The sequence below is a fragment of the Nocardioides sp. IC4_145 genome, assembly GCF_011250565.1.
Classification (GTDB): Bacteria; Actinomycetota; Actinomycetes; order Propionibacteriales; family Nocardioidaceae; genus Nocardioides.
Window position 1 is genome coordinate 1 of record NZ_JAANMS010000027.1, and the last position, 55,171, is coordinate 55,171.

The window sequence follows — 55,171 nt, forward strand, 5'->3', positions numbered from 1 at the left end:
CCCCCGCGCCCACCGGTCCGCCGCGCCAGCCCTCCGGTCCCACCTCCGGCCTGCTCGACCCCGTGGTCGACGAGGTGGTCGAGGTCCTCGACAGCGCCACCGGCAACGCCGCCGCCCCCGTCACCGGCGCCGTCCGCGACGTCCTCGACCTCACCACCGACGTCCTCGACGACGACGTCGGCCTCCTCGTCCCACCCCGCCCCTGACCCCACACTGGCTGGTCGAGCAGCGAGCCCTGGCGTCGTCCGGCTGACCGGGGAGCGCGCGCTGGCGCGCCGCTAAAACCCGCCGACGACGGTGGATCAACCCTTCCCAGCGCCACTACGACAAGGTACAATCGAATGCATGTTCGATGTGATCCAGGAGCCTGTCACGGGAGTCCTCCATGCCTCGGACATCACTGCCTACCGCGAGCAGCTCACCGCCGCCCTCGAGACCGCGTCCGGCCTGGACGACGTCGAACTGATCGATGCGATCACCGCGCTCGAGGACCTGGTCCGTGTCGCGACCGCAGCCCAGGCCGCAGCCGGTGTGCCGGCGGAGGTCCGCGGCCGCGGGGTCGCCGCGCAGGTCGGGCTCGCCCGCAAGGAGTCCCACCACCGAGGCCAGCGCCACCTCGCCCTGGCGAAGGTCGTGCCGGACGAGATGCCCCACCTGTGGGCCGCCTGGCGACAGGGCAAGGTCACCGAGCACGGCGCCACCCACGCCGCCCGGGAGACCGCCTGCCTGGAGGTCGAGGACCGCCTCGAGGTCGACCGCCTCCTCGCCGCCGACCCCGAGACCCTCGACGCGATGAGCGTGCGGGACATCGCGTCGTTCTGCCGCAACCACGCCGCCCGCCTCGACCCCGCCGCGGTCGTGAAGCGGCGCCGCAAGGCCGAGGAGGAACGCTGCGTGACGATCCGGCCCGCGCCGGACACGATGGTCCACCTCACCGCCCTGCTCCCGGTGAAGGACGGCGTCGCCTGCTACGCAGCCCTGACCAAGACCGCCGGCACCGCCCGCGCCGAGGGCGACGCTCGCACCAAGGGGCAGGTCATGGCGGACACCCTCGTCGACCACGTCCTCGCCGGCCACCACGCCACCACCGGGAACAAGATCGAACTGGGGCTCGTGATGACCGACCGGTCCGTGCTCGGTGACGCCGACGACACCGCCCACATCGACGGGTACGGCCCGATCCCCGCCGAGCTCGGCCGCGAGATCCTCACCGACACCCTTGCCGCCGGCGAGCAGCTGTGGCTGCGTCGGCTCTACACCAGCCCCACCACCGGCGAGCTCGTCGCCATGGACTCCCGAGCCCGCACCTACCCCGCCGGGCTGGCCAAGCTGATCCGGCTCCGCGACCAGGTCTGCCGCACCCCCTGGTGCGACGCACCCATCCGCCACACCGACCACGCCGACGCCGTGGCCGACGGCGGGGAGACGAGCGCCGAGAACGGACAAGGACTCTGCGAGGCCTGCAACCTCGCCAAGGAAGCACCCGGCTGGCACGCCCGACCATCACCAGACGGATCGATCGAGACCACCACCCCCACCGGCCACCGACACCGCACCCGACCACCCGCCCTCGCCACCATCCACGAGGTCGACGCCCCACCCCTCCACCTCGACTACTACGTCCTCGCCACCTGAGCGGCAGCACGACGAACGACCCGGAGCGCGCCTGGGTGCACGCGTGGTGACCGCGAGCATCGACCAGCGGGTAACCGCCGGTCCGGTCGTCCGTTGAGCCGGTGACCGTCGTCACCGACACCCGAGGACCTCCACGTGAGCCACCCGGCCCTCCGCCGCACCCTCCTGGCCGCCGGCCTCCTGGCGACGACCGCCCTCGTCGCCCCGGCCGGCCCCGCGACCGCCACCGACGCGACCGCCACCACCGGCTCGACCATCACGACCAGCGAGCCCGCGACGGCTCGTGCGGTGCCCGTGCCGGACGGCTGGCGGGCGCGCCCGGCGACGCACTCCGGCACGGTGAAGCAGGCCGACCTCGCGATCCCGATGTCCGACGGCACGGTGCTCCGCGGCGACCTCGAGCTGCCGGCCCGCAAGGACGGGACGGCGGCGCGCGGCCGGTTCCCGGTGGTCGTGACGATCACCGCCTACAACAAGAGCGTCATGGGCTCTTCGCTCGGCGAGGACGAGCCGGGCTACCTCGTGCGGCGCGGCTACGCATCGCTGACCGTCGACGCGCGCGGGACGGGCAGCTCGGAGGGCACCTGGGACGCGTTCGGGAAGCGCGAGCAGCTCGACGGCAAGGAGGTCGTCGAGTGGGCGGCGTCGCGGGCGCGGCCCTGGAGCAACGGCAAGGTCGGCATGCGCGGCCCGTCGTACATGGGCATCAACCAGCTCTTCACCGCAGCGCTGAGGCCGAAGGGCCTGAAGGCGATCTTCCCGCAGGTTCCCGCCGGTGACGTCTACCGCGACGTCGTCGCGTCGGGCGGCCAGGTCGACGTCGGCTTCATCCCGCTGTGGATGGGGCTCGTGACCACCACCGGCGTCATCCCGCCCGCGGTCACCGCCACCGACCCGGCGTCCGGCGTGAGGGCGCTGCTCTCCCACGTCTTCGGCGCCGCGACCTTCACCGCGCCGCTGCTGCTCGACGCCGTCCTCGGCGGCGACGCCGCGCACGACGGACCGTTCTACCGGACCCGCTCGCCGCTGGAGGTCGTCGACGACGTCGACGTGCCGACGTTCCTCGTCGGCGGCCAGCAGGACCTCTTCCAGCGCGGCACCCCGCTGTTGTTCGAGGCGCTGCAGGAGCGCGGCGTCCCGACGAAGCTGGTCGTCGGCCCGTGGAACCACCTCGAGGGCTCGATGGGCACCGACATCGACCAGGTCGGCCACGGGACGCTCTCGCAGCTCCAGCTGCGCTGGTTCGACCGCTGGCTCGAGGGCGCACGCACGAGCCGGCTCGGGGCGATCGCCCCGGTCAACGTCTACGAGAACGGCTCGGGCACGTGGCGCACCCAGCGCGAGTGGATCGACCGGGACGCCACCGCCCGCAGCTACCGGCTCTCCGGTGGCGCCACGACCGCGGTGCGCCCGGGCGTGCTGACCACGGGTCCGGCGAGGCCGGGCACCGCCGTCGTCCCGCCGGTGCCGGTCTCCGGTCTCTGCACCCGCTCGGCCAGCCAGTGGACCGCCGGCATCCCCGCCGTGCTCGCCGCCGACCTGCCGTGCTTCCAGGACAACGCGCTCAACGACCGCACCGGCATCGTCTACGAGACCGCGCCGATGACGAAGCCGGTCCGCTTCGCCGGACCGGTCAACGCGCGGCTCTTCGCCTCCACCCCGACCGGCGGCGGGATGCTGTCGGTCTCGATCTCCGACGTCGCCCCGTCCGGCAGGGTCACCCGGCTCAGCGGCGGCTGGCAGCTCATCGCCCAGCGCGCCCTGGACAAGAGGCGCACGCGCTACCTCGACGGTGAGGTCCTGCAGCCCTACCACCCGTTCACGCGCGCGTCCCGCTCCCCGGCGCCCGGCAGGGTCGTGCCGGTGGACGTCGAGGTCTTCCCGACCGCCGCGAAGATCCGCAAGGGCCACCGGCTCCGCATCGCCGTCCAGGCCTTCGACGTCCCGCACCTGCTGCCGGCACTGCCCGACCTGCCCGGCAGCCTCACCCCGATCACGCTGCACACCTCGGCGGAGCACCCCTCCCGCCTGACCATCCCCTTCCTCAGCCGCGGGCGGCGGTGAGCGCGGCTACCGGTCGACCACCTCCAGCAGGCCGAACGGCACGGTCAGCACCCGGTCGCGCACCCGGACGTGGAACCGGGTCCGCCCGCGCTTGAGCACGGTCCCGACCACGCCGTCGTAGCGACCGCCCGCCACGATCCGCGCCCGCTGACCCACCCGCGGCGCCGGCCCGGCCGACCCGGCGCCGGCCGCCGCCGGCTCAGCGCCGGCGAGGATGCGGCGCAGCGCGGCGTCGTACGCCTCGCCCATGGGCACGACGGCGCCCCGGTGCGTCCACGAGATCAGGTGCTCGCGGCTGAACGTCCGCGAGCAGCGGGTGCACGAGCCCGGACGCGCAGGCCGCCGGTGCCGGGTGACGCGGTGGCCGGCCGAGCAGGTGCCGACCCAGTCGCCCTCGATGCTCGGCGCGTCGGGGTCGGAGCAGCGCCGCCCCGAGCAGCCGATGCGAAGAGCGGTGGCCCGCCACACCGCGTCGTGCCCGTGCCGGGGACCGACGAGCGCGTGCGCGACCTCGTGGAGCACCGTGTCGCACACCTCGGCCTCGTCGTGCAGGACGGTCAGCGGCGCGCTGAGCCCGATCTGGCGCTGGTGCGGCCGGCAGATCCCGGCGCGCCGCTTCGCCCGGTCGAACACCACCGTCCAGTCGCCCAGGCCGTGCTCGTCCAGCAGCCTCCGCGCCATCCGCCCCGCCTCGTCCAGGTCCACGGCCGGAACCTTAAGCCGGTCCGCCGACGGTCCGGGCACGCCGCTCCACAGCGCCGCGGACTACGCTCCGCCCGTGCCGATCACTCCCCCGGACCCCGCCCTCGAGACCGCCGCCCGCGAGCGGCTCGCCGGCCTCGCGACCCCCGCCGGCGCGCTGGGGAGGCTCGGCGACCTCGGCGTGCGGCTGAGCGCGATGCTCGGCTCCGTGCCGCCGCCGGCGCTGACCGACGTGCGCCTCGTCGTGCTGGCCGGCGACCACGGTGTCGCTGCCCACGGCGTATCGGCCTACCCGGCCGCGGTGACCCCGGCGATGGTCCGCTCGCTCCTCGCGGGCAGCGCCGGCGTCTCCGCGCTGGCCCGCGCCCACGACGTGCACGTGCGCGTGCTCGACATCGGGGTCGACGACGACCTCGGCGGCGTCCCGGCCGAGGTGGGCGCCCACAAGGTCCGCCGCGGCAGCGGCGCGATCCACCTCGAGGACGCCCTCACCGCCGAGGAGGTACGCCGTGCGCTCGAGGTCGGCCGCACGGTCGCGGCCGAGGAGGTCGCCGCGGGCGCCCAGGTGCTCATCAGCGGCGACCTCGGCATCGGCAACACCACCCCGGCCGCCGCGCTCGTCGCCGCTGCGCTCGGCCTGCCCGCGGAGGAGGTCGTGGGCCGCGGCACCGGTGTCGACGACGCCGGCCTGGCCCGCAAGACCGAGGTGGTGGCCCAGGCGCTGCGCCGCGCCGGCGACCGCGCCGCCGACCCCCTCGAGGCGCTGGCGGCGCTCGCCAGTGCCGACCTCGCCGCGACCACCGGCTTCGTGCTGGCCGCCGCGGAGGCCGGCGTGCCGGTCGTCCTCGACGGGTTGATGTCGGTCGCCTGCGCGCTGACCGCGGTCCGGATCGACCCGGGCGTGGCCGACTGGCTCGTCGCCGGCCACCGCTCGACCGAGCCGGCGCAGTCCCTCGCCCTGGAGAAGCTCGGTCTCGAGCCGCTGCTCGACCTCGACCTGCGCCTCGGCGAGGGCAGCGGCGCCGTGGCCGCCGTCCCGCTGCTCCGCAGCGCGGTGGGCCTGCTGCGCGACGTAGCGCTGCTGAGCGACCTGCTGCCCGGCTGAGGTGGGCCCGCTCCTCGACGCCTGGCGGCTCGCGGTCGGCACGCTGACCGCGGTCCCCGTCGCCCCACCGCGCACGGTCGACGGCCGCACCGCCGGCCGCGCCATGCTGCTCGCCCCGCTGGCCGCCGTGCCGCTCGGCGCGCTCGTCGCGGCCATCGGCCTGCTCGGCCGCGAGCTCGGCCTGACCGGGCTGCTGACCGCGGTCCTGGCGGTCGCGGCGCTCGTCGCCGGCAGCCGCGCCCTCCACCTCGACGGCCTGTCCGACACCGCCGACGGCCTGACCTCCTCCTACGACCGCACCCGGTCGCTCGAGGTCATGCGGTCCGGCACCTCCGGGCCGGCCGGGGTCGCCGCGGTCGTCCTCGTGCTCGGCACCCAGGTCGCCGCGCTGGCCGCCGTGCTCCGCACCGACCGCGGCTGGCTGGTCGCCGGCGTGCTGGTCTGCCTGTCCCGCTGTGCCCTCGCCCTCGGCTGCACCCGCGGTGTCCCGGGCGCCCGCGCCGACGGGCTCGGATCGACCTACGTCGGCTCGGTCCGCCCGCTCGCCACGCTCGCGCTCCAGCTCGCCACCACAGCCGTGGCGTACGTCGTCGCCGGCCCGGCCGGGGTCATCGCGGTCCTCGCCGCCACCGCGGTCGTCGTGCTGCTCCTCCGCAGGGCGGTCACGCGGCTCGGCGGCGTCACCGGCGACATCCTCGGCGCGTCCGTCGAGCTCGCCCTCGCCACCCTGCTCGTCGTCGCCTCCGCGTGAGGGACGCAGCCGGTCTCACAGCGGGTCGGGCAGCACCAGCACCCGCCCGGCCACGACCAGGTGCACCTCGTCGCACGCCGCGCCGAGTCGCTGGTTGACCGTCCCGAGCAGGTCGCGGAAGAGCCGCCCCGACCGGTGGGCCGGCACGACGCCGAGCCCCACCTCGTTGGTCACCAGCACCACCGGCCCTCGAGCGACACCCAGCGCGGCCACCACCGGCTCGACCGCACCGAGCACCACACCGTGCACCTCGTCGGCCGGCGCCTCCCAGAGCCCGGCCTCGTCGACCAGCGCGGTCAGCCAGGTGCCGACGCAGTCCACGAGGACGGCCCCGGCAGCACCCGCGAGGGCCGCCGCCAGGTCGGCGGTCTCGACGGTCGTCCACGACGCCGGCCGGCGCGCCCGGTGCGCGGCGACGCGGGCGGCCCAGTCGGCGTCGTCGGCCGACGGCGACGGCCCGGGCGCGACGTACGCGACGGCCGGCCGGTCGGCCAGCAGCCGCTCGGCGTGCGTCGACTTTCCCGACCGCACGCCACCGGTCACCAACACCCTCGACGCCTCCACGTGACAAGCCTAGCCAGCCGATGATCGGGCGCCCGACCTCTTGCTAGGACGTCCAACCAAATGGCAGAGTGCCGTTCATGAGCACCTCGCCGAGCACACCAGGCCTGGACGCGGAGGAGCGTCGCGCGATCGTCGAGGCGGTCCGCGACTTCACCGAGGCCCGGATCGCCCCGAAGGCCGTGGAGTGGGATCAGGCGCACCACTTCCCCGTCGACGTGCTGGCCGAGGCCGGCGGGCTCGGCCTCGGCGCGATCTACGCGAAGGAGGACGTCGGCGGCTCCGGCCTCGGCCGCAGCGAGGCCGTGCTCATCTTCGAGCAGCTCTCCCGCGGCGACGTCGCGGTGGCGGCGTACATCTCCATCCACAACATGGCCGTCTGGATGATCGACACGTTCGGCACCGACGAGCAGCGCTCCCGCTGGGTGCCGCACCTGGCCGGCATGGAGAACCTCGCGAGCTACTGCCTGACCGAGCCCGACGCCGGCTCGGACGCCGGCAACCTGCGCACCACCGCGCGCCGCGAAGGCGACGAGTGGGTGCTGTCCGGCACCAAGCAGTTCATCTCCGGCGCGGGCGCCTCGAGCGTGTACGTCGTCATGGCCCGCACCGGCGGCGCCGGCCCCAAGGGCATCAGCGCGTTCATCGTCCCGGCGGAGTCCGAGGGCCTCTCCTTCGGCGCTGTGGAGCAGAAGATGGGCTGGCACGCCCAGCCCACCCGCCAGGTCGTCATGGACGGCGTCCGGGTCCCCGCCGAGAACCTCCTCGGCGAGGAGGGCCAGGGCTTCTCCATCGCGATGCGCGGCCTCAACGGCGGCCGGCTCAACATCGCCGCGTGCTCGCTCGGCGGCGCCCAGTGGGCCGTCGACCGCGCGGCCGAGCACCTCCGGACCCGGCAGGCCTTCGGCGGCCCGCTGACCGACCAGCAGGGCCTGGTGTTCGCGCTCGCCGACGCCCACATCGAGCTCCAGGCCGCGCGCACGATGCTGCACGACGCCGCGGCCCGCCTCGACGCCGGCGACCCGGACGCCGCGGTCGTCGTGGCCGGCGCCAAGCGCTTCGTCACCGACGCCGGCTGGAAGGCCGCCAACACCGCCCTGCAGCTGCACGGCGGCTACGGCTACCTTGCCGAGTACGGCATCGAGAAGGTCGTCCGCGACCTCCGTGTCCACCAGATCCTCGAAGGGACCAACGAGATCATGCGAGTCATCGTGGGCCGCGCGCTCACCCAGGGAGCGGCATGACCGACCAGCAGGTGGGCGCGCAGGAGCCCGAGGTCGTCGTCTCCACCGCCGGGCACCTCGGCCGGCTCGAGCTCAACCGGCCGCGCGCGATCAACGCGCTCAACCACACCATGGTCGGGCTGCTCCAGGACGCGCTCGCCGCCTGGCGCGACGACGACGCCGTCCGCACCGTGCTCCTCACCGGGCGCGGCGAGCGCGGCCTGTGCGCCGGTGGCGACATCGTGTCGATCTGGAAGGACGCGAAGGCCGGCACCCACGAGTCCGCGCGCTTCTGGTCCGACGAGTACGTCCTGAACCACGCGATCAAGACCTACCCCAAGCCGTACGTCGCCGTGATGGACGGCATCGTGCTCGGCGGCGGCATCGGGGTCTCGGCGCACGCGAGCCACCGCGTCGTCACCGAGCGCTCCTCCCTCGGCATGCCCGAGACCGGCATCGGCTTCGTGCCCGACGTCGGCGGCACCTGGCTGCTCTCCCACGCCCCCGGCGAGCTCGGCACCCACCTCGGCCTGACCGCCGGCTCGGTCGGTCCCGGTGACGCGATCGCGCTCGGCCTGGCCGACCACTACGTCCCGTCCGACCGCCTCGACGAGCTGGCCCGCCGGCTCGCCGACGAGGACCCGGACGCCGTGCTGGCCGACCTCGCCGAGGCCGCCCCCGAGGCACCGCTGCTCGCCCAGCGCGACTGGATCGACGAGTGCTACGCCGGCGACGACGCGGCCGCGGTCCTGGCGCGGCTGCGCGAGCACCGCTCCCCCGAGGCCCAGCAGGCCGCGGAGACGCTCGCCAGGCGCTCGCCGTTCGCCGTCACCACCACCCTCCGCGCCCTGCGCGAGGCGGCCGGCCTGGCCGACCTCGGCGAGGCGCTCGCGATGGAGCTGCGGCTGACGGTGCGCTTCCTCGACGTGCCCGACTTCGTCGAGGGCGTCCGCGCCCAGGTCATCGACAAGGACCGCAACCCGCAGTGGCAGCCGGCCTCGCTCGACGAGGTCGACCCCGCCGCCGTCGCCGCCCTCTTCGAGCCGCTGCCCACCGGCGAGCTCGAGCTCCCCACCACCTCCGGAGGACCCGCATGAGCACCACCTCGGACCAGGTCGCCTTCATCGGCCTGGGCAACATGGGCGGCCCGATGGCCGCCAACCTCGTGAAGGCCGGTCGCACCGTCACCGGCTTCGACGTGGGCCAGGAGGCCTGCGACAAGGCCCGCGAGGCCGGCATCGACGTCAAGGGCTCGGCCGCCGAGGCGGTCCAGGGCGCCGGCGCCGTCATCACCATGCTCCCCAACGGCGCCCTCCTGCTGTCGGTGTACGACGAGGTCCTGGCCGCCGCCGCGCCCGGCACGCTCTTCGTCGACTGCTCGACCGTCGCCGTCTCCGACGCCCGCCAGGCCGCCGACCTCGCCGTCGCCGCGGGCCACCGCGCCGCGGACGCCCCGGTCTCCGGCGGCGTCGGTGGCGCGGAGGCCGGCACGCTCACGTTCATGCTCGGCTGCGACGACGCGCTCGTCGAGCAGGCCACCGCGCTGCTCGACCCGATGGCCGGCCGCGTCGTCCACTGCGGCGCCTCGGGCGCCGGCCAGGCCGCGAAGATCTGCAACAACATGGTGCTCGGCGCCTCGATGATCGCGATCTCCGAGGCGTTCGTGCTCGGCGAGAAGCTCGGCCTGACGCACCAGGCGTTCTTCGACGTCGCCTCCACCGCCTCGGGGCAGTGCTGGGCGCTGACCACCAACTGCCCGGTCCCCGGCCCGGTGCCGACCAGCCCGGCCAACCGCGACTGGAAGCCCGGCTTCGCCGGCGCGCTCATGGCCAAGGACCTCGGCCTGGCCCGCCGCGCGGTCGAGGAGTCCGGCACCGACGCCGCCGTCGGCACCCTCGCCGAGGAGCTCTACCGTCGGTTCGCGGACGAGGGCGGCGCCGGCCTCGACTTCTCCGCCATCGTCAACACCATCCGGGAGCGCTCGGCCGCCACGGCCGAGTGACCCGACCAGACCCGCAGCCGAACCCGAGGAGCCCCATGTCGTCGTACGAGACCATCCAGGTGACCCGCGAGGGCCGCGTCGGGACGATCACCCTCGACCGTCCCAAGGCGCTCAACGCGCTCAACGCGCAGCTGATGACCGAGGTCGTCGCGGCCGCCGAGGAGCTCGACGCCGACCGTGGCATCGGCGCGATCGTCGTCACCGGCTCCGAGCGGGCCTTCGCCGCCGGGGCGGACATCAAGGAGATGGCCGAGCAGTCGTACGCCGACATGGCGCTCGGCGACTGGTTCGCCGCGTGGGACCGCTTCGCGACGCTCCGCACGCCGGTCATCGCGGGCGTCTCCGGCCACGCGCTGGGCGGCGGCTGCGAGCTGGCGATGATGTGCGACATCATCATCGCCGCCGAGTCGGCCCGCTTCGGCCAGCCGGAGATCAACCTCGGCGTCTTCCCGGGCATCGGCGGCACCCAGCGGCTGACCCGCGCGGTCGGCAAGGCCGTCGCGATGGACCTCATCCTCACCGGGCGCACGATGACCGCCCAGGAGGCGCTCGCCGTCGGCCTGGTCTCGCGCGTCGTGCCGACCGAGGAGCTGCTCACGCAGGTCGCCGAGGTCGCGGCAACCATCGCCGAGAAGTCGCTGCCGGTCCTCTACGCCACCAAGGAGGCCGTCAACCGCGCCTTCGAGACCACGCTCGCCGAGGGCGTGAAGTTCGAGCGTCGCACCTTCCACGCGGCGTTCGCGCTCGAGGACCGCACCGAGGGCATGGGCGCGTTCGTGGAGAAGCGGAAGGCCGAGTTCAAGCACCGCTGACGTCGGCGCGCAGGTACGCCGCCACCGCGGCGGCGACCTGCGGTCCGTGCGTCAGCGGCACCATGTGGGCGCCGACCGGCAGCGTCTCCACCCGGGACCCTGCCGGCCCGGCCGCCGCGACCCGCTCCGCCCAGTCGAGCGGGCAGATCCGGTCGTGCCGCCCGCGCAGGACGAGCACCGGGCAGCGCACCGCCGCGAGCGTCTCGTGCACGTCGTCGTGCCGCGCGGCCTCCATCGTGCGTACGCCGTGGAGCGGGCCGGTCCGCGCGTAGCTCCACGCCAGCACCGGCAGCTGCCCGGGCCGCTCGTGCGCCGCGGTGCGCAGCCACCGCCCGACGAGCGCGGGCCACGAGCGGGCCCGCGGGTCGGTGCTCGGCCCGACCAGGACGAGCCCGACGACCCGGTCCGCGGCGGCGGCCGCGGCATGGGCCACGACCTGGGCGCCGGCGGAGTGCCCGAGCAGCACGACCGGCCGGTCGTCCGGCGACAACCGCTCGACGAGCCGGCGGCCGAGCGCTGCGGGGTCGAGCCGGTCGGCACGGGTCGGCCGTTCGCCGAAGCCGGGCAGCAGGACGGTGCGCGACCGCCGTCCCGGCAGCGCGGCGTACGTGGTGTCCCAGGCGGTCGGGCGCAGGCCGAGACCCGGCACGGCGACCAGCGTCGGACCCGCCTCAGGGAGCGAAGTCACCGCGCCCCGCGCGGAACCGTCCCAGGACGTCCACCAGCACGGCCACGTCGTCGGACGACAGCCCGATCGCCTCGAACACCTCGGCGTTGAGCACCGCCGTCGCCTCCTCGACCAGCCGCGAGCCGGACGCGGTCAGCACCAGCACCGCGGACCGGCCGTCGTCGGGGTTGGCCACCCGCTCGACGTGCCCGTCCTCCGCGAGCCGGGCCGCCAGGCTGGTCAGCGACGTCGGGTGCACCTGGAGGCGCTGCCCGGCGCGGCGCATCGTCATCCGCTGCTCGGAGGCGAACGACAGCAGCCGCAGCAGCTCGAACCGCGCGAACGTCAGCCCGAACGGCCGCAGCAGCGCGTCGATCTGGGTCAGCAGCAGCTGCTGCGCCCGCATGACGGAGGTGACCGCGGCCATCCCCGGCGCGGCGTCCGCCCACCCGTGCGCCACCCACTGGCGGCGGGCCTCGGCGATCGGGTCGCGGCCGGGCGTGGGTGGGCTGCTCATCGCCCCGGAGCCTAGAACAGGTCGGCGGCCCGCGTGGTCACCTCGGCGCCGCCGTCGACGTAGAGCACCTGCCCCGTGACGTGGGTGTTGTCCGCCGACACCAGGAACGCCAGCACCTTCGCCACCGCCTCGGGCGGCGCGTAGCCGTTCAGCGGCATCGGCACCGCGGCGTCCATCAGCTCGCGCATCACGGGGTCCTCGAAGAGGCCGGTGGTCATCCGGGTCAGCACCACGCCCGGCGCGACGACGTTCAGCGCGATGCCGGCGTCCGCCCACCCGGGCGCGACCGACGTGCGCCGCGCCCACTCCGCGAGCGCCGCCTTGGTCGCGGGGTAGATGGAGTGCGGGCGGCCGCCCTCGGTCAGCTCGCTCGCGCGGGCGACGCCCGTCGCCTCGTCACCGTCGAGGCAGGCGCGCCGGACCTGGTCGTCGTTGCCCATCGTCCCCGAGATCGACCCGATCACCGCGACCCGGGGGGCGTCGGAGGCGGCGAGCGGCGGCTGCAGCGCCTCGGCCACCTCGACGGTCCCGAAGTAGTTGATGCGCACCATCAGGGGGCTCGGCTCGGCCACCCCGGCGCACGTGACCAGCGCGTCGACGCGGTCACCCGCCAGCTCGCGCACCCCGACGACGGCGGCCGCACGCCCCTCCGGCGTCGAGAGGTCGGCGACGACCTCGGCGTCGCGCAGGTCGACGCCGATGACCTCCTCGCCGCGGGCCCGGAGCTGCTCGGCCAGCGCGTGGCCGATGCCTGCGGCGCTGCCGGTGATGACGGTACGACGGGGCACGGCGCCTCCTGGTCTCGTGGGACGCGGCGGACGCTAGCAGCGCGGCGACGCGGGCGTGCCCGCTCCGCCGACCCACCGGGACCTGTGTCCTCCCAGTGGTTGAGCCCACCCCTTCGGGTCTATTGGCGAGTCGGTGGTTTCGCCCCGGCGGACCCGGGTAGGGAGGGGTCATGACGACGAGTGCTGTGCCCCTAGGACGCCGACCGAAGGACCTCCGTCGCAAGGCCGAGACCGCCCGTCTGTTCGCGGAGGCGGCCGCCACCGACAACGAGATCGAGCGCGAGCGCCTCCACGAGGAGATCGTCCTCCTCAACATCGAGGTCGCCCGCACCCTCGCGTCCCGGTTCCGCAACCGCGGTGTCCCGCTCGAGGACCTCGAGCAGGTCGCCCTCCTCACCCTCGTGCGCATCGTCCCGAAGTTCGACGCCAGCAAGGACCGCGACTTCCTCGCGTACGCCGTGCCGTCGATCCGCGGTGACCTGAAGCGCTACTTCCGCGACTTCGGCTGGATGGTCCGTCCGCCGCGCCGGGTCCAGGAGATCCAGTCGGAGGTCGTCGCCGCGCACCAGCGCGCCCGCGAGTCCGGCGAGCCGGCCTCGGCGGAGAAGATCGCCGAGCAGCTCGACCTGAAGCCCTCCGAGGTGCGGGCCGCACTCATGGCCGACGGCTGCTTCCAGCCGCTCTCCCTCGACGTGCCGGTCTCCCCCGACCACGGCCGTGGCTCGCTGGGCGACACCCTCAGCGACGACGACCCGAGCGGTGAGCGCGCGGCCGAGGCGCGGGCGATGCTGACCCCGCTCATGCGCGAGCTCAGCGAGCGCGACCGCCGCATCCTCCACCTGCGCTTCGCCGAGGACTGCACCCAGCAGGAGATCGCCGACCAGCTCGGCGTCACCCAGATGCAGGTCTCGCGCCTGCTCAGCCGGATCCTCGGCACGCTGCGCGAGGGCATCGGCGAGCTGGAGCCCACCGGCGTCTGACCCCGGCCCACCCACGCACGACGGCCCGTCACTCCTCCGGGAGTGACGGGCCGTGCTGCGTGGGGACGGGTTCGACCGGCTAGGCCGAGAGCGTCATGGTGTCGAAGCGCCCGGCGGTGCCGGTCAGCTCCACCACCCGGGCGACCGCCGCACTGAGGGCCGCCACGCCGAAGGTCCCGCCGGAGGCGGCCACCTCCTGCTGGCAGGCAAGGAGTGCGGAGAGTCCCGTGCAGTCGATGAAGGTCACTCCCTCGAGGTCGATCACGACGGAGCTGCAGCCGTCCGCGGAGTGGCGCGCGACAGCACCTCGGAGGCCGGACGCCGAGAGGACGTCCAGCTCGCCGGTGACGACGACGCGCAGCTGAGGCGGATCAGCCACGGTGTTCAGTGAGAAGTGCAAGAGACCGACAATCCGGGCCGAGAGGTCCTGGTGGATGGCACCGGAAGCTCCGGGCACGTCATCGACGCTACGCCGCATCGGTGTCCACGTCACCATCTCGAGGCGAACAATCGGCGCGCCACCCCACGGGGTGAGGCGGGCGCGTCACCCGCGCTGCTCGGTTTGCGACCCGCCCGAACCGGGCAGAGAGCCCTCGGCAGCCCGCGTCCCGGGGGCGGGTTGCCACTCGGGATCCGCGTCCGGACGTTGAAATGCCAGGACGCGACCTCTGGGGGGCATCGATCGCGACCTGGCACCCAAATGGTGGCACAACCGGAGTTCGCCGCGGCAGTTGGTCGAGACCACCGGCGTGTCGCTCAGAGGCGGTTCGTCCCTACGTTGAACGCCGGGCACGTCGCCTCTCGCTCGAACGACGTGGACCAGGACCGGTAGGTCGCCGTGATCCTCACGTCGAACGTCATCCGCGCGAGGGCGTAGCTCTGCTCGATGTAGACGCTCCCGGTCTTCCCGTTGAGCCTCGCCGACGACGTCCCGTTCCGGCTCACCTCGACGCTGTACGTCACCGGGACGTCGAGCTGGCCGGCATCAGTGACGCCGGTGATGGCCACTGTCGCGGTGCTCTTGTCGAGGAAACGCGAGTCGCACGTGATCGAGCCGGAGATGGCCGTCACCGGCGCCATCCGCGCGGCCGCGACCGCCGTACCGCCGGGCTTGACCTGCCCGTTGAAGACCGCCTGGGCGACCTGCGGGACGGCCAGGAAGCACAGCACCACGAGCACGAGCGACACGGCTCGACGCCAGGTGTCGGTGCTGCGGACCATCGGTGCTCTCCTGTGCTGTGGGGGTGTCGTGCGGGGTGTTCTCGGGGGTATGGACAGAAGTCTGCCGACACGGGCTCAAGGGGCCCGAGCCGGAACCTCAAGAAAGGCGCAAGGTCTGGCAGACTCGGCGTCGTGGACGGTTCGGGTTCGGGTCAGGAGCGCACGGCGCTGGTCGTCGAGGACGACGAGGACATCCGCGCGCTCATCGAGTTCACGTTGCAGACCCAGGGATTCGACGTCACGGCCGTCGACTCGGGGCTGGCCGGCGTCGAGGCGGTGCACTCCCTCGACCCCGACCTGATCACCCTCGACCTCGGCCTGCCGGGCATCGACGGGATCGAGACCTGCCGGCGGATCCGGGAGACCAGCGACGCCTACGTCGTCATGATCACCGCCCGCGACGACGAGATCGACCGGCTGATCGGGCTCGAGACCGGCGCGGACGACTTCCTCTCCAAGCCGTTCAGCGTCCGCGAGCTGAAGGCCCGGGTGAACGCCCTGTTCCGGCGTCCGCGCCGCGGTCCGGCGCTGTCGGTGGCGCCGACCAGCTCCGGCGAGCCCGAGCACGAGGTGCTCGAGCACGGGCCGCTGAAGGTCGACGTCGACGGCCGGCGCGCGTTCCGGGACGCGGATGAGCTCTCGCTCACCCGGACCGAGTTCGACCTGCTCACCGAGCTGATGCGCACCCCGGCGCGGGTGTGGACCCGCGAGGCGCTGCTCCGCTCGGTGTGGGGCACCGACTGGGCGACCGACACCCACCTGGTGGAGGTGCACGTCGGCAACCTGCGCCGCAAGCTCGGCGAGTCCCGCGAGGGACCCAAGTTCGTGCGGACCGTGCGGGGCGTGGGCTACCGCATGGAGTCGCTGTAGCCCCGGGTCGCCCGGCTCAGCTCGCCCGGTACGCCGTGAGGTAGTCGGCCAGCGCCGTCTCGGCTCGGTCGGCGGCGTCGGCGAGCGCGGCCGCCTGCTGGCGGGCGGCGATCACGTCGCGGCACCGCACGTGCTGCTCGACGGCGAGCGCCAGGTCGGCCAGCTCGTGGGCGCCGACGGTGCTTGAGGAGACCTTCAGGCTGAGCACCGAGTCCATCGCGGCGACCAGGTCGCCGTCGAGGAGCGCGTCGAGGATCCGACGCACCCGGCTCTCGAGCATCGAGCAGTAACGCCGGGCGAAGGAGATCGCGAACTCGCAGTCCTGGATGTCCGACCCGAGGCGCGTGAGTGCCTCGCGGTCGAGGACGAGGGTGGCGCTCATGCCTGCTCCCCCGCGGTCTCGTCGTCCTGGTCGGTCTCGTCGTCCTCGTCGTCGGAGGACCAGATGAGGGACATGCCGAGCAGGATGGCGCCGCCGAGCGCGACCCAGAGGACCCCGTCCTGCACGACCGGCGAGCGGAGCGCGCGGATGGCGGTGCCGAGCTTCGGCACGACCGCCTGCATCTCCCAGACGGTGTCGCCCTCGAGGGTGGCGACCCACGGGTCGACGTTGTCGTTGTTGTCGCCCTTGGTCCGGATGGCGGTGGTGCCGTCCTCGTTGTTGATGACCTCGACGACGCGGTGGGTCTCGACGCGGCGGTCCTCGACCGGGATGTGGTAGCTGATCACGTCACCGACGGCGACCTCGGAGGCCGGCTCGGGGGTGGTCACGACGACGTCGCCGGGCATGATGCCGGGCTCCATGCTGCCGGTGAGCATGGTGGAGGTGCGGTAGCCCAGCAGGTGCGGGCCGACCGCGAGGAAGCAGAACGCCAGCGCGCCCACGAGCAGCACCACGGTCGTGACCATGCTGATGAGCCGGCTGGCCCAGCGACGGCCGGAGCGCTCGCTGCGGGGCTGCTCCTGCGGCGCCTGCGGCTCGGACGTCTCGGTGGCGCGCTGCGCGAGGACCGGCCGACGGGTGATGACGCGCTGCGGCTGCTCGGCGCGGTGGCGGCCGACGATGACGGCCTGCGGTGCGACGGTGCTCACGACCGGACTCCTCGGGACTGGTGGGGGCTGCTGCCGGTCGTCCCGGCTGGTGCTGCCCTGATGACGAGAACTCTGCCGCCCGCAGATCAAGGGTCCCGCTGGCGAAACCCCGAGGTTTCCTCAAGGCCTGCTCAACCCCTCCCAGGGTGGAGCAGGCCTCCGTCACCGCACCGCTCGCCCCCCGCTCAGGCCTGCGCCGGCCGGTCGAACCACCCGGCGAGGGCGGGCACCCGCCGCAGCACGAGCTGGTCGACCAGCAGCGCCACCAGCAACGAGATCCCGAAGAACGGCAGCAGCACCCCCAGCACCACGATGCCGACCGTCAGGGCCGGCGTGGAGCGCAACGGCATCCGCCCCCGCGGGGCGCCGATCGACGCCTTGCCGCGCGGGCGCCGACGCCACCACATCAGCGGCCCGGTGACGCACGAGACGACCACCCCGAGGCACATCAGCGCCGCGCCCCAGAACGACCACAGCCCGAGGCTGCGCCCCTCGTGCAGCCCGATGCCCTGGGCGACCACCTTCGCCAGCGCCGGGTAGTCGTCGTACCCGTAGGTGGAGACGACCTGACCGCCGTACCGGTCCACGTGCACCGTCCGCTCGTCCGACGGCGCGTCGAACGCGTAGCCGATGACCGAGAAGACCCCGTCGTCGGTGCTCGGGATCGCGATCGTGAAGGGCCGGCGCAGGCCCTCGCGCTCGGCGACGACGACCGCGGTGTCCACGTTCGCCACGCTGACCTCCCCGGCCGCGTCCGGCTCGGGCACCTCCGACCGCGGCACCTCGGACTTGTGCTGCGCCCAGGGCGCGTCCTGCACGTGGCTGTGCGGGAGCGACTCGTCCAGCGTCGAGACCGGGTCGGAGAAGCCGCCGTGGTCGGTGCTCCACATCGAGGAGCCCTGGGCGGTGGCCAGCTCCTGGACCTTCGCTCCCCAGAAGCCGGTCCAGGGCAGGCCGGAGACGAGCAGCGTGAGCAGGCCGACGCCGACGACGGCGCCGACGATGCCGTGCCGGGCGCGCAGCCTGGCCGCCGGGCGGCCCGACCGCGCCAGCCGTCGTCGCGCCTTGCGGCCGCGGAAGAACAGGTAGTACCCGGTGATCGCCATGACGATCGCCCAGCAGGCGCCGAGCTCCATGACCGCGTCACCGACCCGGCCCGACATCAGGTCGGCGTGCAGCCGCACCGCCGTGCCGGAGAGCGTCGTGTCGGGGTTCATCGACCCGAGCACCTCGACCGCGAACGGGTCGACGAAGACGTCGCGCCCCTCCCCGTCGGGCAGGACGACGGAGAAGACCGTGCTGCGCCCCTCCTCGCGCGGCTCCGCCAGCGAGACGACCGTGGCGTCGGGGTAGGCCGACTGGACGGCGGCGAGCTGCGCGGAGTACGGCTGCGCGATCTGCTGGGTCGCCGTCGGCTCGGCCTTCATCAGGTCCGGGTGGAGCAACGGCTCGAGCTGGAAGCGGAAGAGGTAGATCAGGCCGGTCACGGCGAGCACCAGCAGCACCGGCACCACGACGAACGAGGCGAAGAAGTGCCAGCGCCACACGGCGCGGAAGAGCCCGCCACCGGACGGCTTGCCGTCGCGGTCGGGCCGGCGCCGTCGCGGGCCGGAGTCCGGGTCGGGAGCGCGCTCGGGCACGCGGACGTCGGTCATGCGGTCTCTCCTCGAGACGGCGTGCAGGTACGCCGGACGGGCGCCGTGCACGCAGGGGTCGACGGACCGCCTCGGCTGGCGGTCCGCTGCGGACGGGGTCAGGCCGCGAGGAGAGGCGGCCCGCGGCGTACGACGCAGCGCGCGAGGAGGGAGGTCGTGCGGGGAGCCGGCTCGTCGGACCGCACCGCGGCAGTCACGACGGACGGCACGCGGACCGCGCCGAGCGCGGCGAGCGCGAGCAGGAACGGCCGGAGGAAGGCGGTCGAGGCCAGCGCGACGAGCGTCCACAGGGACCGCTCGCCCACCGCCAGCCACAGCCCGACGAGGACCGCGGCCACGAGGTGGACCACCATCATCGGCGCGTGGGCAGTGAGGTCGGAGACGAGGTGCCCGACCGGGAGCGCGGGGGCGACCGCGTGACCGGCACCCTCGTAGGCCTCCTGGAGCGACCCGACGCGACGGCCGTCGACGACGGGCAGCGCGGCGCCGGTCGCGTGCGCCAGTGGCCCGCGCGCCGTGGGCGCATCACCCACGTGCCCGCCCGTCGCGGTCAGCACGGCGTGCACGCCGGCCTGGCCCAGCACGAGCGTGACCACCACGCGCAGCGACGAGGCGGGGCGGGCGAGCAGCGCGGCCGAGACGACCGCCCCGACGACCACCAGCAGCACCAGCACCCCGGGCCCGGGCAGCAGCCCTTCGGCCGTCACGTGACCTGCCGCGCCGAGGAAGACGGCCAGGAGCGTGACGACGACGGCGCGCGCCCACAGCACGACCGGGTCCATCCGACGCTCCACGAGCCCGATCATCCCATGACCGACCCGCCCCGGCTCACGCTCCGCCGCTCGACCAGCGGCCGGAGGCTCAGTTCAGGCGGCGGCTCAGTTCAGGCGGCGGGTGTCCTCAGGCGCGGTGCCGCCGCGGTGGACGTCCTCGACCATCTTCTGGAGCGCGGTGAGGGCGACGTTCTGCGGGACGGGGCCGAAGCTGACCCGGGCCACGCCGAGCTCCTGCAGGCGCGCGAGCGGCGGGTGGCCGGGCAGGCCGATGAGCGTGAGCTTCTGCGGCCCGAGGGCGTCGACGAGGTGGGCGACCTCGGCCTCGTCGAGGAAGCCGGGCACGAAGACCACCGGGGCGCCGGCGTCGAGGAACGCCCGGCAGCGCTCGGTCGCATCGGCGAGCACCTCGCCGCGGTCCCGGTCCCCGGCCCTGAGGAAGACGTCGGTGCGGGCGTTGAGCACGAAGTCGATGCCGGCCTGCTCGACGACGCGCACCACGTCCTCGACCTGGCGGGCGGCCTCGGCGAGCGGCTTGAGCTGGTCCTCGAGGTTCGCGCCGACGACGCCGAGATCGATGGCCCGGCGGATGGTGCCGGCTGCGTCGCCGTACCCGCCCTCGAGGTCCGCGGTGACGGGCAGGTCCGTCGCGCGCACGATCCGACCGATCATGTCCAGCATCTCATCGAGCGGGATCTGCTCGCCGTCCTCGTGGCCGAGGGTCGCGGCGATGGAGTGGCTCGCGGTGGCGAGCGCCTTCGTGCCAGGGACGTCGGAGACGACCTTGGCGCTGATCGCGTCCCACACGTTGACGACGGTGAGCAGCTCGGGGTCCCGGTGCAGGCGGAGCAGCTCGCCGGCCTTCGCGGCGGTGGCGCTGGAGGAGTCGGTCATGGCTGTTCGTTACCCCCAGAAGACGCGGTCCACGACCGCGGTGGCCAGTCGGGTGTGCCGCAGGTGGTCGTTGACCATCGCGTCGGTCTCGCCGGACGGGTAGCCCAGGATGCTGGCCACCGCCGCCCGCTCGCGCGCGTCGCGGGGCATCTGGTCCGAGGGCGTCCCCCGCACCAACGTGACCGCGTTGCGCACCCGGCTCACGTGTCGCCAGGTCTGCTGCAGGACGTCGGCGTCGCCGGCGTCGACCAGCCCGGCCTCCCGGGCGGCGTCGAGCGCGGCCATCGTCCGGGTGGTGCGCAGCCCCTCGACCTCGTGCGCGTGCCGCATCTGCAGCAGCTGCACGGTCCACTCGACGTCGGCGAGCCCGCCGCGGCCGAGCTTGAGGTGCATCTGCGGGTCGGCACCGCGCGGCAGCCGTTCGCGGTCCACGCGCGCCTTGATCCGGCGCACCTCCAGCGCGTCGTCGTCGGTGATGCCGCCCTCGGGGAAGCGCAGCGGGTCGACCATCTCCTCGAAGCGCCGGCGCAGGTCGGGGTCGCCGACCACCGCGTCGGCGCGCAGCAGCGCCTGGGCCTCCCAGACCATCGACCACTTCGCGTAGTACGCCGCGTAGGAGTCGAGCGTGCGCACGAGCGGCCCCTGCTTTCCCTCGGGCCGCAGGTCGGCATCGACGGCCAGCGGCGGGTCCCCGCCGGGGAGGCCGAGGAGGCGGCGCAGCTCGTTCGCGACCGCCTGGGCGTACGACGACGCCCGCTGCGGGTCGGCGCCCGGCACGGGGTCGTGCACGAACAGCACGTCGGCGTCGGAGCCGTAGGACAGCTCGAACCCGCCGTACCGTCCCATCGCGACGATCGCCATCCGGGTCGGCGCCTCGTCGAGGCCGCGCTGCTCGCGGACCGCCCGGCCCACGACGTCGAGGGTCGCCTCGAGCGTGGCGTCGGTCAGCCGGCTGAGCGCGGCGCCGACGGTGTCGACCGGTGTGAGCCCGACGAGGTCACCGGCGGCGATGCGGAAGAGCTCGCGGCGGCGGACGGCGCGGACCACGCGCACCGCCTTCTCGGGGTCCTGCTGGCGGCGGGCGGCCGCGCACATCTCCTCGACGAGCGCCTCGCCGCCCAGCGGCGTGAGGTCCTCGCCGAGCAGCCGGACGCCCTGCGGCTCCCGCTCGAGCAGGCTGGTGGCGTAGCGGGAGCGGGACAGAACCTGCGCGAGCCGCTCGGCGACCTGGCCCTCGTCGCGCAGCGTCTTGAGGTACCACGGGCTGTCCCCGAGCGCCTCGCTGATCCGCCGGAACCCGAAGAGCCCGCCGTCGGGGTCCGGCCCGTCGGCGAACCACTGGAGCATGACCGGCAGGAGCGCCCGTTGGATGTTCGCGCTGCGCGAGACGCCGCTCGTGAGCGCCTCGAGGTGGCGCAGGGCGGCCTTCGCGTCCAGGTAGCCGAGCGCCGCGAGCCGCTCCCCCGCCGCCTCGGTCGAGAGCCGCACGCCCGGGCCGGGGATCGCCGCGACCGCCTCGAGGAGCGGGCGGTAGAAGATCTTCTCGTGCAGCCGCCGCACCTCGCGGCGGTGGTGCTGCCACTCCTTGTCGAGAGCGGCCGCGGAGTCGCGGAGGTAGCCGACGCTGCGCCCGAGCCGGCGCATGGCCTCCTCGTCGTCGGGCACGACGTGGGTGCGGCGCAGCTGGAAGAGCTGGATGCGGTGCTCGAGCGTGCGCAGGAACGCGTAGGCCTCGTGCAGCGCCTCGCCGTCCTCGCGGCCGACGTACCCGCCGCGGGTGAGGTCGGCCAGCGCGCTGAGGGTGGCCGTCGCGCGGATCGACTCGTCGCCGCGGCCGTGGACGAGCTGGAGCAGCTGCACGGCGAACTCCACGTCGCGCAGCCCGCCCGAGCCGAGCTTGAGCTGCCGCTCGGCCTCGCGGGCAGGGATGTGCTCGACGACCCGGCGCCGCATCGCCCGGGTGTCGGGCACGAAGCCCTCGCGCTCGGCCGCGCTCCACACCAGGGGCGCGACCATGGCGGCGTACGCCGTGCCGAGCTCCTTGTCGCCGGCGACCGGGCGGGCCTTGAGCAGCGCCTGGAACTCCCAGGTCTTCGCCCAGCGCTCGTAGTAGCCCTGGTGGCTGGCGAGCGTCCGTGTGAGCGGGCCGGCCTTGCCCTCCGGGCGCAGGGCGGCGTCGACGGGCCAGATGGTGCCCTCGCCGGTCTGGTCGGAGCATACCTGCATGAGGTTGCCGGCCAGCTGGGTGGCGGCCCGGAGCGCGGCGTGGTCGTCGGCCCCCTCGGCCGGCTCGTGGACGAAGACGACGTCGACGTCCGAGACGTAGTTCAGCTCGTGGCCGCCGCACTTGCCCAGCGCGATGACGGCGAGGCGGGTGAGTGCGGACTGCTCCCCCACGCGCTGGCGGGCGACGGCCAGCGCCGCCTCGAGGGTGCCGGCCGCGAGGTCGCTGAGCTCGGCGGCGGTGTCGTCGACGCCGAGGGCGTGGGCGAGGTCGCGGGCGGCCAGGCGCAGCAGCCACCGGCGGTACTCCACCCGCAGCGCGTCCAGCGCCTCCCCGTCCGGGAGCGTGGCGACCGGTTCCGGCGCGTCGGGGTCGGCGCCGACGCTGGTCAGCAGCGCCGCCCTCAGGGCGTACGCCGCCGGCCGGGTCGAGCCGAGCGTCGGGTCGGTGAGCTCCCGCCAGTGGGCCGGGTGCCGGACGAGGTGGTCGCCGAGGGCGGCCGACGCACCGAGGACGCACAGCACGCGCATGGCGGTGCCCTCGTCGTCGGCGAGCGCCTCGAGCATCGCGCCCGGGTCGTCGAGCGCCTCTGCGAGCCGCACGAGCGTGGCGAGCGCGAGGTCGGGGTCGGCGGTGCGCGCGAGCAGGTGGAGCAGCTCCTCGGCCGTGGGGCCGAGCGTGCGCAGGTGCTCCGCGGCGGCCTCGCTGTCGAGGAACCCCAGCCGGAGCAGGGCCCCCTTCGAGGTCGCCGCGCGGTTCACCGGCGGTCCTGCCGGGCCAGGTCGGCGAAGCGCTCGGCGACCGGCCGCCAGGCCGCTTCGAGCTCGGGCCGGGCCACCTCGATGTCGGCCAGCAACCGGGCCTGGTCGATGCCGCGGGCCTCGTGGGAGCCGCGGTCGTCCTCCGCCCAGGGGCGCAGCACGTCGGCGGTGACCTCGGGGTGCAGCTGGACGCCCCAGGCCGCGGGCGCGAACCGCGCCGCCTGCACCTGTCCGTCGTCGGTGCGCGCCAGCACGACGGCGTCGTCGGGCACCGTGGTGACCACGTCGTTGTTCCAGTGCACGCCGCGCCGGGCGCCGGTCGTCAGCCCGCCGACGAGCGGGTCGTCGACGGCCGCGTCGGTCCAGCCGACCTCGAGCAGGCCGAGCTGCTGCCCCGCCGGGTTGACCTCGACCGCCCCGCCGAGCGCGGTGGCGACGAGCTGGTGGCCCAGGCAGATGCCGAGGGTGGGCACGCCGGCGGCGACCGCCTGGCGGACGAGGCCCATCGTCGGCCCGAGCCACGCGTGGCGCTCCCCGTCGCGCACGCCCATCGGGCCGCCGAGGACCAGCAGCGCGTCGTGCTTGGCGGGATCGAGCGTCGCGGGCACCCGGTCGCCGGCGTACGGCCGCAGCACGTCGAGCGTGCAGCCGGCCGCGGCCAGCCAGTCGCCGACGAGCGCCGGAGGGCAGTCGCGGTCGTGCTCGAGGACCAGCACGCGCGGGCCGGTCACCGGCGGTAGCCCTTCGGCACGCCCGGCTTGGTGTCCAGCGACGGGTCGTCGGCGATCAGCGCGAGGAACAGCACGCTGAGCCCCACGACGATCGTCACGAACCCGAGCTGGCCCAGCAGCACCGAGACCGGCAGCAGCAGCACGCCGACGACGACGCACCACCGCTTGGCCTCGGCCGTCCGCGCGGGCAGCGCCCGCAGCGCGAACCCGGTGACCCCGAGGACGACGACCGCCGCCACGGTGAGCGACACGGCGTACGTCAGCGCGCCGCTGTCGTCGGGCAGCACGCCCACGAGGACCCACGCCGCGAACGCTGCCACGACGGCGCCGATGCCCAGCGCGACGTACAACGCCATCCGCAGGCGACGCTCGCGGTCCTGGCTGTAGACGACCGCATCGTCGGCGGCCCCGGTGCGTGCCACGGTCAGATGACCGGCAGCATCCGGTCGCGCTCGAAGGCGGAGACCTGGCCGCGGTACTCGTCCCACTCCGCACGCTTGTTGCGGAGGAAGAAGTCGAAGACCTGCTCGCCGAGGGTCTCGGCCAGCAGCTCGGAGCTCTCGGCGATCGTGATCGCCTCGTTGAGGTTCTTCGGCAACGGCTCGATGCCCAGCGCGGTGCGCTCGCGCTCGGTCAGCGACCACACGTCGTCCTCGGCCTCGCGCGGCAGCTCGTACTCCCCCTCGATCCCCTTCATCCCCGCGGCCAGCACGGCGGCGAAGGCGAGGTAGGGGTTGCAGGCGGCGTCGATCGTGCGCAGCTCGACGCGGGTCGACTGGCCCTTGTTCGGCTTGTACATCGGCACGCGGACCATGGCGGAGCGGTTGTTGTGGCCCCAGCAGATGTAGGAGGGCGCCTCGCCGCCGAACATCATCCGCTTGTAGCTGTTGACCCACTGGTTGGTGACCACGCTGATCTCCCGCGCGTGGTGCAGGACGCCGGCGATGAACTGCCGACCGGTGCGGGAGAGCTGGTACTGCGCGCCCGGCTCGTAGAAGGCGTTCTGGTCGCCCTCGAAGAGCGACACGTGGGTGTGCATGCCCGACCCGGGGTGGGTGGTGAACGGCTTGGGCATGAACGAGGCCCAGATGTCCTGCCCGAGCGCGACCTCCCGGATCACCGTCCGGAAGGTCATGATGTTGTCGGCGGTCGTCAGCGCGTCGGCGTACCGCAGGTCGATCTCCTGCTGGCCCGGGCCGCCCTCGTGGTGGCTGAACTCCACCGAGATGCCCATCGACTCCAGCATCGTGATCGCCTCGCGGCGGAAGTCCGCGCCCTTGGACTGCGCGGTGTGGTCGAAGTAGCCGCTCCGGTCGACCGGCACCGGCTCCTCGCCCGCCTCGGGGGCGTTCTTGAACAGGTAGAACTCGATCTCGGGGTGGGTGTAGAAGGTGAACCCGCGGTCCGCCGCCTTGCCCAGCGTCCGCTTGAGCACGTGGCGGGGATCGGCGTACGACGGCGAGCCGTCGGGCATCTCGATGTCGCAGAACATCCGCGCGGTCGAGGGGCCCTCGCCGCGCCACGGGAGGATCTGGAACGTCGCCGGGTCGGGCTTGGCCAGCATGTCGGCCTCGTAGACCCGGGCGAAGCCCTCGATCGCCGAGCCGTCGAAGCCGATGCCCTCGGCGAACGCCCCCTCGAGCTCGGCCGGCGCCACCGCCACGGACTTGAGGAAGCCCAGGACGTCGGTGAACCACAGCCGGACGAACCGGACGTCACGCTCCTCGAGACTGCGGAGAACGAAGTCTTCCTGCTTGCCCATGGCGCCAGCCTAGGGCCGGGCCCCGTCGGTCCGTCCGCCGCCACCCCGCCCGTGGCAGGCTCGCGGCCATGACGGAGATCGAGCGCCGCATCGAGGCCCGCCACACCGAGCCCGACTACCAGGCCTGGTCGTTCAGCGACGCGGCCCGCGCCCGGGGCCGGCACCGCGACAGCGTGGGCGGCAAGTGGGACGAGATGGGGCAGCTCCAGCTCGACTTCCTGCTCGGCCAGGGGCTCGAGCCGAGCATGCGGCTGCTCGACGTCGGGTGCGGCTCGCTCCGCGCCGGCCGGCTCCTCGTCCCCTACCTCGACCCCGGCCACTACTACGGCATCGACATCGGACACGACATCGTGCAGGCGGGCTACGACCTCGAGCTCGACGACGCCGCGCGCGAACGGCTCCCGGTCCAGAACCTCCGCATCACCGACCGGTTCGACGCCGACTTCGGCGTGCCGTTCGACATGGCGATCGCGCAGTCGGTCTTCACGCACGTGTCCCTCAACCACATCCGGCTGTGCCTGTACCGCGTGGCGAAGGTGATGAAGCCGGGCGGGAAGTTCTACGCGACCTTCAGCGAGAAGCCCAAGGACTACCCGGTCGACGGCACTTGGGGCCGCGCCTACACCGAGCGCAACGTCTACTGGTACTACCGGCGCGACCTGCGGTGGGCCGCTGAGCGGACCCCCTTCGAGTTCCGCTACCTCGGTGCCTGGGGACACGCCCGGAACCAGAAGATGGTCGAGTACACGCGGCTGCCCGACTAGCCGGGTCCCGGGCCCGCCCCGGGTCCACCCAGGTCAGTCGTGGCAGATGTCGGCGTCCTGGGTGCCGAGCACGCCGCCGTACGCACGACGCATCGGCTCGTGCCAGTCCTGGGTGACGCGGGTGAAGGCGAGGGTGCCCGCCACCTTCTTCCTCACCCCGTCGACCATGACCTTGCGGACGACCACCTTCGTGCGGACCTCGTCGCCGCGGGTGCCGGCCCAGCACGAGCTCGCGACGCCCGCCCTGCGCGCCTGCTTGAAGCTCACCCGGTCGCCGACGGCCTGGCCGCGGTAGCGCTGCACGACCGTCGTGACGTAGCCGGTCTGGCCCTCCCACGGCGCCCGGATCGTCATCGACATGCCCCAGGTACGCCGGGGGCTCACCATGAAGCGGACCTCGCCGTCCTCGACCTGCTTGACCTTCGACTGCCACACGATCGGCTGCTCGGCGCCCTCCGGCAGGCGGACGTTGGCCAGCTGGACGGTGCAGCCCTCGCAGTCGGGGACGTCGTAGACCAACGTGGTCAGGCCGGCGCTGCTGGGGTCGTTGCTCGGGCTCGTGCTCGCGGGGGCGGCGGCGACGGAGGTGCCCGCCACGACCGTCCCCGAGAACGCCACGGACGTTGCGGCGATCGCCGCCGCGGTGCGGAACGTCATCGTCTTCTGCTCTCTGCTCGGCGCCGGGACTCCGTGCCCCGGTCTGCGAGGAGATGACGCCTGGGCGAACCGTCCGGTTGCACCCGTCCCCCGGGAAATGCCACGAGCGGCCGCCGGGGTTGCCGGCGACCGCTCGGGGGTCGTGGGTCGAGCCGCTGCGGGTCAGCGGTTGTCGGCTGCGCGCTGGGTGGCGTCGAAGGTGAGGTTGACGGTGTTGGCGAGGCCCTGGAACTTGTTGTCGGCGGCGTCGGGGAACTTCAGGGTCACGCGGAGGTTGGAGACCTTGGCGTCGTTGAGCGTGGCGGTGGCCTTCTCGAGGGCGAGGTTGGCGCCGATGACCGGGCGGGGGGCGAGGACCTGGGTGGTGGGGCCGGCGCACTGGAGCTTGCCGTTGGTCTTGGTGGGGTCGACCTTGGTCCAGGCGGTGGCGCACTGGTCGATGCTGATCTGCAGGCCGTTGGTGGTGTCGGTGGAGAGCAGGTTGGTCGCGGTCGCGGTGGTGGTGAGGGAGACGGTGCCGAACTTCTCGTCGTTGGCGCCGCGGGTCAGGACGATGTCGCGCTCGACGGTGTCGCCGGGGACCAGGCCGGTGGCGGCGATCGCGGGGCCCTGGGTGGAGGTGCCCTGGCCCAGGACGATGGTGCCGGCCGCGACGGACTCGGAGGCCGAGGTGGTGGAGGTGAACGCACCGAAGGTGCCGAGGCCCGCGACGGAGGCGGCGCCGGCGACGAGCGCGACCGAGGCGACCAGCTTGGCGGCGGTCTTGCGGTTCTTGCGGGTCTTGCGGGCGGCGGTGGTGTTCGTCATCGGGAGGAGCCTTTCGGGAGGGGGCCGCCGGTCTCTCCGACGCCGTTGTTGCTTGATGACCTGAACTCTGCCGAGCCCAGATCAAGGCACCCCCCGGCTCATCCCCGACGTTCCCTCAAGAGCCCCGCAAGACCCCTGAGGGACACCGGCCCCCGGTCACTCCTCCGGCACGTGCGCCTCGATCTCGGCCAGCCACGCGGCGGCCGACGCGTCCGACGGCATCCGCCAGTCACCGCGCGGCGACATGGTCCCGCCGGCGGAGACCTTCGGGCCGTTCGGCAGCGCCGAGCGCTTGAACTGGCTGGCGAAGAACCGCTTCACGAAGAGCACCAGCCAGCGGCGGACCTCCGCGAGGTCGTACTCCGCGCGCCGGTGATCGGGGAAGTTCGGCGGCCACTCGCCCGCCTCCTTGTCACGCCAGGCGTGCCACGCCATGAACGCGATCTTCGAGGGCGGCATGCCGTAGCGCAGCACGTGGAAGAGCGTGAAGTCCTGCAACGCGTACGGCCCGACGCTGTCCTCGGTGCGCTGGGGCAGCTTGTCCTCGCGGGTCGGGATCAGCTCGGGGGTGATCTCCTGCTCGAGGATCTCCTGGAGCACCTCGTTGGTGTCCGACTCGAACTGCCCGCTGCTGATCACCCACCGGATCAGGTGCTGCACGAGCGTCTTCGGCACCCCGGAGTTCACGGTGTAGTGCGACATCTGGTCGCCGACGCCGTACGTGCACCAGCCCAGCGCGAGCTCGGAGAGGTCACCGGTGCCGAGGACGATGCCGCCGCGGTGGTTCGCCAGGCGGAAGAGGTAGTCGGTGCGCAGGCCGGCCTGGACGTTCTCGAAGGTGATGTCGAAAACCTCCTCCCCCTCCGCGTAGGGGTGACCCAGGTCCGCCAGCATCTGCGCGGCCGCCGGGGTGATGTCGATCTCCTCGAAGGTCACGCCGAGCGACTGCGAGAGCCGGGTGGCGTACGACTTCGTGGTGTCCCCCGTCGCGAACCCCGGCAGCGTGAAGGCGTGGATGTCGCTGCGCGGCCGGCCGAGCCGGTCCATCGCCCGCGCCGCGACGATCAGCGCGTGGGTGGAGTCGAGGCCGCCGGAGACGCCGATGACGACCTTCGGCTGGCCGATGGACTCCAGGCGCCGCTCGAGGCCGGAGACCTGGATGTTGTAGGCCTCGTAGCAGTCCTGCGCGAGCCGCTCGGCGTCGTCGGGCACGAACGGGTAGCGGTCGACCTTGCGCAGCAGCCCGATGTCGCCGGTCGGCGGGTCGAGCTCGAGCTCGACCGTGCGGAAGTCGCCGTACGACGCGTGCGAGCGGCGGTTGTCGTCGAAGGTCCCCGTGCGCAGCCGCTCGAGGCGGCTGCGGTCGAGGTCGGTGTCGACGACCGTGCGGCGCGGGCCGTCGGGGAACCGCTCGGTCTCCCCCAGCAGCTCGCCGTGCTCGTAGACCATCGTCTGGCCGTCCCACGACAGGTCGGTCGTCGACTCGCCCTGCCCGGCGGCCGCATAGACGTACGTCGCCAGGCAGCGGGACGAGGCCGACCGCGCGAGCAGCTTGCGGTCCTCGGCGCGGCCGACCGTGATCGGGCTGCCCGACAGGTTGGCCAGCACCGTCGCCCCGGCCAGCGCAGCCTCGGCGCTCGGCGGGATCGGCACCCACATGTCCTCGCACACCTCGACGTGGAGGACGAACCCGCGCACGTCGGTCGCGGCGAAGAGCAGGTCGTTGCCCAGCGGCACCTCCTGGCCGGCCACGACGGTCGTGCCGCCGAGGTCGTCACCGGGGGCGAACCAGCGGCGCTCGTAGAACTCGCGGTAGTTCGGCAGGTAGGACTTCGGCGCGACGCCGAGCACCCGGCCGCGGTGGACCACGACGGCGGTGTTGAGCACGCGGTTGCCGTGCGCGAGCGGGGCGCCCACGACGATGATCGGCAGCAGCTCCTCGGAGGCGGCGACGATCTCGGCGAGCGCGTCCTCCACGGCGTCCAGCAGCACGTCCTGGAGGAAGAGGTCCTCCGCGGAGTAGCCGCTCAGGCACAGCTCGGGGAAGACCGCGACCGCGACGCCCTCCCCCGAGCACTCCCGCGCCTGCTCGAGGACGGTCCGGGCGTTGGCCGCCGGGTCCCCGAGCGCGATCGGCATCGTGCAGGCCGCGACGCGCGCGAACCCGTGGGCGTAGGCGGAGTAGAAGTCCACACTGGCGAGTTTCCCAGGTCGGCCGCTCGGCATGCCTCGGCCGGCGGCGATGAGTCCCGCGACGTCGGCGGGTCGGAGGTGTCACCCCGACCCGAGGAGACGCCATGACCGTCCACCCGACCAGCATCAGCCCGTGCCTGTGGTTCGACGACCAGCTGGAGGAGGCGGCGGCGTTCTACGTCTCGGTCTTCCCGAACTCCGCGATCGGCCACCTCAGCCGCTACCCCGAGGCCGGTCCCGGCGAGCCGGGGGCGGTGATGGCGGGCGAGTTCGTGCTCGACGGCATCACCTTCCGCGGGATCAACGGCGGCCCGCAGTTCCGGTTCACCGAGGCGGTCTCCTTCGAGATCTCCTGCCGCGACCAGGCCGAGGTCGACCGGTACTGGCAGGCACTCCTCGCCGGCGGCGGCGAGGAGTCGATGTGCGGCTGGCTCAAGGACCGGTTCGGGCTGTCCTGGCAGGTCGTGCCGACCCGGCTCTACGAGCTGGTGTCCGACCCCGACCCCGCCCGCGCCCAGGCCGCCGTGCAGGCGATGCTCGGCATGCGGCGCATCGTCGTCGCCGACCTCGAGGCGGCCGCCGACGCGGCGGTCCCGGCGTGACAGCGGGGTGACCAGCGGCATAGGCGCCCGCGCGGGAGCCCGGCACTAGCCTGGGAGCGGTCCGTGGACCTCACCAGGAGGCCGCGAGATGACACCCCGAGGGAGCCCTGCCATGAGCGAGGAGACCGCGCCGTACGGCACCGGACCGGCGAAGCCGGCCGGGAGCGCACCGGTCAAGCGCGTCCGCACCCACCACCTGCGCGAGATGAAGGAGCGCGGCGAGCGGTTCACGATGCTCACCGCCTACGAGCAGTACGCCGCGCAGACCTTCGACGAGGCCGGCATCGACGTCCTCCTGGTCGGTGACAGCGCCTCCAACAACGTCTTCGGCAACGAGACGTCCCTCCCGGTCACCGTCGACGAGCTGATCCCGCTGGCCCGCGCCGTGACCCGCTCGGCCCGACGCGCGCTGGTCGTCGCCGACCTGCCGTTCGGCAGCTACCAGGCCTCGCCGGAGCAGGCCTACCTCACCGCCGTCCGGTTCATGAAGGAGGCGGGCGCGCACGCGGTCAAGCTCGAGGGCGGCGTCGAGATGGCGCCGCAGGTGCGCAAGCTGGTCGAGGGCGGCATCCCGGTCATGGCGCACATCGGCTTCACCCCGCAGAGCGAGCACACGCTCGGCGGCTACCGCGTCCAGGGCCGCGGCGAGGCCGCGAAGCGCGTGCTCGAGGAGGCGCGCGCCATGGAGGACGCCGGCGCGTTCGCCGTCGTCATGGAGATGGTGCCCGGCGACGTCGCCGCCGAGGTCACCGCGTCGCTCGCCATCCCGACCATCGGCATCGGCGCAGGCGCCGACTGCGACGGCCAGGTGCTGGTCTGGCAGGACGCCTTCGGCCTGCGGACCGCCAGGATGCCGCGCTTCGTCAAGCAGTACGCCGACCTGCACGGCGTGCTGCTCGCCGCCGCCCAGGAGTACGCCGCGGACGTCAAGGCCGGCACGTTCCCGGGGCCCGAGCACACCTTCTGAAGCCTTCTCAGCAGGCCGGCCGGGGGCTAGCGTCGCCCCATGCGCGCGCTCTCGGTCGGCCTGCTGTCCTCGTTGGTCCTCACGCTCCCGCCGGCCACGGCCGGCGCCCTCGTCGCGGACGGCCCCTCGGTCGCGCCTGCGGCGACCGCTGGGAAGGCGGCACCGGGGCTGCGCGTGCGGACGGTGGTCTCGGGGCTCGACAAGCCGTGGGACGTCAAGCCGATCCCGGGCGGACGCATGCTCGTCACGGAGCGCGACCGCGCCCGGGTGCTGGTCGTCAAGGGCGGCCGGGCCACGCCACTGGACTTCCCGAGCGGGTCGGTGTGGGTCTCGGGCGAGACCGGCCTGATGTCGCTCGAGGTCGACCCCGAGTTCGAGCAGAACAAGCGGTTCTACACCTGCCAGGGCGGCTTCGCGGGCGGCGGTCGCCGCGACGTGCGCGTCATGGCCTGGAAGCTGGAGGGCCGCGCGGCCGAGCCGGTGCGGAAGCTGCTCGGCGGCCTCCCGACCTCGAGCGGTCGGCACGGCGGCTGCCGCCTGCTCATCGCCCGCAACGGCGCGCTGCTCGTCGGCACGGGCGACGCTGCGGTCGGCACCAACCCGCGCGACCTCACGTCCCTCGGCGGCAAGGTGCTGCGGCTGGACCGCCGCACCGGCAAGCCGTGGCCGGCCAACCCGTTCGCGAAGGCCGGCAACCGCAACAAGCGCTACGTCCTCACCTACGGCCACCGCAACGTCCAGGGCCTCGCGCAGCGCGCCGACGGCTCGATCTGGTCGGTCGAGCACGGCAGCTTCCGCGACGACGAGGTCAACAAGCTCGTGCGCGGTGGCGACTACGGCTGGAACCCCGTCCCCGGCTACAACGAGCAGGTCCCGATGACCGACCAGTCGCTGCCCGGCAAGCAGCGGGGCGCCCGCTGGCGCTCGGGCAACCCGACCATCGCCACCTCGGGCGCGGCCTGGGTGCGCGGGAAGCGGTGGGGGTCGTACGCCGGCATGCTCGCCGTCGGTGTCCAGAAGGGCGAGCGCGTGCTGTTCCTGCGCTTCGACGCGAAGGGCCGGCTGAAGGGCTCCCGGACCCCGGCGGCGCTGCGGCAGCACGGCCGGATCCGCTCGGTCGTCAACGCCCCGAACGGCGACCTCCTCGTCACCACCGACAACGGCTCCGGCCGCGACCGGCTGCTGCGCGTCAGCCCGCGCTGACCCGGCCCGCGAGCTCCTCGAGGAGCGGAACGACCTCGGCCACCGGCGGCAGCGCGGCCATCTCGGCGGCGACGGCGCGCGCCCCGGCGGCGTACCGCTCCTCGTGCAGCACTGCCGCGAGCGCCGCCGGCAACGCGTCGGCCGCCCCGACGCCACCGGCGACCGCGAGGCCGGCTCCGCACGCAGCGACGTGCTCGGCGTTGAGGAACTGGTCCGAGGCGAAGAGCGGCAGCACGACCTGGGGCACGCCGGCTGCGAGCGTCATCATGGTCGTGCCGAACCCGCCGTGGCCGATCACGGCCGCGGCGTGCGGAAGGACCTCCGCCTGTGGCCACCACCGCTGGACGCACGCGTTGGGCGGCACGCGCAGGTCGGCGGGGTCGAGGCCGTTGCCCGTGGTCATCAGCACGCGCACCGGCTCGTCGGCGAGCGCTTCGAGGACCGCGGCGTAGATCCCGGCGAAGGTGGGGATCCCGGCCGCCACCGACCCGAAGGACACATAGACCAGCGGCTGGTCCGGGTCGCCCCACCGCTCGGGCAGCAGGCCCATCGGCGCCGGCGGCGTCTCGCGGTAGCGGTGCAGCGGCCCGCTCGTCAGGCGCGCCCCGCAGGCGTCGTCGAGGCGTGCGGGGACGCTCGAGAACGTCGTCGCCCCCCGCAGCGCCGCGCAGCAGGTGCCGGGCGGGAGGCCGACGAGCCCGTCGAGCTCGCCCAGCGGCTCGGTGAGGTACGCCGCCACCCGGCCCATCAGCGACGACACGTTGACCGCCACCACCGCCTGTGGGATGCCGGCCGCGAGCGCCGCGGCGAGCGAGCCGAGCTCCACCGGCTCGCGCAGGACCAGGTCGGGCCGCCACGTCTCGACGACCTCCGTGACCCCCGGCAGCGCGGCCCGGGCGTCGAGCCGGCCGAACACCTCGGTCACGACCAGCCGGTTCGCCTCCTCGGTGCTGAGCGTCGGCAGCCGCCCCATGACCGGTCCCAGCTGCTCGGGCGGCACGTCGTCGAACGGCAGGTGCAGCAGGCCGCTGCGCGCCACCTCCGGCGCGAACGACCCGGGAGCGGCCACGGCGACCCGGTGGCCCGCGTCGACGCAGGCGCGCGCCACGGGGACGAGCGGGCCGAAGTGGCCGGAGCCCGCGGTGCTGGCGACGAGCACGCGCATGGCACCAGCGTCGCAACGGAAGCGCTCCGGCGAATCACCCAGGCTGGGGACGCGATCGGCGGCGGCGGGGATCGCAGGTCAGGCGGTCCAGCCGAGGAAGAACCCGCCGGCGTTGACGAGCACGAACCACAGCACGAGCACGCCCGCGCCCAGCCACGGCAGCCGGTCGGGGTGCGGCGTCCACCAGGCACAGGCGAGCACGAACGACGCGAGCCACACCAGCACCAGCAGGACGACGCCCCACCACGGCGCGAGCAGCCCGCTGGCGGCGTACGGGAAGAACGCGGTGGCGACCAGCCCCATGCCGATGAACGGGCGCGGCGAGATCGCGTTGGGGTTGTGCGGGCGGACCTTGCGGCGACGGGAGAGGTCCAAGCCTCAGGCCCCGGACCCGGGCTCGGCGTCGGGCTCGGCGTCGTTCCAGTCCGGGTCGTTGTCCCAGGCCTCGTTGCGCTCCTCGGTCTTCTCCAGCGCCCGGGCCGCCTCGGCCTCGGACGGGTAGGGACCGAGCCGGTGCTTGCTGGGACAGAGGTCGTCCTTGGTCTCGACGCGGTGGTGCTTGACGCAGAACCAGTACTCCTCGGGCTCGCTCATGGCCGAAAGGTACCCGCGCGTCAGGTGAGGTCGTCGTACGACGTCTGGCCGGTCTCGGCGAGCCGCCGCTCCACCCGGAGCACCGCCACCTCGTGCTCGGGGTCACCGCTCATCGCGGCCGCCAGCCGGAGGTGGGGCAGCGCCTCGGCCAGTCGAGCCTGCCGCTCGAGCGCCCGGCCCAGAGCGTGGCGCGCCCAGTCGTCGTCGGGGTTCTCGTCGACCAGCGAGGCCAGCTCCTCCTCGGCGCGACCCAGCTGCGCGCGCAGCAGGTACGCCCACGCCCGCAGCGACCGCAGCCCGGTGTTGCCCGGCTCCTGCTCCAGCGCCGGCTCGATCACCGCGAGCGCCTCGACGGGCGCGCGTCGGGCGAGGAGGTCGTGGGCGGTGCGGTACGCCGACTCGTGGCCGCGCTGGCCCGGGAAGACCAACGGGGGCGCCTTCAGCTCCTCGGGCACGTGGTTCGGCTCGTCCATGCGGTCCAACCTACGACGCGTGCGGCGGCGGTCGGGACTGTGCGATCCTTGCCGTGCGGATGGGCTGGCCGGGCGACCGCGGCGCACCCCCGGGTGCGACGAGGAAGGTCCGGGCTCCACAGGGCAGGGTGGTGGGTAACACCCACCCGGGGTGACCCGCGGGACAGTGCCACAGAGAACAGACCGCCTCCCGGCTCCGGCCGGGCGGCAAGGGTGAAACGGTGGTGCAAGAGACCACCAGCGACCCGGGCGACCGGGTCGGCTCGGTAAACCCCACCCGGAGCAAGGTCAAGAAGTCGTGGGTCCGCCCACGATGCGTGCACGTTCGAGGGCTGCCCGCCCGAGTGCACGGGTAGACCGCTGGAGGGCGTCGGCAACGGCGCTCGTAGATGGATGGTCGCCCCCCGATGCCCCGCGAGGGGCCCGGGGACAGAACCCGGCCTACAGGCCAGCCCGTCCGCACCACTGGCTCCGCCCTGCGCCGCCCTGCGGCTGGGCGTGCGCGCCGGGACAGGTACGGACCGGCACGACCCCGGTTACTGCGCGTCGTCCTCCGGCACGGTGCCGCCGACATCGCCCCCGGGCTCGTCACCGACGACATCGCGCTCCTTCGCGATCGACTCGTCGGCGGGCTCGTCTGCCACCTCGGACATGTCGAGTGCGGGCGGCGTCTCGGCGTTGTTCTCGGTCATGTGGGCCCAGTGCCCACCGCCCGCGGCTCGATCCGCACCCGCGGCCTGGTCGACCGCCCTGGCGGGCCCGGCCGCCCACGACGGGTGGCGCGTCAGCCGCTCCGTAGGCTCACCCCATGACCGAACGCCGACTCGTCCTGGTCCGCATCACCGCGGCGGAGATGCCGACGTCGGGGGCCGCGGCGGCCTTCGAGCTGCCCGACAGCGTGCTGACCATGCTCGACGAGGGATGGACGGTCCTGAACCACACGACCGGTTTCCCCGATCTCTCCGGCGACATGGTCGTCTCGTTGTACTGCGAGCGGCCCGCGGCCTAGCCGCGGGCGTCCGTAGGGGGCGTCCCACGGACGGGAGCCGGCCGATCCGGATGGAACCCCGGCCCTCCCGGGCCGCGTCTACCCCGTGATGGACGAGACGGAGTTCGCGGCGTACGCCGACGAGGCGTGGCCGACGCTGGTGCGCGCGGCGGTGTTCCTGGGCTGCAGGCTGCCCGACGCGGAGGACGCGGCGCAGACGACGCTGGTGAAGTGCTTCCGGTCGTGGACCAAGGTGACCGGCGCCGACAACCGGGAGGCCTACGTCTACCGGATGCTCGTCAACACCGTCCGCGACAGCCACCGCCGACCGTGGCGCCGCGAGCGCTCCTCCGCCGACGTCCCGGAGCACGACAGGCACCGCTCGCACGACCCCCACGCCGCCGTCGAGGTCACCGACGCCGTGCACCGAGCGCTGGGCGGACTGAGCAAGGTCAACCGCGACGTGGTGGTGCTGCGCTACTTCGTCCAGCTCACCGAGGCCCAGACCGCGGCCGCGCTCGACGTCGCCCCCGGCACCGTCAAGAGCCGGCTCTCCCGCGCGCTCGCCCAGCTCGCCACCGACCACCACCTCGCCGACCTGACCGGGAGGACCTCCTCGTGACCGACCTCGAGCGCCTCTGGGACGACGTCCCCGTCGGCCCCGCCCCCACCGACCGCATCCTCCGCGCCGCCCGCCGCGAGCAGCGGGCCTGGCGCCGTCCCCTGCTCCGCTCCACCGGGACGGTCCTCGCCCTGGGCGCGCTCGCCGCCGCCTTCGTCGCCGGCACGTCGGTCACGGGCGGCCCCCGGGACCCGGGAGGTACGCCGGGTGCGGGCGGAGCCGGCGACGTCGCGGAGTTCTCCGGCGCGCTCGTCGCGGCCGGGTCGTGCGAGGCGCTGCTGGAGCACTACGTCGACGCCGGCCAGGAGCTGGTCGGCCCATGGGGCTGGGAGGGTGCCTGGCCGACGGAGCTGGCGATGGAGCTCAACGGCGGCGCGATCCCGCGCGGCGGCTTCGACGCGGGCAGGACGGCTCTCGCCGACCGGACCGCCGCCGAGGTCACCCGAGCCACCAGCAGCGACACCGGCACCAACGTCCAGGAGGCCGGGGTCGACGAGCCGGACCTGGTGAAGACCGACGGCGAGGTGCTCTACCGGTACGCCGACGGCCGGCTCACGTCGTACGACGTCACGGGCCCGGAGGTCGAGCGGATCGGCTCCGTGGCGCTACCCGGCATCAGCAACGCTGAGATCCTGCTCGCCGGCGAGACCGTCGCCGTGGTGGGCGACGACCGCGTGCAGGCCGTCGACGTCTCCGACCCGGCCGCGATGGAGCCCCGCACCCGGGTCGACCTCACCTCGCCGGTGGTGACCGCACGCCAGCACGGCGACCACCTCCGGCTGATCGTCTCGACCGGGCTGCCGGAGCTCGACTTCGTCCAGCCGGACCGGCGTCGTGGCGTCACGACCGCCGAGGCGCAGCGGCGCAACCGCGCGGTCGTCGCGGACACGACCATCGCCGACTGGCTGCCCCGCGCGTCGGTCGACCGCGGCCCCGAGGAGCAGCTCTCCGACTGCGCCGACGTCGCGATCCCCAGCACGACCGCCCCGCTGGGCACCACGACGGTGCTCGGGTTCGCCGCCGACGACGTCGCGACCTGGGACGTCACGGCGATCGCGGCCGACGCCGCCACCACCTACTCCTCGACCGACCACCTCTACCTCGCGACGTCCTCCGTCTGGTCCGGGTGGGGATGCCGGGGCTTCTGCGCGAGCCGCGTCGTCCCGACCGCCGACGACGGCGCCACCCAGGTCTTCGACCTCGAGCTCGACGGCACCGGCGCGACGTACGTCGGCGCCGGCCGCGTCGACGGGGCCGTCCGCGACCGCTGGGCGATGGACGAGGTCGACGGCGTGCTCCGCCTCGCCCTCTCCCCCACCTCCGAGACCGGGCGCGGGAACGCGGTGGTCACCCTGCGCCGCGAGGGCGACGAGCTGCTCGAGGTCGGCCGGCTCGACGACATCGCGCCGGGCGAGGACATCACCGCCGTCCGCTGGTTCGACGACCTGGCGGTCCTGGTGACCTTCCGGCAGATCGACCCGCTCCACACGATCGACCTCTCCGACCCCACGACGCCGACGATGCTCGGGGAGCTCAAGATCCCCGGTTTCAGCTCCTACCTCCACCCCCTCGGCGAGCGCCGCCTCCTCGGCGTCGGCGAGGGCCCGGTCCCCGCCCGTGGCGGCCGGATGTCCTGGGGCGCGCAGGCCGGGCTCTTCGACGTCACCGACCTCACCGACGTACGCCGCCTGGACACCGTCGACTACGCGCCCGGCTCGCGAGCCGGCGTCGCGACCGACCCGCGACAGCTGGCGTGGCTGCCGGCGATCCGCACGGTGGTGACCGTCGTCGCGCACGGCCGCGCCGGCCACGTGTCGGTCCTCCGGCTGGCCGACGGGCGGATGACCAACGAGCTGGTGCTCGCCGAGCGGGGCAGCGACGTCGACGCGGTGCGCGTGGTGCCGCTCGCCGGGGACCGGGTGGTGCTGGTGACCGAGGACGACGCGTCGTACCTCCCGCTCGAGAGCGGCGCGCCGGTCGCCGGTCGTTGAGGCCTCTCGTCGATACCGTCCGAAAGGGTGGGTATCTGCGACGCGGTGTCGGCTACGGGGCCGTGTCCGGCGACGCCAGCGAGGGTGAACCCTCACCCTGCTGCGGCGACGCCGGCGCGGGCACGGCTCGGGGGCTGGCATGGGGTCCCCGGGCCGTGTCCTTCGACGCCGCCGGCACCCAGGAGCCTCAGCGCAGGTGGACGGCCACCAGCGCGACGTCGTCCTCGCGCCGCGGCGGCAGCATCCGGCGCAGCAGCTCGTCGCAGAAGGTCTCCAGGTCGCGCTCCTCGCGCACCAGGCCGGCGAGCCGCTCGGCGAGCAGGGCGAGGCCGACGTCGATCGACTGGTCCCGCCGCTCGACGAGCCCGTCGGTGTAGAGCAGGACCGTCGAGCCGCGGCGCAGCTCCACCACCGACTCGGAGCGGTCGGTGTCCGGCTGCAGCCCCAGCAGCAGGCCCGCCTGGTCCTCGGCGAGGAAGTGCACCTGCCCGGTCTCGTCGATGACCACGGGCGGCGGGTGGCCGGCGTTGGACCAGCGCACCCGGGTGGTCGCGGCGTCGTCGCCCGGCTCGAAGCGCACGATCGCGGCGGTCGCCGTCGTCGCCAGGTCGAGCACCTCGATCGCCTCGTCGACGCCGTGGAGGACGGCGGCCGGCCCGTCGCCGGTGTGCACGGCGATGCCCCGGAGCAGGCTGCGGATCTGCCCCATCGCCGCCGCCGCGTCGACGTCGTGCCCGACGACGTCGCCGATGACGACCACGGTCGTGCCGTCGCGCTGGTGGAACGCGTCGTACCAGTCGCCGCCGACCTGCGCGGCCTGCGCCGCGGCCTCGTAGCGCACGACCACCTCGAGCGTCTCCGAGGGCGGGGGGTCGGTCATCATGCTGCGCTGCAGCGTGGCCGCGAGGTCCCGCTGCTCTGCGTAGAGGCGGGCGTTGTCAACGTGGACCCCGGCGCGCGCGGCGACCTCACCGACCAGCGCGAGGTCCTCCTCGTCGAACGTCCCCCGGCCGGTGTCGCGGAACAGCGAGACCAGCCCGACCGTGCGGTCGCGACCGTGCAGCGGGACGATCACCGCCGAGCCCGGCCCCAGTCCCTGGACCAGCTCGCGCGCCGGACCAGGCACGAGGACCCGCTCGATGGCCTCCGTCGCGCCCGAGGAGATGAGCACCGGGACCTCCGACGACAGCGCACGCGCCACGAACGAGGCGTCGGTGAGCGAGGAGACCCGGAGCTCGGCGTACCGGTCGAGGTCGGGACGGCGGGCGGGGTCCACGTGCCACCACCCGACGTCGCGCAGCCGCTCGCGCCAGTCCGCGCGCGCCGACTCCGAGACGAGGGTGACCACGCACCAGTCGGCGACCTCGGGCACCAGCACCTGCGCCAGCCGGCCGACCCCGACCTCGGGATCGAGCGTGCCGGTGAGGGCCTCGGAGACCGCCGCCAGCATCGCGGTGCGCCTACTGTCGCGGGCGAGCAGCACCTGGGCGGCATGCCGGTCGGTGACGTCGTTGAAGTAGACCGAGAGCCCGTCCGGCGTGGGCCAGGCACGGACCTCGTACCAGGCGTCGAGCGGCGGCGGGTAGTAGGCGTCGAAGGTGACCGGCTCCCCGCTGGCGGCAGCGTCCCGGTAGTGCCGCTCGAAGTCGCTGCCCACCGCGGCCGGGAACAGCTCCCAGATCACGCCGCCGGCGAGCTGGCGGGTGACCCCGCCGAGGAGCTCGTGCGCGACCCGGTTGGCGTAGGTGAACCGCCACTCGCGGTCGAGGTGGAAGAACGCCGTCGGCATGGCCTCGAGCACGCGCTGCACCCGGGCCTCCCCGTCCTGGACGGCCGTGTTGTCGAACGCCGCCCCGAGCACGCGCTCGGCGCGGCCGTCCGGTCCGGCCAGCGCCCGGCCGCGCGCGACCACCCAGCAGGTCGTCCCGTCGGGGCGCAGCACGCGGTACTCCGCGGCGTACTCACCGCACGTCTCGACCGCGAGCCGCAGCGCCTCCGCGACGCGCGACCGGTCCTCGGGGTGGACCAGGGCCTCGAAGGCCTCGATCGTGGCGCCGAAGTGGTCGCGCCGTACGCCGAACAGCTCGAGCAGCCGGTCGTCCCACCGCAGCTCGCCGGTGACCAGGTCCCAGTCGAAGGCGCCGATCCCCGCGGCCGAGACGGCCAGCTCCCAGCGCACCCGCTCGGCGACCTCGTCGAGGGCGGGCGTCGGCGCACCGCCGGTCGCGTCCGACCGCATCTGCACCTGGTGGCTCCTGCCCTCGTAGGGACCCGATGGTCCCACGAGGCACTGCGGCACCGCGCGCGAACCCCGGAAGTCGTCGTCTGTCCCGGCCGCGCCGGGGGTACCTCGCCGACCTGACCCCGTCGACAGGAGCTGACACGTGCGAGCGATGGTCTACCGAGGCCCCTACCGGGTGCGCGTGGAGGAGAAGCCCGACCCCCGCATCGAGCACCCCAACGACGCGATCGTGCGCGTCACCCGGGCCGCGATCTGCGGCTCGGACCTGCACCTCTACCACGGGATGATGCCGGACACCCGGGTCGGCCACACGTTCGGCCACGAGTTCATCGGCATCGTCGAGGAGGTCGGCTCGTCGGTCCAGAACCTGCAGGTCGGCGACAAGGTGATGGTGCCGTTCAACATCTTCTGCGGCTCCTGCTTCTACTGCGCCCGCGGGCTCTACTCCAACTGCCACAACGTCAACGCCAACGCCACGGCCGTGGGCGCGATCTACGGCTACTCCCACACCACAGGCGGGTACGACGGCGGGCAGGCCGAGCTCGTCCGCGTGCCGTTCGCCGACGTCGGCCCGTCGATCATCCCCGACTGGCTCGACGACGAGGACGCGCTGCTGATGACCGACGCGTTGGCGACCGCCTACTTCGGCGCCCAGCTCGCCGAGATCAGCGAGGGCGACACCGTCGCCGTGCTCGGCGCCGGCCCGATCGGCCTGTACGCCGCGCGGAGCGCGTGGCTGATGGGTGCGGGTCGCGTGGTGGTCATCGACCAGCTGCCGGAGCGGCTGGAGAAGGCCCGTACGTTCGCGCACGCCGAGACGATCAACTTCAACCAGGTCGACGACGTCGTCCTGGAGATGAAGAAGCAGACCGACCACCTCGGCTTCGACGCGGTCATCGACGCGGTCGGCGCGGAGGCCGACGGCAACATGACCCAGCACCTCACCTCGGCGCGGTTCAAGCTCCAGGGCGGGTCGCCGATCGCGCTGAACTGGGCGATCGACGGCGCGCGCAAGGGCGGGGTGATCTCGGTGATGGGCGCCTACGGCCCGATCTTCAGCTCGGTGAAGTTCGGCGACGCGCTCAACAAGGGGCTCACGCTGCGGATGAACCAGTGCCCGGTCAAGCGGCAGTGGCCGCGGCTGCTCGAGCACATCAGGAGCGGCTACTTCAAGCCCAGCGACATCGTCACGCACCGCATCCCGCTCGAGGACATCGCCGAGGCCTACCACCTGTTCTCGGCCAAGCTCGACGGCTGCATCAAGCCGGTCATCATCCCGGACGCGAGCTGAAGGAGGCCCCGGTCATGGACACCCCGATGGAGCGCACCGGCCACCCGCCCGTCTACACCCACCGCAAGCCGCCGCTGCCGGAGACGCCCGAGCAGCTGCGCGCGCGGATCCCCGGCTGGGGCGCCGACCTCGACCCGGCCGACCGGCCGTCGTACCCTCGCGAGATCGCGGCCGAGACCGGCGCGCACTGGGACCTCCCCGAGCCGCAGCCCGAGCACGGCGAGCGGGAGCGGTCGATGGAGCACGGGATGCTCACCCCGGTCTTCGGCACCGCCCAGCCGCTGCAGGGGCTGTCCGGCGTGGTCCGGCGCTACGCCTACCGACGGCACAGCGAGGGCAAGGCGGCGCACTGGCTGCTGCTCCTGGCGGCCGACCGGGTCGACGTCGCCGAGCACGTGCTGCGCTCGTTCGCCACGCTGCGCCCGGACAACCCGATCACCGAGACCGGCATCCGCGCGGAGGTGAAGCACGGGTCGTCCCGCTTCGGGAAGGGCCGCTCGGACATCCGGCACCAGGCGATCGACCCGGTCGTCAACGGCGCGCCCTGGGTGGCCGGCGCGCTCGCCGCGGCCTGGGCGGTACGCCGCGTGGCGCGCCGGGCCGGCTGACCGGTCTCAGCGGACCGTCGTCGCCCGGAGCCGGAAGGTCCGCCGGTCGTCGAGCGGCAGCCCGCGGCACGCGAACGAGGTGGCCTGCCAGCAGCGGTAGCGGCTGCTGGTGTTCACCAGCGTCACCTCGACCCACTCGGTCGCCCCGAACGGCACCCGCAGCGTCCCGCTGCCGTCAGGGTCGGTGCGCACCAGCCGGCTGGTCACCCGGCCGCCGCGCGGCTTGGCGGTGACGACGGCGGCGCCGCCGCGCACCAGCGACGGCAGGTCGAGCTCCAGGCGGACGTCCCACGCCCGGCCGAGGTCGCGCTCCGGCTCGAGGCGCACGGTGCCCGCGGCGAGGTGGTCGAGCCGCAGCGTCCCCCACCCGGTCGTCGCGCCGGCGCCGAGCACCGCCCGGTCGGCCAGCGGCGCGTTCGGGTAGCGGTTGGACCGCCCCTCGGCGTACGTCGTGCGCGCGCGGCGGTTCTCGGCGGCGAACCGGGCGAACGCCGCCCGCATGCTCGTCCCTCGCTTGCGCAGCACGCGGTCGATCGCCTGCACCGACCAGCGGTTCGCCGCGCCCCGGCGGCTGTCGGCCTGGCGCCACACGTCCCGGACGAACGTCGGCAGCCCGCCCTTGGCCCGGGGGAAGCGCTCGGTGAGGTGACGGAAGAAGATCCAGCCCCCGTAGCGCGCCAGGCTGCCGGCCTCGTCGAGCGAGGCGCGCGGCTGGGACAGCGGGGACTGCTGGAGGTACTGCAGGTTGTCGTCGATGTCGGGGAAGAGCTCGTCCTCGACCCAGGCGGCGGTGGACTCCAGCAGCCAGGTGTCCTCGCCGGCGTCGTAGGCGTACTGCACGGCGTGGAAGTACTCGTGGGCGGCCGTCACCCGGAGGTTGTCGAGCGGGGTGTTCTGCGGGTACTGGCTGGACGCGTAGTCGTTGTCCAGCACGCAGTAGGCCCACAGCGTCGGCGAGGAGCCGACCAGCAGGTCCTCGTCGCTCGTGCAGTAGCCGTAGAGCCCCTGGTTGCCGATGTCGGCGAGGTAGACGTCGGTCCGCTTGTCGCCGCCGAGCGAGCCGTCGCCCTTCGGCGGGCGGTAGCCGGCCTTGACGTAGGTGCGGTGCACCTTGGTGAGGATCTTCAGCGCGCGCTCGGCGTAGTCGGGCACGCCGTCGCCGTCGTCGTCCGCGCTGGGCGGCGCGTGGCGGCCGCTGGTGGCCCAGTGCACGCACACCACGGTGCACTTCCTCGCCGACCGGACGAAGAGCCCGTAGCCCTCCGGGTCGAGCGGGCCGTCGGTGGGCCGCGCGAGGATCCGGTCGGCCGCGGCGCGCTCCTCGCCGACGAGGCTCGACCGGGTCAGCGCGAGGTCCCGCAGGGCCATGGTCGCCTCGCGTCCGTCCCCGGCCAGCGCGCCGCGGGCGGCGGTCAGCGCGGCCTTCGCGGTCTGCACCGCGCGCGAGGGCGGCGCCGCCTGGTGGCCCTCGCCGGCCCCCGCCGGCACGAGCCCCACGCCGGTCAGCCCCAGGACGAGCGCCAGGACGAGCGCGAGCAGGACGACGAGCCGGGCGGGGAGTCGAGCGGGCACGGGACCTCCGGGGTCGGTCGGGCGTCACCGGTGTGCCCGAGCGTCGTTGAGCCTGCCACAGCGACGCTGCCCCAGGAGGCCGGATGAGCACACCGCAGGACGACGGATCAGACCTGCTGGCCTACACCGTGACCTGCGGGGTGGTGCTGTCGTTGATCGTGCTCCTCCAGGTGCTGCTGCACGGCTGAGCTAGTCCTCGACCAGATCGAAGGCAACCCGCCGGGTCGCCACGTCGGCGGCCACGAGACGGACGCGTACGTCGGTCCCGAGCGGCAGGTCGGAGCTCGCGGTCACCCGCGCCTCGACGGCCACCGCGTCGACCGTGACGTCGCCCTTGCGAGGGTCGTCGTCGTCCACGTCGACCACCACGCCGGCGAAGACCTCCCCCACCCGCGGCGCCAGCACGCCGGCCTCGACCAGGTCGACGACCGCGCGCTGGTAGCGGCCCGCCCGCTGGCCCGACGCCTGCAGGATCCCGGGCAGCTCGGGCAGCCGCTCGCGGACCCACCCGGGCACCTCGGTGCCGGCGCACAGCGCGAGGCAGACCTCGCCGGCGTACCGGTCGCCGAGCCGCCGCAGCGGTGCGGTGACGTGGGCGTACTCGGCGGCGAGCGCCGCGTGCAGCGGTTGCGCGGGCACCTCGCCGTCGAACGCGGCGTACCCGCTCCCGCGCAGCAGGCGGGTGCACGCCACCACCATCGCCGCGTGGTGCGGCTGGTCGGGGTCGAGGGAGCGGATGAAGTCGGGGTAGAGCTGCTCGGCCGGCCACTCGATGCCGAGCGCGCGCGCCGTGCGGTGCAGGCGCTGCACGTCGCGCGGGTCCGGCGGCGGCAGCGTCCGCAGCAGCCCGACGCGGCCGTAGACCATCAGCGAGGCGGCGGCCATGCCGGTCAGCAAGGAGATCTGGGCGTTCCACTCCTCGACCGGCAGCTGGCGGCGCAGCTCGAGGCGCCAGTGGTCGCCGTCGATGTCGATCTCCTGCTCGGGCAGGGGCAGGGAGACGCCGCCGCGCGCGGCCTCGCGGGCCAGCCGCAGGCGGCCGACCTCCGACAGCAGCACGAGCACCTCGTCGGCGCTGCCGCCGTCGATCGCGGCCTGGGCCTCGGCGTACGTCAGCCGCCGGCGCGAGCGCACCAGCGCGCGCTCGACGTGGACGTCGGTGCCCTCGCCGTCGGCGTCCACGCGGATCGTCCACAGCAGCGCGGGGCGCACCTGGTCGGGCAGCAGCGAGCCGGCGTCCTCGGAGATGACCTTCGGGTGCAGCGGGATCTTGGAGTCGGCGCCGTAGAGCGTCTCCCCGCGGCGGCGGGACTCCTCGTCGACCGGGTCTCCGGGCGTGCTGAAGGCGTGGAGGTCGGCGATCGCGTAGTGGACGACGTAGCCGTCGCCCGCCCGCTCGATGTGCAGCGCCTGGTCGAGGTCCATCGAGCCCTCGGGGTCGATGGTGACGAACGGCAGGTCCGTGCGGTCCAGCTCCGGCAGGCGCGGCGCGGCCGCCGCCCGGGCCGCGGCCTCCTCGACGTCGGGCGGGAAGTCCGGGGTGACGCCGAGCTCCTCGCGGACGGCCTCGATGCCGTCGCGGAGGAGGTTCGCGGCCACCCCGTCCTGCCTCGTGCGGACCCGGACCACGCGGTTGCTCGGCATGCTCGTACCTTAGGCCGGTGCTGATCCTGCTCCCGCCGAGCGAGGGCAAGACCGCCCCGCGCCGAGGCGCGCCGCTCGACCTCGCCGCCCTCTCCTCCCCCGTGCTCACCGAGGCGCGGGAGCGGGTCCTCGACGCACTCGTCGGGCTGTGCTCCGGCAACGCGGCGGAGGCCGCGACCGTGCTCGACCTCGGGCCCTCCCAGGTCGACCTGGTCGAGCGCAATGCGCTGCTGCGCGACGCCGCGACCGCGCGGGCCGACCACGTCTACTCCGGCGTGGTGTACGACGCACTGGGTGCCGCGACGCTCAGCTCCGCGGCCAAGCGGCGCGCCGCCTCGCGGGTCGCGGTGGTCTCGAGCCTCTTCGGACTGGTGCGCCTCGGCGACCGGATCCCGGCCTACCGCCTCTCCGGCGACGCCACCCTCCCCCGCCTCGGCCCGGTCGCCGGCGTGTGGCGCGAGGCGCTCGGCCCGGCCGTCGTCGACGCGCTCGGGAAGGGGCTGCTGGTCGACCTGCGCAGCACCACCTACGTCGCGTTCTGGCGACCCGACCGCGAGCTCGCCGGTCGCACCGCGACCGTCCGGGTGCTGCACGAGGTCGACGGGAAGCGCAAGGTCGTCAGCCACTTCAACAAGGCGACCAAGGGCCGCATCGTCCGCGCCCTCATGGAGGACGGCCGCGACCCGCGCACCCCCGTCGCGCTCGCCGACGTGCTGCGCGACCTCGGCTGGACGGTCGAGGTCGGCGAACCGACCACCAAGGGCACCCAGCTCGACGTGGTCGTCAGCGAGCTGTAGCTCCCCTCAGCAGCGGCCGCCGGGTCACCAGCGGCCGAGGTCGGCGACCACGCCGCTGCCGGGCGGCAGCGCGTTGAAGAGGCGCATGGAGCCGCGCCGCCCGCCGCCCTCGCCCTCCGGGAAGAACGACAGCACTGTGACCGACGCCGGCGTGAGCTCCATCCGGAACACCGCGTCCAGCGGCGCATCCACCGCGTGCGCGACCAGCGTCTTGATCGGCGTCACGTGGCTGACCACCACGACCGTGCGGCCCGCGTGCTCGGTCAGGACGCGGTCGAGCCCGGCGAGCACGCGCTCCTCGACGGTGCGGAACGACTCGCCTCCGCCTGCGGGCACGTCGAGCGACCCGAGCCACGCGTCGAGGCCGGCCTGGTCCCGCTCGGCGACCTCGGCGAAGGTCAGCCCGTCCCACGCGCCGAACTCCATCTCCGCGAAGCCCGGCTCCTCCAGCAGCGGGCGACCCAGGACCTCCGCAAGGATCTCCGCCGACTCCCGGGTCCGGCGTACCGGGCTCGCGACGACGGCGTCGACCCGCTCGGCCAGCGGCGCCAGCCACTCGGCCGTCGAGCGCACCTGCGCCCGGCCCTCGTCGCTCAGGCCGGGGTTGGCGCTTGCGAGGCCGCCGGAGAACCGCTTCTCCTTGGTGTGCGCGGTGACGCCGTGGCGCACCAGCACGAGCGTCGTCGGCGCGCCGGTGCCGGCCGACCAGCCGCGCGCCTGCGACTGGATCGAGGCCGGCGGGTCGCCGGCTGCCGCGGCCTCGGGGCTCTCGATCTCCTCGATGAGCGAGTCCTCGTCGAGGACCTCCCGGTCGCCCGCGACGGTGACGCCGGAGCGGAGCCCGTCGAGCGCCTCGTTGGCGAGCCGGTCGGCGTGGCCGTTCCGCGCGCGCGGCACCCAGGTGTACGTCGTGCCGGCCGGCGCGAGCTGCTTGGCCTCGGCCGCGAGGGGCTGCATGTCGGGGTGCTTGATCTTCCAGCGGCCCGACATCTGCTCGACGACGAGCTTGGAGTCCATCCGGACCTCCACGGTCGCGCCGGGTGCGTGCTCGGCCGCGAGCCGGAGGCCGGCGATGAGACCGGAGTACTCCGCGACGTTGTTGGTCGCCCGGCCGATCGTCGCGCCGTCCTCGGCGATCACGGCGCCGGTGTCGGCGTCCTTGAGGACCGCGCCGTACGCCGCGGGGCCGGGGTTGCCCCGGGAGCCGCCGTCGGCCTCGACGACGACCGACCGGCTCGTCACAGCCCGGACTCGGCCGCGCGGACGAGGATCCGCGAGCACTCCTCGCAGCGCACCACCTGGTCGGCCGGCGTCCGCGCGATGACGGCGAGCTCGGCGTTGTCGAGCGTGAGCCGGCACCCGCCGCACTGGCGGGCCCGCAGCTCGGCGGCGCCGATGCCGCCCTTGGCCGCGCGCAGCTTGTCGTAGAGCGCGAGCAGGCCGTCGGGCAGGCCGTCGGCCTTCGCGGCGCGGCCGCCCTCGACGGTCGCCAGCTCGGCGTCGATCTCGGCCCACCGGCGGTCGCGCTCGGCGGCCAGCGCCGCCAGCCGCTCGTCGTGCGCGGCGATGCGCTCCTCGAGGTGGGCCAGCGTCCGCTGCGCCTCCTCGAGCTTCTCCATCACCTCGAGCTCGTCGTCCTCGAGCGAGCCGATCCGGCGGTCGAGGGACTCCAGCTCGCGCTGCATCCGCTCGAGGTCCTTGGGGTTGGTCACCAGGCCCTGGTCGACCCGGTCCCGGTCGCGGGTGCGGCGGGTCCGGACGGCCTCCACGTCGGCGTCGACCTTCGCCTGCTCGACGCTCAGGTCGTCGACCACGATCCGCGCGTCGCGGGCCTCGTCGTCGACCGCCTTCCGGCTGGCCTCGAGCTCGGCGATCTCCGCGAGCTCGGGCAGGTGCGACCGCTGGTGGCGCAGCTGGGCGGCGCGGGCGTCGATCTCCTGGACCTCGAGCAGCGCGAGCTGGGCGGCGGGGTCGGCTTTCAGCGGGGTCTCCTTGTTCAGATGGTCAGACGCGGAACGACCACGGGTCGGTGCTCGTGGTGCTCACGCGGGTGGCCACCGTACCGCCCAACGCCTCCAGGAGCCGCCTCTCCAGCACCGGCAGCCAGGTCCACTCGGCCGCCCAGTGGGCCACGTCGACGAGCGCCGGCCCGCCGTGCTCCAGGAACTCGGCCGCGGGGTGGTGACGCAGGTCGCTGGTCACGTAGACGTCGACGTCGCTGCCCCGGACCCGGTCGAGCAGGAAGTCGCCCGCCCCGCCGCAGAGCGCCACGCGGCGTACCTCGCGGTCCGGGTCGCCGCCGACCCGCACCCCGTGCGCGGTCGCCGGCAGCGCGTCGCGGACCCGCTCGGCGAACGCCCGCAGCGTCGTCGGCTCCACCTCGCCGACCCGCCCGGTCCCGGTGGTGGCGACGCCGGGGTCGGCGAGCTCGACGACGTCGTACGCCGGCTCCTCGTAGGGGTGGACCGCCAGCAGCGCGCGAACCACGGCCGTGCGCCGCCGGCGGGGCAGCACCACCTGGATGCTCACCTCCTCGACCACCTCGGGCCTGCCGACCTCGCCGATCGTCGGATCGGCCCCGGGCAGCGGCCGGAAGCGACCCTCCCCCGCGGCCGTGAACGACGCCGCCTCGTAGTCACCCAGCTCGCCAGCCCCGGCGTCGGCGAGCGCCGCGCGGACCGCGTCAGCACTGTCGGCGGGCGCGAAGACGGTGAGCTTGTCGAGCGGCTCGGCGGGTGCCGGGGCGAGTGGCTGCAGCGCGGTGAGCCCCAGCGCGAGGGCCATGGACTCCGAGACCCCGCCCACGGCCTGGTCGGCATTGGTGTGCGCGGCCAGCAGGGCGCACCCGGCCCGGGTCAGCGTCGTCAGCGTGCGGCCCTTCGGGGTCGCCGTCGTGAACCCGTGCACCGGCTTGAGGAACAGCGGGTGGTGGGTGACCAGCAGGTCCGCGCCCCACTCGGCCGCCTCCTGCGCGACGACCTCGGTCGGGTCCACGGCGAGCAGCACCTTGGCGACCGGCTGCTCGAGGTCGCCGGCCACCAGTCCGACGGCGTCCCAGCCGTCCGCGGTGTGCGGCGGGTACCACGTGTGCAGCAGGTCGACGACGTCCTTCAGGGCAGCCACCGCGTCAGGCTAGCGCCGCTCCTCGCCGCGACCCTGTCCCCGGCCCCTGCCTAGGCTGCGGGCCATGCCCGTCGTGAAGATCAACGCCATCTCCGTCCCGCCCCAGGCCGGCCCCGAGCTCGAGAAGCGGTTCGCCGCCCGCGCCGGCACCGTCGAGGGCACCCCCGGCTTCCTCGGCTTCCAGCTCCTGCGTCCCGTCGCCGGCGAGGACCGCTACTTCGTGGTCACCCAGTGGGAGGACGACGCCTCCTTCGAGGCCTGGCGCGACGGCGACGCCCGCGCCGCCCACGCCGGCGCCCCCGCCGGCGGCCCCGTCTCCACCGGCGCCTCCCTCCTCGAGTTCGAGGTCGTCCTCGACGTCGGCCGCCCCGCCGGCTCCCCGACCGCCCCCAGCGCTGGTTGAGGAGGTCCGCCAGGACCGTCTCGAAACCCGCCGGCGAACGCGTCCGCAACCAGCCGCGCAGTCCTTCCGTACGAACGCTTGTTCGACTAGAATAGGGCCATGGCATTGGCCCACCTCGCGACACCCGAGACCCCGCTGGACGACCCAGCGATGGTCCTCGCGGCCGCGCGGGCCAGCCAGCGTGAAGCCGACGCCGCGGAGGTCCGGGTCATGGAGGCAGCGGTCGCGTGGTGCGCGATGCACCCAGCGGAGTCCCTGACCGAGTCGGCGTCCTGGGCGACGATGCAGGGCTTCGGCGACCAGCCCGTCGGTCTCGCCGGCGACGGCGCACCGCCGGTGACGGAGTTCGCGGTCGTCGAGCTCGCCGCCGCCCTCGGGAAGTCGCTGGACGCCGGCCGGGCGTACCTGTCCGAGGCGCTCGAGCTGCGCTACCGCCTCCCGAAGGTGTGGGCGAAGGTCACCGGCGGCGACCTCCCCGCGTGGAAAGCCCGGACGATCGCCCGCAAGACGTTGCCGCTACCCAAGAGGGGTGCAGCGTTCGTGGACACCCACGTCGCCCACCACGCCGCGTCGATCAACCCCGCCGCCCTGGGACGTCTGGTCGACGAGGCGCTGGTGCGGTTCGACCCTGACGAGGCGGAGCGGGTCCGGTTCGAACGCACCGAAGCCCGCCACGTCACCATCCAGACCCGGCAGGTGTCCTTCGACGGCCACGTCGACGTGTGGGCGACCCTGGACCTGGTCGACGCGCTCGACCTCGAGGACGCGATCGCGAAGGGCGCCGGTCGGTTGGAAGCGCTCGGCTCCCGGGAGGCCGAGGGGTCGCGTCGTGCCACCGCCCTCGGTGACATGGCCCGCCGCCAGCTGGTCCTGGAGTTCGACACCGACCCCAAACCCATCGTCGTCCACGTCCACCAGCACCCCGACTCCGACGCCGGCGAACCCGTCCTCGACCAGGTCGTGCGGGCCGAGAACGTCCGCGGGTTCATCCTCAGCGGTCAGCTCGCCGAGTGGTGCACCCGCGCCGCCAGCAACACCAACGGCAGAGTCACCATCAAGCCGGTCATCGACCTCAATGAGCGGATCCACGTCGAGGCCTACGAGGTCCCCGACCGCCTCTCCGAGCAGACCCGGCTCCGCGATCACCACTGCGTCTTCCCCTGGTGCACCCGCCCCGCCTTCGCGCACTCCCAGGTCGACGACGACCACGTCGTCCCACACAACCGCGGCGGACCAACCGCCACCGAGAACATCGGCCCCCTCTGCAGACGCCACCACCGGGCCAAGACCCACGGCGGCTGGCAACAGACCTCGCCATCACCAGGCAGCTACCACTGGACCAGCCCCTCCGGCACGACGTACACCGTCGACCACCACGGCACCCACGACCACGACACCGGTCCGCCCGGCAACCCGCCCGAGCAGTAGCCACCGCGCCGCGCCGAAGCACCCAGCCGACGGGGCACCGGCACGTCGGCCGGCGATGGACGAGCATCCTCGTGCAGACCCAGCGGGGCACGGCTCTCGTCACTGCACTCGCGTGCCTGTCCCAGGCACGCACAACCGGACGGGCACGGCCTGCGTCCCAGTCGTGGACGATGGCACCCGACGACGGGCGGACGACCGATGAGATCGAGCAGAGCGACGGCGTGGTGCGCCGGACTGCTGCTGGTCGCTGCGGGCTGCTCCGCGGGACCATCTGCAGGCCCTGAGGCGCGGCCGACGTCCCGGCAGGCCGAGACATCCCCGACGCCGGCGCACGCGCCGCCACCACGCCTGGAGCCCGTGCCCGACGACCAGCGGCAACAGCTCGACCCCGGGAGTGCGACGGTCCGAGACGGCATCGAGTTCGATCTCCTCGACGCCACGACAGCCCCGACGGTCGACGAGGCGCCGGTGGGGAGTGGGATGCTGCTCGTCCAGCTGAGCCTCTTCTCGACCGACCCGGGCTACGACGCCATCCGCCCCGGCGAGCCCTACCTGATGACGCGGGCCGGCGACTGGCGCCGGCTCGACCTCCAGCGGTACGGGTTCGGGCCGAGGACGTACGGCGAGCTGTCGACCGCGCTCTCCGACGACGGGCGGAGGGTGGCCCTCGCCGATCCGTCCGGTCTCGCGGTGGTCGACCTCCGCGACGGCACCCACCGGACGTTCGACCTGCCGGTCCACCACGCCGTCGCCCTGCAGTGGACCGCAGGCACGTCGGTCCTGCTGCTCAAGGACCGGCACGACGGCAGACGCCCCTGCGGGCCGAAGGGCTGCGCCCTCGACCTCACCACCGGGGAGCTCACGACGGTCCCCTACGACCTCTTCCGGAGCGCCCACGACGAGACCGGGCGGGCAGTCGAGGTGAGAGCCGGGGCGAGCACGCGACCGGCGCAGCTCGTGACCCACCGGGAGGAATCGGGCGCCACGACGGTCGACCTCCCCTTCCGGACCTCCCCGTCCACGGCCGGCGGCCCGGTCGCGGCCGAGCAGGTGGCGTACAGCCAGTGCCCCCACGCCCGCCGGCCGAAGGATCGCGGCGGGGTCGTCGTGGTCGACCCGGCGTCCGGGAGCTTCGTCGCCATGCTGTCGAACAGCGGACAGCCAGGTGCGTGCCTGGGGGCGCGCGCCTGGCTCACCGACCGGCACCTGCTGGTCGACCACTGGGAGAGCGGCGCGATGTGGCTGTGGGACACCTCGAGCGGGCGGCACCAGCAGGTGGCGTCGTCGCGGACGACCGGGATCCACGTCGAGGTCGCCCGCGACGTAGCGGCGGAGCGGTTCGGCCGGCACCTCCCCGGCCGGTGACGACCGAGCTAGCCGAAGGTCAGTTGACCTGCCGGCCCTGCCCCTCCCAGTACTCCGCACGCAGCTTGAACTTCTGCAGCTTGCCGGTGGCGGTGCGCGCCAGCTCGCCGCGGAACTCCACCGACGTCGGCGCCTTGTAGCCGGCCGCCTTGTCCTTGCACCAGGCGATCAGCTCGGCCTCGGTGGCCGAGGCGCCCTCGGCGAGCACGACGAGCGCCTTGATCGTCTCGCCCCACTTCTCGCTGGGGACGCCGATGACGGCGACCTCGGCGACCGCGGGGTGGGAGAAGAGCACGTCCTCGACCTCGATCGAGGAGACGTTCTCGCCGCCGGTGATGATCACGTCCTTCTTGCGGTCGGAGATCGTCAGGTAGCCGTCCTCGCCGATGGTCCCGCCGTCGCCGGTGTGGAACCAGCCGTCGGCCAGCGCGGCGGCGCTCTCCTCGGGCTGCTCCCAGTAGCCGTCCATGACGACGTTCGAGCGGGCGAGCACCTCGCCCTCCGGCCCGGTCGAGAGGCGTACGCCGAGGGCCGGGGCGCCGGCGCGGACCAGCTTCGCGGCGCGGTCGTCGGCGGACAGGTCGTCCCACTCGGCGCGGGTGCGGTTGACGGTGAGCAGCGGCGAGGTCTCGGTGAGGCCGTAGATCTGGATGAACTCCCAGCCGAGCTCCTCCTCGACGCGCGCGACCGTCCGGGTCGGCGGCGGGGCGCCGGCGACGATGATCCGCACGCGGTCGCGGCCGGGCACCTCGCCCTCCCAGGAGGGCAGCGCGTCCAGCACCGCGGCGACCACCGCCGGGGCGGCACACATGACGGTGACGGCGTGGTCGCGGACCCGACGCAGGATCTCGGCGCCGTCGATCTTGCGGATCACGACCTGCTTGATCCCGAGCCCTGTCGTCGCGAACGGCATCCCCCACCCGTTGGCGTGGAACATCGGCAGCGTGTGCAGGTAGACGTCACGGTCCGTCAGCCCCGCGTGCAGCCCGAAGGTCAGCGCGTTGACCCAGATGTTGCGGTGGGTGATCTGCACGCCCTTGGGCCGCGCGGTCGTGCCGGAGGTGTAGTTGATGCACGCGGTCGCGTTCTCGTCCGGCTCCCAGGGCCGCGCGGGCGCACCGGGCGCGGCGTACAGGTCCTCGTCGTGGCCGAGCGTGAACCGGTGCTCCGCCCCGACGCCGCCGAGCGCGTCCTCCAGCTCGGGGTCGACGTAGAGCGCGCGGGCGCCGGAGTGCTCGACGATGTAGCGGACCTCGTCGGGCCGCAGCCGGAAGTTCACCGGCACCAACACCCGGCCCGACCCGGCGACGCCGAAGAACGACGTCAGCAGCCGCGCGCTGTTGTGGCTGACGACGGCGACCCGCTCCCCCACGCCGATCCCGAGCTCGTCGAGGCGGGCGGCCTGGCGCACGGCCAGCTCCCCCATCTCGCGGTAGGTCGGCGAGCCGAGCGACGGCGCCGGCTGCTGCGGTTCGTCGACCACGCCGGTGCGGTCGGGGTAGACCGTGACGGCCCGGTCGATGAAGTCGGAGACGCTGAACGGGACGAGCACGGGACCTCCAGAGCGGACGCGTACGACGTGGCGCAGGCCACTCTAGGCGGGCGCGGCGCGGACGCCACGGAGGGTGGTTGCCGGGAACGCCCGCGGGGCACCGGCGCCGCATGGACACCTCTGACTTCAGCAAGCTCAAGCAGGCAGCCGGCCCGTTCGCGACCGCCTTCGTCGACGTCAGCCGGGCCACCGAGAACGGCGAGCACGAGCACGAGCTGCGTGTGCGAGCAGCCGCGGACCAGCTCCGCGAGCAGGGCGCCGACGACGCCGTCGTCGAGGCGGTGACCCGCGTGCTCTCCGAGCAGGTCGACCAGCCGGCTCCGGTCGGGC

Annotated in this window: 56 protein-coding genes and 1 other RNA gene (1 of these 57 cut by a window edge); 26 read left to right on the forward strand and 31 right to left on the reverse strand. The window is 74.0% G+C overall.

All coding sequences use genetic code 11. The features are described from left to right. The 3 genes from G6553_RS12310 to G6553_RS12320 form a co-directional block, all read left to right on the forward strand. A partial coding sequence (locus G6553_RS12310; RefSeq protein WP_166193073.1) for a hypothetical protein occupies positions 1-206 on the forward strand: 206 nt, incomplete at its 5' end. A gap of 139 nt (positions 207-345) precedes the next feature. Then, positions 346-1,635 carry an HNH endonuclease signature motif containing protein gene (locus G6553_RS12315; protein WP_166193076.1) on the forward strand — a complete coding sequence of 430 codons (1,290 nt, stop codon included), beginning with the start codon at positions 346-348 and terminating at the stop codon, positions 1,633-1,635. Between the two features lie 135 nt (positions 1,636-1,770). Continuing rightward, complete coding sequence (locus G6553_RS12320; protein WP_166193079.1) at positions 1,771-3,699, forward strand: CocE/NonD family hydrolase; 1,929 nt, start codon at positions 1,771-1,773, stop codon at positions 3,697-3,699. Positions 3,700-3,705: 6 nt separating this feature from the next. Here G6553_RS12320 and G6553_RS12325 read toward each other — a convergent pair whose 3' ends face one another. Then, the gene (locus G6553_RS12325) at positions 3,706-4,404 is read right to left on the reverse strand and encodes a SprT-like domain-containing protein (RefSeq protein WP_166193082.1); all 699 of its coding nucleotides are present in this window, start codon (positions 4,402-4,404) and stop codon (positions 3,706-3,708) included. Positions 4,405-4,477: 73 nt separating this feature from the next. On the opposite strand from G6553_RS12325, the gene cobT reads away from it, so the two are divergent. After that, on the forward strand, positions 4,478-5,506 hold the full coding sequence (gene cobT / locus G6553_RS12330) for a nicotinate-nucleotide--dimethylbenzimidazole phosphoribosyltransferase (RefSeq protein ID WP_166193085.1): 1,029 nt from the start codon (positions 4,478-4,480) through the stop codon (positions 5,504-5,506). 1 nt (position 5,507) lies between these two features. Next, positions 5,508-6,257, forward strand: coding sequence for an adenosylcobinamide-GDP ribazoletransferase (locus G6553_RS12335; RefSeq protein WP_166193088.1), 750 nt, complete (start codon positions 5,508-5,510; stop codon positions 6,255-6,257). 15 nt (positions 6,258-6,272) lie between these two features. Here G6553_RS12335 and G6553_RS12340 read toward each other — a convergent pair whose 3' ends face one another. Next, positions 6,273-6,821, reverse strand: coding sequence for a bifunctional adenosylcobinamide kinase/adenosylcobinamide-phosphate guanylyltransferase (locus G6553_RS12340; RefSeq protein ID WP_347565684.1), 549 nt, complete (start codon positions 6,819-6,821; stop codon positions 6,273-6,275). Positions 6,822-6,898: 77 nt separating this feature from the next. Here G6553_RS12340 and G6553_RS12345 point away from each other — a divergent pair, with 77 nt between their 5' ends. Genes G6553_RS12345 through G6553_RS12360 form a run of 4 tightly spaced genes read left to right on the forward strand, consistent with a single transcriptional unit; the run spans position 6,899 to position 10,855 of the window. After that, positions 6,899-8,062, forward strand: a complete 1,164-nt coding sequence (locus G6553_RS12345) for an acyl-CoA dehydrogenase family protein (protein WP_166193091.1) — start codon at positions 6,899-6,901, stop codon at positions 8,060-8,062. Then, complete coding sequence (locus tag G6553_RS12350) at positions 8,059-9,138, forward strand: enoyl-CoA hydratase/isomerase family protein (RefSeq protein WP_207619699.1); 1,080 nt, start codon at positions 8,059-8,061, stop codon at positions 9,136-9,138. Before G6553_RS12345 ends, G6553_RS12350 begins: the two co-directional genes overlap by 4 nt. Next, positions 9,135-10,043, forward strand: coding sequence for a 3-hydroxyisobutyrate dehydrogenase (mmsB, locus tag G6553_RS12355; protein WP_166193094.1), 909 nt, complete (start codon positions 9,135-9,137; stop codon positions 10,041-10,043). Before G6553_RS12350 ends, mmsB begins: the two co-directional genes overlap by 4 nt. 35 nt (positions 10,044-10,078) lie before the next feature. Beyond that, entirely contained in the window at positions 10,079-10,855 is a 777-nt protein-coding gene (locus G6553_RS12360) for an enoyl-CoA hydratase (protein ID WP_166193097.1), read from the forward strand. Here G6553_RS12360 and G6553_RS12365 read toward each other — a convergent pair. From G6553_RS12365 to G6553_RS12375, 3 genes are read right to left on the reverse strand one after another with little or no spacing between them, the layout of a single operon-like run. After that, a complete protein-coding gene (locus G6553_RS12365) occupies positions 10,842-11,543 on the reverse strand; it encodes an alpha/beta hydrolase (RefSeq protein WP_166193100.1) in 702 nt (233 codons plus the stop codon). The genes G6553_RS12360 and G6553_RS12365 overlap by 14 nt on opposite strands. Beyond that, on the reverse strand, positions 11,527-12,039 hold the full coding sequence (locus G6553_RS12370) for a MarR family transcriptional regulator (protein WP_166193103.1): 513 nt from the start codon (positions 12,037-12,039) through the stop codon (positions 11,527-11,529). The genes G6553_RS12365 and G6553_RS12370 overlap by 17 nt, the downstream gene beginning before the upstream one ends. Positions 12,040-12,050: 11 nt before the next feature. Beyond that, on the reverse strand, positions 12,051-12,827 hold the full coding sequence (locus G6553_RS12375; protein WP_166193106.1) for an SDR family oxidoreductase: 777 nt from the start codon (positions 12,825-12,827) through the stop codon (positions 12,051-12,053). Between the two features lie 170 nt (positions 12,828-12,997). Here G6553_RS12375 and G6553_RS12380 point away from each other — a divergent pair, with 170 nt between their 5' ends. Continuing rightward, on the forward strand, positions 12,998-13,807 hold the full coding sequence (locus G6553_RS12380; protein WP_166193109.1) for a sigma-70 family RNA polymerase sigma factor: 810 nt from the start codon (positions 12,998-13,000) through the stop codon (positions 13,805-13,807). A gap of 79 nt (positions 13,808-13,886) precedes the next feature. Here G6553_RS12380 and G6553_RS12385 read toward each other — a convergent pair whose 3' ends face one another. Beyond that, on the reverse strand, positions 13,887-14,186 hold the full coding sequence (locus G6553_RS12385; protein ID WP_166193112.1) for an STAS domain-containing protein: 300 nt from the start codon (positions 14,184-14,186) through the stop codon (positions 13,887-13,889). A gap of 377 nt (positions 14,187-14,563) precedes the next feature. After that, entirely contained in the window at positions 14,564-15,028 is a 465-nt protein-coding gene (locus G6553_RS21215) for a hypothetical protein (RefSeq protein ID WP_166193115.1), read from the reverse strand. A 132-nt stretch (positions 15,029-15,160) separates the two neighbouring features. Between G6553_RS21215 and G6553_RS21220 the strand changes: the two genes are divergently transcribed. Continuing rightward, positions 15,161-15,898 carry a response regulator transcription factor gene (locus G6553_RS21220; RefSeq protein ID WP_347565685.1) on the forward strand — a complete coding sequence of 246 codons (738 nt, stop codon included), beginning with the start codon at positions 15,161-15,163 and terminating at the stop codon, positions 15,896-15,898. 16 nt (positions 15,899-15,914) lie between these two features. Here the strand turns inward: G6553_RS21220 and G6553_RS12400 are convergent, their stop codons facing one another. From G6553_RS12400 to G6553_RS12440, 9 genes are all read right to left on the reverse strand, one after another. Next, complete coding sequence (locus G6553_RS12400; protein ID WP_166193118.1) at positions 15,915-16,280, reverse strand: Hpt domain-containing protein; 366 nt, start codon at positions 16,278-16,280, stop codon at positions 15,915-15,917. Next, complete coding sequence (locus G6553_RS12405) at positions 16,277-16,990, reverse strand: signal peptidase I (RefSeq protein ID WP_207619701.1); 714 nt, start codon at positions 16,988-16,990, stop codon at positions 16,277-16,279. Before G6553_RS12405 ends, G6553_RS12400 begins: the two co-directional genes overlap by 4 nt. 185 nt (positions 16,991-17,175) lie before the next feature. Continuing rightward, positions 17,176-18,645 (reverse strand): PepSY domain-containing protein, encoded by a 1,470-nt coding sequence (locus G6553_RS12410; protein ID WP_166193121.1) that lies wholly within the window; start codon positions 18,643-18,645, stop codon positions 17,176-17,178. 98 nt (positions 18,646-18,743) lie between these two features. Then, the gene (locus G6553_RS12415) at positions 18,744-19,439 is read right to left on the reverse strand and encodes a hypothetical protein (RefSeq protein ID WP_166193124.1); all 696 of its coding nucleotides are present in this window, start codon (positions 19,437-19,439) and stop codon (positions 18,744-18,746) included. Positions 19,440-19,523: 84 nt separating this feature from the next. Continuing rightward, entirely contained in the window at positions 19,524-20,312 is a 789-nt protein-coding gene (locus tag G6553_RS12420; protein ID WP_166193127.1) for an isocitrate lyase/phosphoenolpyruvate mutase family protein, read from the reverse strand. A 9-nt stretch (positions 20,313-20,321) separates the two neighbouring features. Further along, positions 20,322-23,297 (reverse strand): bifunctional [glutamine synthetase] adenylyltransferase/[glutamine synthetase]-adenylyl-L-tyrosine phosphorylase, encoded by a 2,976-nt coding sequence (locus G6553_RS12425; protein WP_166193130.1) that lies wholly within the window; start codon positions 23,295-23,297, stop codon positions 20,322-20,324. Then, positions 23,294-24,028 (reverse strand): type 1 glutamine amidotransferase, encoded by a 735-nt coding sequence (locus G6553_RS12430; RefSeq protein WP_166193133.1) that lies wholly within the window; start codon positions 24,026-24,028, stop codon positions 23,294-23,296. The genes G6553_RS12425 and G6553_RS12430 overlap by 4 nt, the downstream gene beginning before the upstream one ends. After that, positions 24,025-24,450 (reverse strand): hypothetical protein, encoded by a 426-nt coding sequence (locus G6553_RS12435; protein ID WP_166193136.1) that lies wholly within the window; start codon positions 24,448-24,450, stop codon positions 24,025-24,027. The genes G6553_RS12430 and G6553_RS12435 overlap by 4 nt, the downstream gene beginning before the upstream one ends. 2 nt (positions 24,451-24,452) lie before the next feature. Then, complete coding sequence (locus G6553_RS12440) at positions 24,453-25,790, reverse strand: glutamine synthetase family protein (RefSeq protein ID WP_166193139.1); 1,338 nt, start codon at positions 25,788-25,790, stop codon at positions 24,453-24,455. Positions 25,791-25,858: 68 nt separating this feature from the next. Here G6553_RS12440 and G6553_RS12445 point away from each other — a divergent pair, with 68 nt between their 5' ends. Continuing rightward, the gene (locus G6553_RS12445) at positions 25,859-26,554 is read left to right on the forward strand and encodes a class I SAM-dependent methyltransferase (protein ID WP_166193142.1); all 696 of its coding nucleotides are present in this window, start codon (positions 25,859-25,861) and stop codon (positions 26,552-26,554) included. 33 nt (positions 26,555-26,587) lie between these two features. On the opposite strand, the gene G6553_RS12450 is transcribed toward G6553_RS12445, so the two are convergent. The 3 genes from G6553_RS12450 to G6553_RS12460 all read right to left on the reverse strand — a co-directional run bounded on the left by G6553_RS12450 (position 26,588) and on the right by G6553_RS12460 (position 30,244). Continuing rightward, a complete protein-coding gene (locus G6553_RS12450) occupies positions 26,588-27,211 on the reverse strand; it encodes a hypothetical protein (RefSeq protein ID WP_166193145.1) in 624 nt (207 codons plus the stop codon). A gap of 162 nt (positions 27,212-27,373) precedes the next feature. Beyond that, the gene (locus G6553_RS12455) at positions 27,374-28,018 is read right to left on the reverse strand and encodes a TasA family protein (RefSeq protein WP_166193148.1); all 645 of its coding nucleotides are present in this window, start codon (positions 28,016-28,018) and stop codon (positions 27,374-27,376) included. Positions 28,019-28,174: 156 nt separating this feature from the next. Next, complete coding sequence (locus tag G6553_RS12460; protein ID WP_207619702.1) at positions 28,175-30,244, reverse strand: NAD(+) synthase; 2,070 nt, start codon at positions 30,242-30,244, stop codon at positions 28,175-28,177. A gap of 71 nt (positions 30,245-30,315) precedes the next feature. Between G6553_RS12460 and G6553_RS12465 the strand changes: the two genes are divergently transcribed. The 3 genes from G6553_RS12465 (at position 30,316) to G6553_RS12475 (ending at position 32,983) form a co-directional block, all read left to right on the forward strand. Continuing rightward, positions 30,316-30,813, forward strand: a complete 498-nt coding sequence (locus G6553_RS12465; protein WP_166193154.1) for a VOC family protein — start codon at positions 30,316-30,318, stop codon at positions 30,811-30,813. Between the two features lie 112 nt (positions 30,814-30,925). Continuing rightward, a complete protein-coding gene (gene panB, locus G6553_RS12470) occupies positions 30,926-31,780 on the forward strand; it encodes a 3-methyl-2-oxobutanoate hydroxymethyltransferase (RefSeq protein ID WP_207619703.1) in 855 nt (284 codons plus the stop codon). A 39-nt stretch (positions 31,781-31,819) separates the two neighbouring features. Next, entirely contained in the window at positions 31,820-32,983 is a 1,164-nt protein-coding gene (locus tag G6553_RS12475) for a PQQ-dependent sugar dehydrogenase (protein ID WP_166193160.1), read from the forward strand. On the opposite strand, the gene G6553_RS12480 is transcribed toward G6553_RS12475, so the two are convergent. The 4 genes from G6553_RS12480 to G6553_RS12495 all read right to left on the reverse strand — a co-directional run bounded on the left by G6553_RS12480 (position 32,970) and on the right by G6553_RS12495 (position 35,215). Continuing rightward, positions 32,970-34,148 (reverse strand): glycosyltransferase, encoded by a 1,179-nt coding sequence (locus G6553_RS12480; protein WP_166193163.1) that lies wholly within the window; start codon positions 34,146-34,148, stop codon positions 32,970-32,972. The genes G6553_RS12475 and G6553_RS12480 overlap by 14 nt on opposite strands. Positions 34,149-34,226: 78 nt before the next feature. Next, the gene (locus G6553_RS12485; RefSeq protein ID WP_166193166.1) at positions 34,227-34,523 is read right to left on the reverse strand and encodes a hypothetical protein; all 297 of its coding nucleotides are present in this window, start codon (positions 34,521-34,523) and stop codon (positions 34,227-34,229) included. Between the two features lie 3 nt (positions 34,524-34,526). Further along, positions 34,527-34,742 carry a hypothetical protein gene (locus G6553_RS12490; RefSeq protein WP_166193169.1) on the reverse strand — a complete coding sequence of 72 codons (216 nt, stop codon included), beginning with the start codon at positions 34,740-34,742 and terminating at the stop codon, positions 34,527-34,529. 20 nt (positions 34,743-34,762) lie between these two features. After that, complete coding sequence (locus G6553_RS12495; RefSeq protein WP_166193172.1) at positions 34,763-35,215, reverse strand: tetratricopeptide repeat protein; 453 nt, start codon at positions 35,213-35,215, stop codon at positions 34,763-34,765. A 60-nt stretch (positions 35,216-35,275) separates the two neighbouring features. Between G6553_RS12495 and rnpB the strand changes: the two genes are divergently transcribed. After that, an RNA gene (rnpB, locus tag G6553_RS12500) (RNase P RNA component class A) lies at positions 35,276-35,675 on the forward strand. A gap of 76 nt (positions 35,676-35,751) precedes the next feature. Here rnpB and G6553_RS12505 read toward each other — a convergent pair. Continuing rightward, entirely contained in the window at positions 35,752-35,907 is a 156-nt protein-coding gene (locus G6553_RS12505) for a hypothetical protein (RefSeq protein ID WP_166193175.1), read from the reverse strand. Between the two features lie 116 nt (positions 35,908-36,023). Here G6553_RS12505 and G6553_RS12510 point away from each other — a divergent pair, with 116 nt between their 5' ends. The 3 genes from G6553_RS12510 (at position 36,024) to G6553_RS12520 (ending at position 38,816) form a co-directional block, all read left to right on the forward strand. Next, positions 36,024-36,224, forward strand: coding sequence for a hypothetical protein (locus tag G6553_RS12510; protein ID WP_166193178.1), 201 nt, complete (start codon positions 36,024-36,026; stop codon positions 36,222-36,224). A gap of 88 nt (positions 36,225-36,312) precedes the next feature. Further along, positions 36,313-36,825, forward strand: coding sequence for a sigma-70 family RNA polymerase sigma factor (locus G6553_RS12515; RefSeq protein WP_207619710.1), 513 nt, complete (start codon positions 36,313-36,315; stop codon positions 36,823-36,825). Further along, positions 36,822-38,816 carry a beta-propeller domain-containing protein gene (locus G6553_RS12520; RefSeq protein WP_166193184.1) on the forward strand — a complete coding sequence of 665 codons (1,995 nt, stop codon included), beginning with the start codon at positions 36,822-36,824 and terminating at the stop codon, positions 38,814-38,816. The genes G6553_RS12515 and G6553_RS12520 overlap by 4 nt, the downstream gene beginning before the upstream one ends. A 187-nt stretch (positions 38,817-39,003) precedes the next feature. On the opposite strand, the gene G6553_RS12525 is transcribed toward G6553_RS12520, so the two are convergent. Next, positions 39,004-41,055: a SpoIIE family protein phosphatase gene (locus G6553_RS12525; protein WP_166193246.1), complete on the reverse strand. Its 2,052-nt coding sequence runs from the start codon at positions 41,053-41,055 to the stop codon at positions 39,004-39,006. Between the two features lie 154 nt (positions 41,056-41,209). On the opposite strand from G6553_RS12525, the gene G6553_RS12530 reads away from it, so the two are divergent. After that, complete coding sequence (locus G6553_RS12530; protein ID WP_207619711.1) at positions 41,210-42,349, forward strand: zinc-dependent alcohol dehydrogenase; 1,140 nt, start codon at positions 41,210-41,212, stop codon at positions 42,347-42,349. Positions 42,350-42,363: 14 nt separating this feature from the next. Continuing rightward, positions 42,364-42,957: a hypothetical protein gene (locus G6553_RS12535; protein ID WP_242680377.1), complete on the forward strand. Its 594-nt coding sequence runs from the start codon at positions 42,364-42,366 to the stop codon at positions 42,955-42,957. 6 nt (positions 42,958-42,963) lie between these two features. On the opposite strand, the gene G6553_RS12540 is transcribed toward G6553_RS12535, so the two are convergent. Then, complete coding sequence (locus tag G6553_RS12540) at positions 42,964-44,529, reverse strand: MXAN_6640 family putative metalloprotease (protein WP_166193190.1); 1,566 nt, start codon at positions 44,527-44,529, stop codon at positions 42,964-42,966. 189 nt (positions 44,530-44,718) lie between these two features. Next, positions 44,719-46,173 carry an RNB domain-containing ribonuclease gene (locus G6553_RS12545; protein WP_166193193.1) on the reverse strand — a complete coding sequence of 485 codons (1,455 nt, stop codon included), beginning with the start codon at positions 46,171-46,173 and terminating at the stop codon, positions 44,719-44,721. A 17-nt stretch (positions 46,174-46,190) separates the two neighbouring features. Between G6553_RS12545 and yaaA the strand changes: the two genes are divergently transcribed. Further along, on the forward strand, positions 46,191-46,970 hold the full coding sequence (yaaA, locus tag G6553_RS12550; RefSeq protein WP_166193196.1) for a peroxide stress protein YaaA: 780 nt from the start codon (positions 46,191-46,193) through the stop codon (positions 46,968-46,970). A 24-nt stretch (positions 46,971-46,994) separates the two neighbouring features. Here yaaA and G6553_RS12555 read toward each other — a convergent pair whose 3' ends face one another. The 3 genes from G6553_RS12555 to G6553_RS12565 all read right to left on the reverse strand — a co-directional run bounded on the left by G6553_RS12555 (position 46,995) and on the right by G6553_RS12565 (position 50,093). Next, positions 46,995-48,212: a bifunctional RNase H/acid phosphatase gene (locus G6553_RS12555; RefSeq protein ID WP_166193199.1), complete on the reverse strand. Its 1,218-nt coding sequence runs from the start codon at positions 48,210-48,212 to the stop codon at positions 46,995-46,997. After that, on the reverse strand, positions 48,209-48,784 hold the full coding sequence (locus G6553_RS12560) for a C4-type zinc ribbon domain-containing protein (RefSeq protein ID WP_347565686.1): 576 nt from the start codon (positions 48,782-48,784) through the stop codon (positions 48,209-48,211). The genes G6553_RS12555 and G6553_RS12560 overlap by 4 nt, the downstream gene beginning before the upstream one ends. Before the next feature lie 190 nt (positions 48,785-48,974). Continuing rightward, complete coding sequence (locus G6553_RS12565) at positions 48,975-50,093, reverse strand: Nif3-like dinuclear metal center hexameric protein (protein ID WP_166193202.1); 1,119 nt, start codon at positions 50,091-50,093, stop codon at positions 48,975-48,977. 64 nt (positions 50,094-50,157) lie between these two features. Between G6553_RS12565 and G6553_RS12570 the strand changes: the two genes are divergently transcribed. The 3 genes from G6553_RS12570 to G6553_RS12580 all read left to right on the forward strand — a co-directional run bounded on the left by G6553_RS12570 (position 50,158) and on the right by G6553_RS12580 (position 53,289). After that, entirely contained in the window at positions 50,158-50,496 is a 339-nt protein-coding gene (locus G6553_RS12570) for an antibiotic biosynthesis monooxygenase (protein WP_166193205.1), read from the forward strand. 99 nt (positions 50,497-50,595) lie between these two features. Continuing rightward, positions 50,596-51,924 carry an HNH endonuclease signature motif containing protein gene (locus tag G6553_RS12575; protein WP_166193208.1) on the forward strand — a complete coding sequence of 443 codons (1,329 nt, stop codon included), beginning with the start codon at positions 50,596-50,598 and terminating at the stop codon, positions 51,922-51,924. 357 nt (positions 51,925-52,281) lie between these two features. After that, positions 52,282-53,289 carry a hypothetical protein gene (locus tag G6553_RS12580; RefSeq protein WP_166193211.1) on the forward strand — a complete coding sequence of 336 codons (1,008 nt, stop codon included), beginning with the start codon at positions 52,282-52,284 and terminating at the stop codon, positions 53,287-53,289. 19 nt (positions 53,290-53,308) lie between these two features. Here the strand turns inward: G6553_RS12580 and G6553_RS12585 are convergent, their stop codons facing one another. Then, positions 53,309-54,841, reverse strand: coding sequence for an AMP-binding protein (locus G6553_RS12585; protein ID WP_166193214.1), 1,533 nt, complete (start codon positions 54,839-54,841; stop codon positions 53,309-53,311). A gap of 110 nt (positions 54,842-54,951) precedes the next feature. On the opposite strand from G6553_RS12585, the gene G6553_RS12590 reads away from it, so the two are divergent. Next, a protein-coding gene (locus tag G6553_RS12590; protein WP_166193217.1) for a Vms1/Ankzf1 family peptidyl-tRNA hydrolase crosses the window boundary here: on the forward strand, positions 54,952-55,171 show its 5' end (the start). Its footprint extends 890 nt past the window's final position; 220 of the gene's 1,110 nt are visible here — the first part of the coding sequence; its start codon is at positions 54,952-54,954; its stop codon lies off the right edge, out of view.

What these genes read in the sequence shown, in the direction of transcription:
- G6553_RS12315 (WP_166193076.1), top strand. Translation starts at nt 346, where the DNA reads ATGTTCGATGTGATCCAGGAGCCTGTCACGGGAGTCCTCCATGCCTCG.
- G6553_RS12345 (WP_166193091.1), top strand. Translation starts at nt 6,899, where the DNA reads ATGAGCACCTCGCCGAGCACACCAGGCCTGGACGCGGAGGAGCGTCGC.
- G6553_RS12350 (WP_207619699.1), top strand. Translation starts at nt 8,059, where the DNA reads ATGACCGACCAGCAGGTGGGCGCGCAGGAGCCCGAGGTCGTCGTCTCC.
- mmsB (WP_166193094.1), top strand. Translation starts at nt 9,135, where the DNA reads ATGAGCACCACCTCGGACCAGGTCGCCTTCATCGGCCTGGGCAACATG.
- G6553_RS12360 (WP_166193097.1), top strand. Translation starts at nt 10,079, where the DNA reads ATGTCGTCGTACGAGACCATCCAGGTGACCCGCGAGGGCCGCGTCGGG.
- G6553_RS12370 (WP_166193103.1), bottom strand. Translation starts at nt 12,039, where the DNA reads ATGAGCAGCCCACCCACGCCCGGCCGCGACCCGATCGCCGAGGCCCGC.
- G6553_RS12380 (WP_166193109.1), top strand. Translation starts at nt 12,998, where the DNA reads ATGACGACGAGTGCTGTGCCCCTAGGACGCCGACCGAAGGACCTCCGT.
- G6553_RS21215 (WP_166193115.1), bottom strand. Translation starts at nt 15,028, where the DNA reads ATGGTCCGCAGCACCGACACCTGGCGTCGAGCCGTGTCGCTCGTGCTC.
- G6553_RS12400 (WP_166193118.1), bottom strand. Translation starts at nt 16,280, where the DNA reads ATGAGCGCCACCCTCGTCCTCGACCGCGAGGCACTCACGCGCCTCGGG.
- G6553_RS12410 (WP_166193121.1), bottom strand. Translation starts at nt 18,645, where the DNA reads ATGACCGACGTCCGCGTGCCCGAGCGCGCTCCCGACCCGGACTCCGGC.
- G6553_RS12420 (WP_166193127.1), bottom strand. Translation starts at nt 20,312, where the DNA reads ATGACCGACTCCTCCAGCGCCACCGCCGCGAAGGCCGGCGAGCTGCTC.
- G6553_RS12440 (WP_166193139.1), bottom strand. Translation starts at nt 25,790, where the DNA reads ATGGGCAAGCAGGAAGACTTCGTTCTCCGCAGTCTCGAGGAGCGTGAC.
- G6553_RS12445 (WP_166193142.1), top strand. Translation starts at nt 25,859, where the DNA reads ATGACGGAGATCGAGCGCCGCATCGAGGCCCGCCACACCGAGCCCGAC.
- G6553_RS12450 (WP_166193145.1), bottom strand. Translation starts at nt 27,211, where the DNA reads ATGACGTTCCGCACCGCGGCGGCGATCGCCGCAACGTCCGTGGCGTTC.
- G6553_RS12455 (WP_166193148.1), bottom strand. Translation starts at nt 28,018, where the DNA reads ATGACGAACACCACCGCCGCCCGCAAGACCCGCAAGAACCGCAAGACC.
- G6553_RS12460 (WP_207619702.1), bottom strand. Translation starts at nt 30,244, where the DNA reads ATGCCGAGCGGCCGACCTGGGAAACTCGCCAGTGTGGACTTCTACTCC.
- G6553_RS12465 (WP_166193154.1), top strand. Translation starts at nt 30,316, where the DNA reads ATGACCGTCCACCCGACCAGCATCAGCCCGTGCCTGTGGTTCGACGAC.
- panB (WP_207619703.1), top strand. Translation starts at nt 30,926, where the DNA reads ATGAGCGAGGAGACCGCGCCGTACGGCACCGGACCGGCGAAGCCGGCC.
- G6553_RS12475 (WP_166193160.1), top strand. Translation starts at nt 31,820, where the DNA reads ATGCGCGCGCTCTCGGTCGGCCTGCTGTCCTCGTTGGTCCTCACGCTC.
- G6553_RS12480 (WP_166193163.1), bottom strand. Translation starts at nt 34,148, where the DNA reads ATGCGCGTGCTCGTCGCCAGCACCGCGGGCTCCGGCCACTTCGGCCCG.
- G6553_RS12490 (WP_166193169.1), bottom strand. Translation starts at nt 34,742, where the DNA reads ATGAGCGAGCCCGAGGAGTACTGGTTCTGCGTCAAGCACCACCGCGTC.
- G6553_RS12495 (WP_166193172.1), bottom strand. Translation starts at nt 35,215, where the DNA reads ATGGACGAGCCGAACCACGTGCCCGAGGAGCTGAAGGCGCCCCCGTTG.
- G6553_RS12505 (WP_166193175.1), bottom strand. Translation starts at nt 35,907, where the DNA reads ATGACCGAGAACAACGCCGAGACGCCGCCCGCACTCGACATGTCCGAG.
- G6553_RS12510 (WP_166193178.1), top strand. Translation starts at nt 36,024, where the DNA reads ATGACCGAACGCCGACTCGTCCTGGTCCGCATCACCGCGGCGGAGATG.
- G6553_RS12515 (WP_207619710.1), top strand. Translation starts at nt 36,313, where the DNA reads ATGGACGAGACGGAGTTCGCGGCGTACGCCGACGAGGCGTGGCCGACG.
- G6553_RS12525 (WP_166193246.1), bottom strand. Translation starts at nt 41,055, where the DNA reads ATGCGGTCGGACGCGACCGGCGGTGCGCCGACGCCCGCCCTCGACGAG.
- G6553_RS12530 (WP_207619711.1), top strand. Translation starts at nt 41,210, where the DNA reads ATGGTCTACCGAGGCCCCTACCGGGTGCGCGTGGAGGAGAAGCCCGAC.
- G6553_RS12535 (WP_242680377.1), top strand. Translation starts at nt 42,364, where the DNA reads ATGGACACCCCGATGGAGCGCACCGGCCACCCGCCCGTCTACACCCAC.
- G6553_RS12545 (WP_166193193.1), bottom strand. Translation starts at nt 46,173, where the DNA reads ATGCCGAGCAACCGCGTGGTCCGGGTCCGCACGAGGCAGGACGGGGTG.
- G6553_RS12570 (WP_166193205.1), top strand. Translation starts at nt 50,158, where the DNA reads ATGCCCGTCGTGAAGATCAACGCCATCTCCGTCCCGCCCCAGGCCGGC.
- G6553_RS12575 (WP_166193208.1), top strand. Translation starts at nt 50,596, where the DNA reads ATGGCATTGGCCCACCTCGCGACACCCGAGACCCCGCTGGACGACCCA.